Here is a 56,560-nt window from a genome sequence, read left to right on the forward strand (position 1 = left end):
TGAAACGCAGCGCGATGTAGGCCAACAGGGCGAACGTCGCCATGCCGCCGAGCAGATGTCCGGTGACGACGATGGGTTTCAACAGCAGCGTTACCGTCCACATGCCGAGCATGGCCTGGAAGATCACCAGCGCCAGCGCGATCACGGCGATGCGCCACGGCGGCGCGCGCGTCAGCTTCGCGGCCACGAACAGCGGCGCGGCGATGGCGATGGCGGCCAGCACCGAGGAGATCACATGCTCGCCGCCGATGTACATGCCCGTGCCCAGCGCCGCAGCCACGGCCGTGCCGATCACCGTCCAGCGCGCCCAGCGGCGACGCCACACCGCCACCACCGCCAGCGTCAGCACCAGCACGCCCAGCGTGCCGGCGATCATGCGGTGGAACTGCTCGCGCCACGGCTTGCCCGGCTCCACCGGACGCTGCGGAAACGCGGCGTCGGCCTGCGCCACTTCGTGCGCGTGGTGCGGCCAGGCGATCTGACCGTAGCAGGTCGGCCAGTCCGGACACGACAGGCCGGCATTCGACAAGCGTACGAAGGCGCCGAACATCACCACGCCGAAGGCGAAGATCGCGGCGAACCAGGCCAGCCGCGCCGGCCACGAGAGACGGGAGACGGCGCGCAGCATCAGCGGATCACCTTTTGCAGATCTTTCTTCAGACCGTTCGGATCGAAGCCGGCGCGGTACAGCGTCAGCGCCGTGCCGTTGGACTCGACCAGGATTGCGGCCACGCTGTCCGGACCGCGCGGACGGAACGAGGCCAGCTTCTGCTCGACGTCGCTGCCGACCTGCCAGTCCTGCATCACCGCGGCCGCCTTGGGGCCGTGCGGCGGCTCGCCCACGTACAGCAGGCGCAGGCGGTCGGCGTTCTTGTTCAGGGTGACGCGCGCGTTGCTCATCAGATGCAGCAGGCGCATGCAGTTGTCCATGCAGTCGCTGCCGGGCAGCGCCAGCAGCGTCATGCGCGGCTCGCTGTCCTTCCAGGCGTAGGTCTTGCCATCGGCCAGGCGGATGTCGATCTTGGCGAAACTGCGCTGCGGCAGAATCGGATCGCCGTGACTGCGCGTACCCGGCTGCCAGCCGGCCAGGCTCAGGATCATCGCCACCAGCAGCGGCATGGCGAACACGGCCGCCACCAGCAGCAGCTTGATGCGGCTCGCCCGGCGCGAGGCAGGACTGGGATCATTCATCGTCGTCTCCGGTTTCGGGCTTCTTGCGGTGCATGATCACGAAGATCGCGATCGCGGCGATGGCGAACGAGAACCACTGGAAGGCATAGCCGTAGTGGCGCGCGGGCGGCATGAAGCCCGGCGTCCACTCGCGCACGTACGCCTGCGCGGGGTCCGCGTCCAGCAGCAGGGCACGCGGGTAGAGCGTGGCGTGCAGATCCGCCGCGATCTGGTCCATGTCGATGTAGGTGGTCAGCTTCGGCCAGGTCGTCTCGCGGGCCAGCGCATTGCCGCCCATCTTGAAGCCGGGCGCCGGCGGCGGCACGTAGATGCCGCGCAGCTCGACTTCGCCGGACTGGATCGGCGGCAACTGCGGCAGCTTGAGGTCCGCACCCTCGCGCGGCAGGAAGCCGAGATCGACCAGCAGCAGGCGCGGATGCCCATCCGGCTGGAATGGCGCGTAGACCTGCACGCCCGGACGACCGCCCTTGTTCTGATCGTCGAGCATGTAGCTGCGGCCGGCCACGAAATGCCCGCGCACGGCCAGATGCGGATAGCGCTCCGGCAGCGCGCCGCGCTGCACACTGGCGAAATCCTGGATCGGCGCCGTCGCCGCCGTGGCAAAGCGACGCAGCAACACTTCCTTTTCCGCGGCGCGATGCAGCTGCCATACGCCCAGGCGCACGAAAAACACCACGCCGAACAGGGTCAGCAGCACCGCAAACCACGACGGACGTCGCAGGCGGATCATGCGGACACCCCGGAACGCGGCGTTATACTGCAAAGCTCAAGTCGCAATGGAATCGTCCCGTGGAAAGCGTATACAAAGCGGCCCTGGTGATCGTCCTGGCCATCGTTATTTTCAATCTCGGCCAAGCGCTGTATTTCATGATGAAGGACACCGGCGAAAACAAGCGGACGGTGTGGGCGCTGACCCGTCGCATCGGCCTCTCGCTGCTGCTGATCCTGATGGTGATCGTGGGCATCTGGGCCGGCTGGCTGCACCCGCACGGCGTCGGCGGTTAAGCGCCCTATTCTACCGTTCCACGCTGCGGGCGTGCGCATGCGCGTCAGTTGACCGCGCCCCACCCGCGCTTGCACGGACATCGTCCACAAAAAACCCGCCGAATCGGCGGGTTTTTTGTGGCGGTTCGCGGTCGCGGACGACCGCGCGCTCACATGATGTAGACGAACAGGAACAGGCACAGCCAGACCACGTCGACGAAATGCCAGTACCACGCCACGGCCTCGAAGCCGAAGTGGTTTTCCTTGTTGAAATGACCCTTGGCGCAGCGGAACCAGATCACGATCAGCATGATCGTGCCCAGGGTCACGTGCAGGCCGTGGAAGCCGGTCAGCATGAAGAAGGTCGAACCGTACACGCCGCTCTGCAGCGTCAGGTTCAGGTGCTCGTAGGCCTCCATGTATTCGTGCGCCTGGAAATACAGGAAGGTCGCGCCGAGCAGCACGGTCAGGGCCTGGAACACCAGCAGCTGCTTGCGGCGCCCGGCGCGCAGCGCGTGGTGCGCGATGGTGATGGTCACGCTGGAGGTCAGCAGGATCAGCGTGTTCAGCAGCGGCAGGCCCCACGGCGAGACGGTGCTGAAGGAGCCGCCGACGTCGCCCGGGCCGTTGGTCGGCCACGCCGCCGCGTACTGGTCCCACAGGTAGTGATGGGTGAACAGGCCGTGGCCTTCGCCGCCCAGCCAGGGCACCGAGAACATGCGGGTGTAGAACAGTGCGCCGAAGAACGCGCCGAAGAACATCACTTCCGAGAAGATGAACCACATCATGCCCATGCGGAAGGACACGTCGACCTGGCTGTTGTAGCTGCCCTTGATCGATTCGCGGATCACCGAGTTGAACCAGCCGAACAGCGTGAAGATCACGATCGCCAGACCGATGAAGAACATCGGACGACCGAACGAGCCCGCATCGTTGAGCCAGTGGGCGGCGCCGAACATGGTCGTGAACAGACCGACGGAGCCGACGATGGGCCACACGCTGTGATGCGGTACGTAGTAGGCGCCTTGCTGAGCCATGGTTTTCTATTCCCGTGATGAACTTGACCGGGGCCGCGCCCCGATGTACTCGATCCGATTCAGACGACGAACTGCAGCAGGAACAACCCCAGGATCACGACGATCGCCGCGACCAGGAAACCCACCGTGCGCCGCACCGCGGCGCGGCGCTGGGCGGGATCAAACGATGCCGGCTGCTGCATGCCGCTCAGTGCCCCACGTCGCCGTGCGCCAGCTGGCTGTCGTCGATCACCGGCGGCACCGAGAAGGTGTGATGCGGCGCCGGCGAAGGCACCGTCCACTCCAGACCCTTGGAGCCTTCCCACACGCGGTCCGTGGCCTTCTTCTTGGCGAAGAACACGCAGTGGATGATGACGCCGACGAAGATCAGCTGGGTGGCGCCGAACACGAAGCCGCCGATCGAGCTGATCATGTTGAAGTCGGCGAAGGCCACGTTGTAGTCGGGCACGCGGCGCGGCATACCGGCCAGACCCAGGAAGTGCTGCGGGAAGAACAGCACGTTGACCGAGATCACGCTCAGCCAGAAGTGGATCTTGCCCCAGCGCTCGGAATACATGTTGCCCGACCACTTCGGCAGCCAGTAGTACACCGCCGCCATGATCGAGAACGCCGCACCGGTCACCAGCACGTAGTGGAAGTGCGCCACCACGAAGTAGGTGTCCTGATACTGGAAGTCGGCCGGCACCAGCGCCAGCATGATGCCGCTGAAACCGCCGATGGTGAACAGGATGACGAAGGCCACGGCGAACAGCATCGGGGTCTCGAAGGTCAGCGAGCCCTTCCACATCGTGGTGACCCAGTTGAACACCTTCACGCCCGTCGGCACCGCGATCAGCATGGTCGCGTACATGAAGAACAGCTCGGCGCCCAGCGGCAGGCCGACCGCGAACATGTGATGCGCCCACACGATGAACGACAGGAACGCGATCGACGCGGTGGCGTACACCATCGCCTTGTAGCCGAACAGCGGCTTGCGGCTGAAGGTCGGGATGATCTCCGAGATGATGCCGAACGCCGGCAGGATCATGATGTAGACCTCGGGGTGCCCGAAGAACCAGAACACATGCTGGAACAGCACCGGGTCGCCGCCGCCGGCCGCGTTGAAGAAGCTGGTGCCGAAGTACTTGTCGGTCAGCAGCATGGTCACCGCGCCCGCCAGCACCGGCATCACCGCGATCAGCAGGAACGCCGTGATCAGCCAGGTCCAGACGAAGATCGGCATCTTCAGCAGATCCATGCCCGGCGCGCGCATGTTGAGGATGGTGGCGATGATGTTGATCGCGCCCATGATCGAGCTGATGCCCGACACGTGCACGAAGAAGATCAGGAAGGCGATAGAGTCGCCGCCCTGGATCGACAGCGGCGGATACATCGTCCAGCCGCCGGCGGGCGCACCACCCGGCAGGAAGAACGACGACAGCAGGATGGTGAAGGCGAACGGCAGCAGCCAGAACGACATGTTGTTCATGCGCGGCAGCGCCATGTCGGGGGCGCCCACCATCAGCGGGATCATCCAGTTACCCAGACCGACGAAGGCCGGCATGATCGCGCCGAAGATCATCACCAGCGCGTGCATGGTGGTCAGCTCGTTGAAGAAGTACGGCTGCACCAGCTGCAGACCGGGCTCGAACAACTCGGCGCGGATCAGCATCGCCATCGAACCGCCGATGAAGAACATCAGCAGGGCGAATATCAGGTACAGGGTACCGATGTCCTTGTGGTTGGTGGACATGAACCAGCGACGGAAGAAGCTCTTCGGAGCCTCGTGGTGATCGTCGTGGTGGTCCTGGGTGGCTGCGTGCGCCATGACCTTCTACCTCTGCCTAAAGTGGTCCGGTTAACCCTGGCTGTCGCCGGGCGTGGGGGTGGCCTGCGCGGTGCGCGCGGCCTTGTCGAGCTGCGCGGCGCTCTCCTGAGCGGCCAGCCACTGCTCGAACTGCGCCTGCGGCACGGCCTTGACCACGATCGGCATGAAGCCGTGGTCCTGACCGCACAACTCGGCGCACTGGCCCCGGTAGATACCGGGCTTGCTGATCTTGGTCCAGGCGGCGTTGACGATGCCCGGGATGGCGTCCATCTTCCAGCCCAGATCCGGCACCCACCACGAATGGATGACGTCGCCGCCGGTGATCAGGAAGCGGATCTTCACGCCCACCGGCACCACCAGGGGGTGGTCGACGTTGAGCAGGTAATCGTTGGTGCCGTTGGCGTCGACGACCTTGTTCGGGTCCAGACCGGAGTCGAGCTGACGCGTGGCGTCGCTCTTCTTGTCCAGACGCGACATGAAGCCGACCTTCTTCACGGTCTTGCCGTCGTAGTCGACGTAGTCGTAACGCCACTTCCACTGGTAGCCGGTGACCTTGACGGTCATCTTAGCGTCGGCGGTGTCGGTGGTGCGCACCAGGATCTTGGTCGCCGGCCAGGCCAGGCCGATCAGGATCAGCACCGGGACGATGGTCCAGACCAGCTCCAGCTTGGTGCTGTGCGACCACTTCTCGGCGACCGCGCCCTTGGACTTACGGAAGCGGATCATGGCGATGATCATGGCGCCGAACACGATGATGCCGATCACCACGCAGACCAGGAACGAAGCCATGTTCAGGTCCCACACCTCCTTGGAGGTCTGGGTCACGCCCTTGGTCAGGTTGAGCTGCCACGGATGGGGATTGGCCCATGCCGAGCCGCTGAGCAGCGCGCTCGCCGCCACCAACCAGGTGGTCGCCCGTCCTCGAATGCCGCCAAATTTCATGTCTTGCACCCTGAAATTGAATGTCCGCCAGACCAGACGGTGAGCGTCCCGGCGATCCGTCTGCATCTGCTTCGCAGACGGTCCGCATGGAATCCGGCAGCCGCAATGCAATCCCCTACGCGGCCCGGTCACCGAATCGCCGATTGTTTCCTACTTCCGCTGCGGCGCGGTGTATTGCGCCAGCAGCCTTCGCAAACGCTGCATTGCATCGGCACGCTCCTCTTCTCCCAGGAACGCCCCGACTTCCACCTCGCCTCCGTGCGAAGTGAGCACGAGCCGCTGCCTGTTGCCGGCTTGCCGCATGCGGACGCGTACCCAGTAGGACTGGAACGTCGCGCGGCGATGCCCGGGCAGGCATTCCACCTGCAGCGAGCGCGCATCGATGGTGATGCGCTCGCTGCGATCGCCGGCATGCCAGGCCAGCGACAAGGCGTAGGCCACTGCAGCCGACTCGACCAGCGCGAACAGCGGGGCGTACACATTGCCCGCGCGTGCGCCAAGGGTCGCGATCGCCACCGTGACCGCCGCCAGTGCCGCGCACAGTCGCCGCAGACCGCGACGGCTGAGCGAACGGTTCGGACGCAGCCACATCGTCACGTGGCCCGCATCCCCGGCAGTTGACTCAAGGACAATCATGCATTCATGGCCTGCCCCTATCCGTCCAAGGATAGTGTGCCCCCCGCAGAGGGGCAAGACTGTTTGCCGCACGCGGCATATTGACGCAGCGGACAGCGTGCTCGTTCAGCATCCAGGCCCGCTCTCGGAGCGCATGCACGCATGAGCTGAATGGGGGTGCAGAAATAGGTTGGATGCCACCTGTACGGGGCATACAATCGCGCAATTCGCCCTTCATTTTGTAAAGGTCAGCGCACGCACGTGAACGCCCAGATTCTCAGTCCCGAACTCGTCGACGCCGGCGACCCGACGCGCGAGCGCATCACCGCCGCCTGGCTGCGCGACGAGTCCGAAGCCGTCCAGGCCCTGCTGGCCGAAGCGGAGCTGCCCGAGGCCGAGCGCGCCCAGATCATCCAGCGTGCCACCGACCTGGTCGAGCGCGTGCGCGACGGCGCCGACGAGCAGGATGCCATCGAGGCCTTCATGCGCCAGTACGACCTGTCCAGCGAGGAAGGCGTGCTGCTGATGTGCGTGGCCGAGGCGCTGCTGCGCATTCCCGACACCGACACCATCGACATGCTGATCCGCGACAAGCTCGGCGACGCGGACTGGCAGCGACACATCGGCGGCAGCCACTCGGTGCTGGTCAACGCCTCCACCTGGGGCCTGATGCTGACTGGCCGCCTGGTGCAGATGGCCGAAGACACCCGCAGCGACGTGCGCGGCGCGATGCGCCGCCTGGCCGGCCGCGCCGGCGAACCGATGATCCGCGCCGCCGTGCATCAGGCCATGCGCATCATGGGCAAGCAGTTCGTGATGGGCCGGCGCATCGGCGAAGCCGTCGAGCGCGCCGACAAAAAGGCCAACCGCCCCTACCGCTATTCGTTCGACATGCTCGGCGAAGCCGCGCTGACCCAGCCGGACGCCGAGCGTTACCAGCAAGCCTACCGCGACGCCATCGTCGCCCTGGGCAAGGACCCGGACGCCGGCAACCTGATCGAAGGTCCGTCGATCTCGGTCAAGCTATCCGCGCTGCACCCGCGCTACGAACACAGCAAGCGCGAGCGCGTACTCGAAGAGCTCACGGTGAAACTGCTGGAACTGGCGCAGATGGCCAAGCAACAGGGCATCGCCCTGACCATCGACGCCGAGGAAGCCGACCGCCTGGAACTGTCCCTGGACGTCGCCGCCGCCGTGTTCACGCATCCCTCGCTGGAAGGCTGGAACGGTCTGGGCATGGCCGTGCAGGCCTACCAGAAGCGCGCGCCGATGGTGATCGACTGGCTGGCCGACATGGCCCGCCGTCACCAGCGCCGCTGGTTCGTGCGCCTGGTCAAGGGCGCCTACTGGGACACCGAAATCAAGCGCGCCCAGGAACAGGGCTTCCGCGGCTACCCGGTCTACACCCGCAAGCCGAATACCGACGTCGCCTATCTGGCCTGCGCCAAGCGCCTGCTGGACGTCGGCGCGGACCTGATCTATCCGCAGTTCGCCACGCACAACGCGCACACGATCGCCTACGTGCATCACATCGCCAAGGGACGACCGTACGAATTCCAGCGCCTGCACGGCATGGGCGAGGATCTGTACGCGGAAGTGATCGGCAAGAACAAGCTCGACGTGCCGTGCCGCGTGTACGCGCCGGTCGGCAGCCACGAGGACCTGCTGCCGTATCTGGTGCGCCGCCTGCTCGAAAACGGCGCCAACACCTCGTTCGTCAACCGCATCTTCGACGAGGACGTCAGCATCGACGACCTGGTCGCCGACCCGTGCGAGACCGTGCGCGGCTTCAAGACCTTCAACCATCCGCGCATTCCGATGCCGGTCGATATCTACGGTGAACAGCGAAAGAACTCCATGGGCGTGAATTTCTCCAACGAAGACGACATCCGGCAGCTGGCCGAGGAAATCAACGCGCACAAGGGGCCGTGGAAGGCCGCACCGCTGGTGCCGGGCGCGAAGATCGGCAAGGAGACGGTGAAGGTCACCGATCCGGCCGACCACCGCCGCGTGGTCGGTGAGTGGATCGGCGGCGACGAGAGCGTCGTCGATACCGCCATCGGCAACGCCGTCGCCGCGCAGCCGGACTGGGACCGCGTGCCGGCCGAGCAGCGCGCGCAGATCGCCGAGCGCGCCGCCGAAATGATCGAAGCCAAGCGCGGCGAGTTCGTCGCCATGTGCGTGCGCGAGGCCGGCAAGACCCTGCCGGACGCCATCGCCGAAGTGCGCGAGGCCGCCGACTTCTGCCGTTACTACGCCGGCATGACGCGCAAGCTGTTCGGCCAGCCCGAAGACATGCCCAGCCCGACCGGCGAGACCAACCGCCTGTTCCTCAACGGCCGCGGCGTGTTCGTGTGCATCAGCCCGTGGAACTTCCCGCTGGCGATCTTCATGGGCGAGGTCATGGCCGCGGTACTGTCCGGCAACGCCGTCGTCGCCAAGCCTGCCGAACAGACTTCGCTGATCGGCTATGCGGCCGTGAAACTGCTGCACGAAGCCGGCGTTCCGGAGAAGGTGCTGCAGTTCATTCCGGGCGACGGCGCCAGCGTCGGTGCGACGCTGACCAAGGACCCGCGCATCGCCGGCGTGGCCTTCACCGGCTCCACCGAGACCGCCTGGGCGATCAACAAGACCCTGGCCGCCCGCAAGGGCCCGATCGCCACGCTGATCGCCGAGACCGGCGGCCAGAATGCGATGATCGCCGACTCCTCGGCGCTGCCCGAGCAGCTGGTCAAGGACGTCATGGCCTCGGCCTTCGGCTCGGCCGGACAGCGCTGCTCGGCCGCGCGCATCCTGTTCATCCAGGAAGACGTCGCCGACCGCGTGATCGAGATGCTGGCCGGCGCCATCGACGAACTGAAGGTCGGCGACCCCGGCCTGCTGTCGACCGACGTCGGCCCGGTCATCGACCACGAGGCGCTGGACGGTCTGCAAAAACACATCGACCGCATGAACCGCGAGGCCAAGCTGATCCGCAAGGCGCGCCTGGACGAGACCGTCACCGGTCACGGCACCTTCCTGGCGCCGCACGCCTTCGAGATTCCGTCGCTGGACATGCTCGAACGCGAGGAATTCGGCCCGATCCTGCACGTCGTGCGCTGGAAGTCCGGCGAACTGGACAAGGTGCTGGCGCAGATCAACGCCACCGGCTACGGCCTCACGCTGGGCATCCACAGCCGCATCGACGACACCATCGCCTATGTGCAGAAGCACGCGCGCGTGGGCAACTGCTACGCCAACCGCAACCAGGTCGGCGCGGTGGTCGGCGTGCAGCCGTTCGGCGGCGAGGGCCTGTCCGGCACCGGCTTCAAGGCCGGCGGCCCGCACTACATGCTGCGTTTCGCCACCGAGCGCGTGCTGACCGTCAACACCACGGCAGCCGGCGGCAACGCCAGCCTGATGATGCTGGGCGACTGACGCGCATCGCGGCACGCCGCGACGCCACCCAACGAAAAGCCCCCGCATCGCTGCGGGGGCTTTTCTGTTTTGCGGCCGACCCGCCGCATGCGGCGGGCCGTCGCGACCGATCAGAAGTGATAGGCCGCCGAGAACGCCAGCAGGTTGCCCTTGTCGCTGAAGTTGCCGACCAGACGGTCGCCCGTCGGGCTCAGGTTGTTGACGTGCGCATCGCTGACGAAGATGTGCGCGTAACCGACGTTCAGGTCCAGCTTCTGCGTGGGCTTGTAGCCCAGGCCGACGCTGACCCAGCGACGCGTACCGTCCGGCACGCGCGGATCGCGGTGTGCCTGCGACGTGGGCGTACCGTCGACGGCCACGCCGCCGCGCAGCGTCAGCTTGTCGTTGACGTAGTACTCGCCGCCGACCGAGACGAACAGGGTGTTCTCCCAGTCGAAGGTCTCCACCGAAGCCGGCTGCGCCGGGTTGGCGTAGTTCACGCGAAGCTCCTTGAAGACGCTCCACTTGGTCCAGGTCGCGTCAGCGCCGAAGCCGTACTTCTGGGCCTGATGCCAGTAACTCAGGTTGACGAAGGCCGGCGTGGTGAACGGCGCAGTGCCCGTGGTGTTGGTGAACGGCACGCCGCCGGCGCCCGCCAGCAGCGGCGCCACCATCGGGCTGCCGAGCAGCGCCGAGACGTTGCTGGGCATGGTGAAGCGCGCGTTGCCTTCCAGCGTGTGCGAGATCTTGGAGTGATAGTCCAGCGCCAGGCGGTCGCTGTCGGTCAGCTTCCAGAACGCGCCCACCTGCCAGCCGTAGCCCCAGTCGTCGCCCTTGATGCGGGCTTCGCCGTCGCTGCCGGGCGGCACCACGGTGTTGATGGTCGACAGGTACGTCGGCGCGGCAGCCGCAGGCAGCACGCCACCGGCGACGGCCTGCTGGATCAGACCCGCGGCCACGCCGTTGTAGTTGATCGCCGAAGTCAGCTCCGCCTTGGTGTGCTGCGCGATGACGCTGGCGCCGATGCTGAAGTTGTCGGTCAGGTCATAGGACGCCGACAGCGTGGCGTCGAGCGACTGGAAGTCGGACTTCAGCCCGTGATAGCGGCCGACCCAGCCCGGGTTGTAGTTGGTCTTGAAGCCGAACGGCGCACTGAAGGCGATGCCTATATGCGTGCGGTCGTTGACCTGCGTGGACAGGAAGAACGCCGGCACCGGAATCGTGGTGCCGCCGTCGCCACCGTTGCCGCCGCCGAGCGGACGACCGAAGGCGTCGGTGCCCGTGCCGCTGAACTTGGTGCTGAAATTGATGGCCGTGACGTCGGCCTGGAACACGGTGCCGGTAAGCATCGTCATCGCGGCCGGGTTGTTGACGACGACCGAAGCATCGCCACCCGCCGTGGCCGAACCGGCGAACGAGCGGCCAAGCGCCTTGGCGCTGTTTTCCTTGAGCTGGAACGCACTGGCGTGAGCCGTCTGCGGCGTCCCCAACGCCGCGACCACGGCTACCGCAAGCGCGGCGAATGCCGCGGGACGGGCAGCTTTCACGAACGATTTTTTGATAGACATTTCCACCTACTCCTGACGTTTGGACGCCATTCGAATCTGCGGCCCGCGGGACGGACCCCTCCTCCATTCATACAGACGTTTGAAGTCTGTCGCGAAACTTTGACGATTGCCGGACGCGAATGCAAGTGCCCGCCGGTACAGCCCCGGCGGCCTGCGCTGACGCTCGCTTCGGGAGCGCGTATGCTGAGCGGCCCGCGCCACGCCCGAAACAGCATGCACTGTCACGTCTACGCTAGCCGCCGCAAGAGCGAAACCTACCTTTGGCTGCGCGATCCGGCGCTGCTGGAGACGCTGCCCGAAGCCTTGCGGCAGGTCCTCGGCGAATTGCGCTTCGTGCTGGAAGTCGAACTCGACAGCGCGCGCAGGCTGCCGCACCAGGACACCGAGCAGGTGCTGAGCCATCTGCTCGAACAGGGCTGGCATCTGCAGCTGCCGCCCGGCGAAAAGGCCTGAACGCCCGCTGACGCCAACCGCCCGCGATCGGCGCGAATCGCCCGCGAAGGTTTCGGGCGCATGGCCGATGCGCGTAGTATCGTGGCGCGCAAGCCGCACCCTCGCCTCGACTTCGGACGCCACGCCAGACCATGCCGCCGACCAAACCGCGCCGCCGCTCATCGCTGCAGACCATGCTGGTCTGGTTCCTGCCCGCCCTGGCCATGATCGCCGTCGCCGTCGTCGTCGCTTCGCCCGTCGCGCTGATTCCCCTGCTGCTCGCCAACACGCTGATGCTGGGCGCCATGTGCCACGCCATCGGCTTCGACCCCGAACCGTCGTTCACGCGCACCATGCTGCGCCGCGGCGTGGCGCACCTGATCCTGTTCACCGCCTACACCGCGCTGGTGCTGCTGCTGATCGCCTGGCCGCTGGTGCTGATGACGCAGTCGCCGTCGCTATCCAGCGTCATCGTGCTGTCGATCGCGCTGGCGCTCGGCGCCGCGCTGCTGTGGCGGATGTGGCCCGCGTTCGGACTCGCTTTCCTGTGGGACGACGCCTTTGCCGGCGGCAACCCGCAGGGATCGCAGATCCGCACCGCGCTGTCGCGCAGCCTGCACTTCGCACGCCACCTGTCCGGCGAGGAGCGCTTCTTCAGCCATTTCCTGCCGGTGTCGCTGTGCACCCTGATGGCCGCGTTCGGTGCGCTGGCGCTGAGCGTGCTGGTGGGCGTGGTGCCCGACGAACTGCGTACCGCCGGCGTGCTGCTGTACGGTTTCCTGTTGCTGCCGCTGTGCTGTCTGGTCGTCACCAACCGCACGCTGCGCGCCCTGCTCTACGAAGGACAGCGCCCCGGAGGGAGCGCCGCCTCGGAACCGGAGCCGGACCGGGAACGAAGCCGCGAACTCGATGAGGCGCCCGCCGCGAGTTCGCCGGACACCGTAACGGGCGCAAGCGACGAAGACCTGCTCGAAGCCGTTCGCGCCGGCCGCATCGACCGCGCGATGGCGCTGCTGGAAGCCGGCGCCGACGCCAACATCGCCGCGCACCCGGCCGACCGCGACCAGCGCTCGGCGCTGATCCTCGCCGCGCTGCTGCCCGAAACCCGTCTGTTGCGCGCGATGATCGCGCACGGCGCGGACGTCAACCGCATGCAGGCGGGCCTGAATCCGCTGCTGGCGGCCACGCGCGACAGCTACCACGGGCGCGCCGAAGCGGTGATGACCCTGCTCGCCAACGGCGCCGACCCGAACGCGACCGACGCCGAAGGCAACACGCCCCTGCACGGCGCGGCACTGAGCGCGAAACCGACCGTCGCGGCCATGCTGATCGACGCCGAAGCCGATCCGAACGTCCTCAATCGCAACGGTCTCACCCCGCTCGCGACGGCCTGCCGCGCGGCCAATTGGCCGCTGGTGCAGTTCCTGCTCGAACACGGCGCCAAGCCCGCGCTGGACAGCGGCGAACCGGCCCTGCTCGCCGCCGCCGGCATCGCCGAGGACGATCCCGAGGGTGTACGCCTGCTGCTCCGGCACAAGGCCTCCGTGCATGCAGCCAACGCGATCGGCCGCACGCCGCTGATGGCCGCGGCGCTCGAGGGACACGCCGACATCGCCCGCGCGCTGGTCGGCGCGGGCGCCAAGATCGACGCCATCGACCACCACCAGACCAGCGCGCTGATGGAAGCCTCGCGCGCCGGCGCGCTGGGCGTGGTCAACGTGCTGGCCGCCGCTGGCGCGCGTACCGATCTGCGCGACAAGCACGGCCGCGACGCGCTGATGCTGGCCTGCCAGTCGCCGCGCGCCCAGGCCGACATCGTGCGCGCGCTGATCGACCTCGGCGCCGACCCGCGCGCCATCGGCAACGACGAGCGCAGCGCGCTGGACCACGCCGCCGCCACCGGCCGCTGGGATCTGGTCGCGCTGATGGACCCGCAGACGCCGCTGCCGGCCAATCTGGACATCGGCGCCGAACCGGAAGCCGGCGCGGACACGCCGGAGCATCTCGCCGACGCGCTGCGCTTCGGCCACTGGGCCATTGCCTCCACCTTCGCTCGCCGCGTGCGCGACTGGCCACAACGCGACCTGGCGCAGATCTACCTGCGTCTGGCCGACGACGCGCTGACGCCCGCGCGCCGCTGGCTGCTCGAACACGGGCTGTCGCCGCACGCGCCGGCCGAGCACGGCCGCTCGCTGTTCGACGCCCTGCTCGACGCGCTTCCCGCCAGTGCCGACGCCGTACACGACCTGCTCGACGCCGGCGCCAGCTGCGCCGGTGCGGGAGGCATCGCGCGCGCGCTCGACCGCGACAACGGCGATGCACGATGCGAACGCTTGGCGCTGCGCATGCTCGATGCCGGCGGCGATCCCTTCGCCGCGCACCGCGACCGCATCACGCCCGTGCATCTGGCGGCCGCTGGCGGCCACAGCGTGCTGCTGCAGGCGCTGCTCGATCGCGGCTGCGATCCGAACGCACAGGACGCCGCGGGCCGCACGCCGCTGCACGTGGCGCTCGAACACGCCGATCCGTTGCCGCAGATTCGCGCGCTGATCCGCGCCGGCGCCGACCCCGAAGCGCCTGCCGCCAACAACGAAACTCCGCTGGGCAGCGTATTCGACCGCGCCGACCCGGAGCTGGTGCGCTGGCTGCGCTGGGACGAACGCTGGCCGCTGCCCCGCCGCGCGCTGCGCCCGCACGACCTACCATCCGCCGCTGCCAGCGGCGACAACGAAGCGGTCTGCAAGCTGCTCGACCTCGGTTTCGCCGTCGACAGCCGCGACAGCCAGGGCGCCAGCGCCCTGTTGCGCGCCGCCGGCATGGGCCACACCGAAACCGCGCGCCTGCTGATCGAACACGGCGCCGACCTCGGCCTGAGCGCACGCTCCGGCGTCACCGCACTGGCCGCCGCCGCCAACGCCGGTCGCAGCGACATGGTCGCGCTTCTGATCGAAAGCGGCGCGCAGATCGACCAGCCGCTGCCCGGAAAAACCACCGCGCTGATGCTGGCCGTGGCGCGCGGCCACGTCGACATCGCCGAGCAGATGCTAAGCGCGGGCGCCGACGTGCACGTGCATGACGTCTACGGGCGCAGCGTGCTACACCCCGCGGCGCAGCTGTGCTTCGCCGGTCGCGACAGCCTGCGCGCCCGTCGCCTGCTCGACGTGCTGCTCAAGCGCGGCGCGGACGTCAATCACGCCGACCAGGATGGCCGCACACCGCTGCTGCTGCTGCTCGGCGCACACGCCAAGCCCGGCGCGGCGTGCGACAGCACCCACATCGGCGCCCTGCTGCCGGTGCTGCTGGACGCCGGCGCCGATCCGCGCCACGCTGACCAGCGTGGCGTCACGCCGCTGCACGCCTGCGCCATGCACATGCTGATCGCGCCGGCACGCGTGCTGCTGACCCGTGGCGCCGCCCGCGACGCCGTCGACGAACTCGGACGCACGCCGGCCGAACTGGCGCGCACGCTGGGCTACATCGACGTCGCCGTGGAACTGGAGACGCGCGGCCACTCCGTCCCCGGCGTGCAGCAGACCCTGCGCCAGCCCGCCGCCGACTGAATCTCGTCCAGCGCCTGCGGCTCCCCCCTGGCGCGCAGGCGTGCTAGCGTCGCGCATCGCTCCCTGGACAGGAATCGCCGGCATGCCACTCACCCGTCGTCACTTCATCGGCGCCGGCGCCCTGCTGGCGACCACGACCGCACTGCCGCGCACCTTCGCGCACCCGGCCTCCACCGCCGACCCGGACATCGCCGCCGCGCTCGACGCCGGCATCCGCGCGTCTCTCGCTGCCTACGCCTGTCCCGGCATCGCGGTCCATATCGCCCATCATGGCCGCACCCTTCATGCACGCAACGCCGGCCAGGCCAACCTGGAAACCGCCACCCCCGTCGATGGCGACAGCGTGTTCCGGATCGGCTCGCTGAGCAAGCAATTCACGGCCGCCCTGATCGTGAAGCTGGCTGCGCAAGGCCGCGTTTCGCTCGATGCCGACGCGGCCAACTTGCTGCCGTTCTTCCGCAAATCCCCCCGATTCACGCTGCGCGAGCTGCTGCATCACACCGCCGGCCTGCACGAGGACGACGGTGATTCCGTCGACGGCGCGACGGCGACGCCGATCACGCAGATCGATATCGCCCGACAGATCAGTCAGCAGAAGAAGCTCTTCGATTTCGCGCCCGGCACCGCGTGGCGCTACAGCAACACGAACTACATCGTGCTCGGCGCCGTGGTCGAAAAGATCACCGGCATGTCTCTGGCCGATGCCGCGCGCACGATGATCTTCACGCCGCTGGGATTGCATGCGACCGCCTTCGACCGCGTGCAGGACGTGGTTCCCGGCCGCGTCAGCGGCTACTCGCCGCAGCCGGATGCCCGCACGCATTTCGACCATGCCGCGTTCATCGATATCGCCCAGGCCGGCGGCGCCGGCGCGATGCGCTCGACCGCCAGCGACCTTTGCCGCTGGCATCACGCGCTGTTCACCCACCGCCTGTTCGACGCGCGTCACACCGACCTGATGACGACACCGGGCCGTCTGCGTGACGGTCGCCTGAGCGGAAGCCACCGTTTCCTGCCCGCCGACGACGCGGCCTACGGGCCGGTCCAGTACGGCATGGGCCTGCTGCTTCCGCCACCGCTGCACGGACACCGCAGCGTCATGCACTACGGTTTCATCAACGGTTTCGCCGTCTGCCTGGAAACCTGGCTCGACGTCGGCCTGAGCACGGCGATCCTGTGCAACGGCGACATGGGTCCGCACATGCCGTTCCACGCGCTGCGCCAGACGGTCTCAAAGCAACTCCTGCCGAAGCTGGCGACCTGAGCCTCAGGGCTTCGTCAGGCGTTCTCGCCTTCGATCCCGCCCCCTGATCCGCGCCGCTGGCTGTCGGCCTCGAAGATGCGTTCGAGATCGGCCAGCGCTTCGCGCGAGGACTGCATCAGCGCGGTCTCGTCGTCGTAGACCAGGTACTGCGTCTTCAGCAGCGCTTCGTCGTGCTCGCGGAAGCGGTCAACCTGCGCCTCGGCGCTGTCCTGCGATGCGCCGAGCGCCTCCAGCACGTGCCGCGTCATCTTCAGGCTGGAATAGAAGGTTTCGCGCACCGGCTCGTCGATGCTGAGGTCCATCAGCCGGAACGCATGCTGGCGATTGCGCGCGCGGGCGACGATCTTCAGATGCGGAAACTGCCGCTTGACCACGCGCGCGGTGCGCAGGTTGGCCTGCGGATCGTCGGTGGCCAGTACGAACACCTCGGCCTTGTCGGCCTGCGCCGCGCGCAGCAGGTCCGGGCGCGCCGGATCGCCGAAGAAGATCGAGGTGCCGCCGAAGCGCCGCACCAGATCGACCTGATCGACCGACGCCTCCAGCGCCACGAACGGAATGTGCTGCGCGCGCAGCACGCGTGCCACGATCTGTCCGACACGACCGAAGCCGGCGATGATGACGCGCGGCGCGTCGGTGTCGATATGGTCGTACTCGCGCTTCTGCGGCGCTTCGCGTTCACGCAGCACGCGCGCCAGCCCCGTCACCAGCAGCGGCATCAGCGCCATCGACAGACTCACCGCCAGCACCAGCAGATCGCGCTGGCGCGGTTCCAGCAAGTGCTGACCCAGCGCCAGATTCAGCACCACGAAGGCGAATTCGCCACCACTGGAAAGCAGTACCGCCATGCGCAGCGCATCGGCGCCGCCGAGTTGCCCGGACCAGCGCCCGATCGGCCACAGCAGCACCCCCTTCACCAACAGCAGCCCGAGCACCAGGCAGGCCACTATCCACGGCGCCTGGCGTATCAGCGACAGGTCCAGCGACATGCCCACGCTGATGAAGAACAGGCCCAGCAGCAGGCCCTTGAACGGCTCGATGTGCGATTCCAGCTCGTGCCGGTATTCCGAATCGGCCAGCAGCACGCCGGCCAGGAACGCGCCCAGCGTCGCCGATGCGCCGGCCAGCTCCATCACCCACGCCGTGCCCATCACCACCAGCAGCGCCGTCGCCGTCGAGACCTCCTGCATGCGCGTGCGCGCGACGATGCGGAACAGCGGTCGCAACAGGTAACGGCCGCCGACCATCACCACGGCGATGGTGCCGATCACGCGCAAGGCGCCGAGCCATAGCGGCCCTTCGGTCGCGCTCCCCGTACCCAGCAGCGGCACCGCGGCGATCAGCGGAATCGCCGCCAGATCCTGGAACAGCAGCACCGCGAAGGCCTGCCGCCCGTAGGCCAGCCCGGCCTCCTTGCGCTCGGCCAGGATTTGCAGACCGAACGCCGTCGACGACAACGCCAACGCCGCGCCCACCACGATCGCCGCACGCAGCGGCAGTCCGAAGCCGTAGTACGCCACCGCCAGCAGCGCCACGCCGCACACAAGCACCTGCATCAGGCCGGTGCCGAACACCGCATGCCGCATCACCTTGAGCCGTGACGGCGACAGTTCCAGGCCGATCACGAACAGCATCAACACCACGCCGAGTTCCGAGACCTGCGCCACGCGCCCTGTGTCGCCGACCAGCCCCAGCGCATGCGGACCGATCACCACGCCCGCGAGCAGGAACCCCAGCACGGCCGCCAGGCGAAAGCGTTTCGCCAGCGGTACCGCCAACACCGTCGCGAGCAGGAACACCACGGCCATCTGCAGCATGTGTTCGGTATGCACTTGCTTCCCTTGGTTCGACCCGTCACGCACATCGCGTGCGTCCAGAGTACGTCAGGAACCGCGGCACTGTCCCTCCCGCAGACACGTATGGCGGACACGCGCATCGGCGCATGAGGCGAATCGTCACGGCCTTTTGTAATTATTAATGAGAATGATTACTATTCAATCATTGATGCCTTCGCCGCAGCCCGCGCATCGAACACAACACCGTCTTGCCCCTTCCCTGGATTGCTCATGCCTATCTCGATCACCGGGCGCTTCGCCACGCCCACCCGACTTCCCGCAAACCCACCGCGATGCGGTCGCACGCCCGTTCTGGCGATCGCGATCGTCACCGCACTGCTCGGCGCCGCACCCGTCTGCGCGGCATCCTCGGCTATGCAGCATGCCGGCGCGCCACCCACTTCCGTCGCCGTGCGCGGCTATGCGGTAGCCGCCGGTTCCCTGCGCACCGCGCTACGGCAACTGGCGCAGCAGAGCGGATTGCAGCTGGACGGCATCGAACACATTCCCGCGTCCGCGCACAGCGCCGACCTGCACGGCGATTTCCGCGCCGATGAAGCGCTGCGCCGCCTGCTGGCCGGCTCCGGCTGGCAGGCCGAGCACGTCGGTCCGTCGCGATTTCGTCTGGTCGACACCCGGGACATCACCCCACTCGCCAGCGTGGTGACCACGGCGAGCGTCGACAACCTGTCCACCGAAGGCACCGGCTCGTACACCACCGCCGCCGAAACTACCGCCACGCGCCTGCCGCTGACGCTGCGCCAGACACCGGAGTCGGTCAGCGTGATCACCCGCACACAGATGGACGACTTCGGCCTGGACGACGTGCGCTCGGTGCTGGCGAACACCACCGGCATCAACGTCGAGCAGGTCGAGACCGACCGCACCTACTACAGCGCCCGCGGCTTCGACGTCACCAACTTCCTGGTCGACGGCCTCGGCATGCCGTTCACCAACGGCGCGCAGTGGGGCGACATGGATACCGCCGTGTACGACCACATCGAAGTCCTGCGCGGCGCCAACGGCCTACTGTCGTTCACCGGCAATCCCTCGGCCACCATCAACTTCGTGCGCAAACGGCCGACCGCCGAATTCCAGGGCAGCGCCGGCCTCACCGTGAGCAGCTGGGACACGCGCCGCCTGGACCTGGACCTGTCCGGTCCGCTGAACGACTCGGCCAGCGTGCGCGGCCGCCTGATCGCCGCCGACCAGGACGGCGACAGCTACCTGGACCGCTACTCGCTGCACAAGCAGGTGATCTCCGGCATCGTCGAAGCCGACGTCGGCGAGAGCACCTTGCTCAGCGCCGGCCTGACCGATCAGCGCAACCGACCCAAGGGCGTGATGTGGGGCGCGCTGCCGCTGTACTACACGGACGGCAGCGCCACCGACTTCGACCGCGCCACCAGCACCGCCACCGACTGGGCCTACTGGAACAGCGACGACGTTCGCACGTTCGCGCAACTCGAACATGATTTCGCCCATGGCTGGATACTGAAGTTCGAGCTCAACCACCGCCGCTTCAGCAGCCGCAGCGACCTGTTCTACATCTACGGTACCCCCGACCGAACCACCGGCCTGGGCCTGCTCAGCTATCCCTCGCACTACACCGACGTCAATCGCCAGGACACGGCGGACCTGTCCGTGTCCGGCACGTTCGACCTGGCCGGCCGCACGCACCAGCTGGTGTTCGGCGCCAACGCGGCGCGCAACAAGGAAACCGAGCAGTCGCTGTACGGCAACGACGTCGGCACGCCGCTGCCGCCACTGCAGGACTGGAACGGCGTCTATCCGAAACCCGTCTTCGACGCCTACCGTGCCGATGCCGCTTTCGACATCCGCCGCCAGAGCGCCTACGTGACCGCGCGCTGGAACCTGACCGACCCGCTGAAGCTGATCACCGGCGCCAGCGTCACCCGCATCCGCAGCCGCGGCGAAAGCTACGGCGTGCCGCACCGCTACACGGCCACGCGCAACACCCCCTACGCCGGCCTGGTATACGACCTCGGCAAGCATCTGTCGGCCTACGCCAGCTACGCGAAGATCTTCAGCCCGCAGACCGAAGTCGATCTCGACAACCGCGTGTTGCCGCCAATCACCGGCAGCAACCTGGAAACGGGCCTGAAGGGCGCATGGTTCGACGAACGCCTCAACGCCAGCTTCGCGCTGTTCCGCACGCGACAGGACCACACCGCCGAATCCGCCGGCTTCAACCCCGATACCGGGCAGACTTACTACCGCGGCGTGAATGCCACGTCGAAGGGCTACGAATTCGACGTCGCCGGTCGCCTCACGCCCGGCTGGGAGATCAGCGCCGGCTACACCCAGCTCGGCATCACCGGCGACCGTGGAACCAACGTGCGCACCTACGTGCCGCGCCGCACGCTGCACCTGTCCACCAGCTACCGCGTGCCCGCGCTTCGTGGCCTCAAGGTCGGCGCCAACCTGCGCTGGCAGGACGCCATCACACGCGACCAGGGCGTGCTGGACACGCAGGGCCGCGAGATCGTCACCCGGCAGGGTGCCTACGCCCTGCTCGGCCTGATGGCCCGCTACGACTTCGATCCCAGCTGGAGCGCCACGCTCAACGTCGACAACGTGACCAACCGCAAGTACCTGACCAGCCTGTACTGGAATCAGGCCTACTACGGCGCGCCACGCCACTACAGCCTCAACGTGACCTGGCGGTTCTGACCATGATCCTGCCGACGGCCTTGATCCTCACTGTCGCCGCGGCGTTGCTCGTCTATCTGGGCAGCCCGCGGCAGAACTGGCTTCGTATCGCGTGGCCGCGCTGGACGCAGGCGGCCGCACTCGTGCCGTTGCTTGCCGGCGCGGCGCTGTGGTGCCGCGAGGCAGGGGTCGGTGCCGGCCTGTTCGCCGTGATGACCTGCATCATGTTGATCTGGGTACTGGCGCCCTACGTGGGCTGGTGGCTGGGGCATCCGTCGACGCAGGAGCGACGTCGATGATCGCGCGCAGCCTGGCCGGCGTACTGCTCGGTTTCCCGCTGGCCGGCGCGCTGCTGGCATTGCTGCTCGAAGGGCTGCCCGAGCACGGCGCGAACGTCCTGATCCCGGCGCTGCTGCTGTTTTTTCCGCTGTGGACCGCGCTGATGATCGCCACCTTCCTGTTCCGCCATGCGCGACGCGCCTGGTTCGTGCTGGGCGCATGCAACCTCGCCGCATTCGCCGCACTCGCGCTACTGCGCATGGCCGGCAGCTGAGTCGAGAACGCCGATGAAATCATCCACTCTGCGCACATTTCAGACCGTGCATACCTGGACCGGCGTCGCCGCCGGCTTCTTCCTGTTCATCGCCTTCTATGCCGGTGCGCTGACCGTGTTCCACGACGCCATCGCCACCTGGCAGCATCCGCCGTGGCGCGCGGCCGCGGCCGCCGATACCGACCCGGGCGACCTGGCGCGTAACTTCGCCGCCGCGCATCCAACGGCACGTCGCGACTTCGGCGTGGTGCTACCGCCACCGGGTTCGGCGCAGGCACCCTACGTCTACTGGCCCTCTGCCGACGGTGCGCGCTTCGTCACCGCCAACGATCTGCAGACCCTACATGCGGACCTGCCGTCGGAGAGCCTCGCCGACTTCGTCTACGAACTGCACGACTCGCTCGGCCTACCGGTCGTCGGGCTGTATCTGATGGGCGTGGTCAGCGTGCTGTACGGCCTGGCGCTGGTCTCCGGAGTCCTCATCCACCTGCCCAGCCTGGTCCGCGACCTGTTCGCATTGCGACCGGGGCGCAACCTCAAGCGCTTGTGGCAGGACGCGCACAATGTGATCGGACTGTTGAGCCTGCCGTTCCACATCATTTTCGCGGTGACCGGCGCCGTGTTGTGTCTGTTCACGGTGGTGCTTCTGGCTCTGAACACGATGGCTTTCGATGGGCGGCTGTCGAGCCAGTTCGCGAATGTCGTCAACACCGCGCCACAGCGCGCGGCCGCCGGCGTCGCCGCGCCCATGCAGCCGCTGTCTGCGCTGGTCGCGCGTGCGCGCGAGGCCGCCCTGACGAACGGCGCCAGCAGCTTCCGGCCGGACTACGTGCACTACATGCACTACGGCGATCGTCACGCCGTGGTCGAAGTGCGCGGACTGTCGCAGCACACCGTCGGCACCTACGGCACCGTCGCGCTGGACGGCGTCAGCGGTCGCGTGCTGAACGTGCACGTAGCGGATGCACACAACATCAACGGTCTGGTGTACTCGGCCATCTTCGCGCTGCATTTCGGCAGCTACGGCGGCATGACCGTGAAAGTGCTGTACTTCCTGCTGGGCCTGGGCGGCGCATTCCTGTTCTATTCCGGCAACCTGCTGTGGATCGAATCGCGACGCAAGCGTCGCCATGCGGACCAGCCGGCGCGCACCCGGTGGATGGCACGCGCCACCGTCGGTGTGTGCATCGGCAGTTGCCTGGGCATCTCCGCGGCATTTCTTGCGGTCGCGCTCGCCGATGGCCGTGGCGACACGACCGCGCTGCAGCAGATCGCGGCCTACGGCGCGTTCGCCCTGGCTTGTCTGTGGGCGGCGCTGCGCGAGGTGCCGCGCGCGACGTGCGAACTGCTATGGGCCACCGCGCTGGTCACCGCGCTCGCCGCCGTGACCGACCTGCTGCGCAACGCGCATGCATGGACACAACCCTGGACGCCACTGCATGGGGTCGTGTTCGGCGTGGACCTGACCGGCCTGCTGCTGGCGGCGGGGTTTGCATGGCTGGCGCGGGCCAGCGGGCGGCGCGCGCTACGCGGCGATGCCAACAGCGTCTGGGCGCTGCCGGCGGCCGCGAACGACCAAGGGAACGGAAGCCGCTCATGAGAGACCGCCAGGAACCATCGATCATCGTCGCCAGCAGACGGTCTTCCGGGGAATAAGCCGACGCAGGTCTCCTTCCTTGACGCATACCGCATGCGCTTGCTTCAGTCGCAGCGCAGGCACGTCCTGCGGTCGTCATTCCGGCGGGAGTCGGAGTCGGAGTCGAAGTCGGAACGGTGCTCTTCAGCGACTTGAAAGTCACTGGATTCGCGCTTGCGCAGGAATGACGACCGATGGGACTGGGGGATGCTCATGGTAGCGATCGAAAGGATCGCCTGTGATGCGCCCGGAGGAGTACCCGTGGCGCGACGCCTTTGCTGCAACGGAAGGCAGCACCCTTGGCGCGACCGAAGGAAACGCTTAAGGGGCAGGGCGCCCGCGGCCGTACCCGCGGGAACGCCTTGGGTACGACCGGAGCAAGTGTTTCTGTAGCGGATTTCCCAGGCCCGTCGGAGCGCATGCCGCTCCGACGACACGCAAAGATCAGCTCGCCTCGCGCAGCCAGCGCGCGGCGTCGAGCGCGAAGTAGGTGAGGATGGCGTCGGCGCCGGCCCGCTTGATGGCGGTCAGCGACTCCAGCACACAGGCGCGCTCGTCCAGCCAGCCGTTGGCGAACGCGGCGCGCAACATCGCGTATTCGCCGCTGACCTGATAGACGAACGTCGGCGCGCCGAACGCGTCCTTCACGCGGCGCACGATGTCGAGATACGGCAGGCCCGGCTTGACCATCACCGCGTCGGCGCCCTCGGCGAGATCCAGTTCGACCTCGCGCAGGGCCTCGTCGCTGTTGGCGACATCCATCTGATAGGTGTGCTTGCCGCCGCCGCCCAAGCTGGCCGCCGAACCCACCGCGTCACGGAACGGTCCATAGAAGCTCGATGCGTACTTGGCCGAATACGCCAGGATGCGCGTGTGGATGTAGCCAGCGTCTTCCAGCGCATCGCGGATGGTGCCGATGCGACCGTCCATCATGTCCGACGGCGCGACGAAGTCGGCGCCGGCCTCGGCCTGGGCCAGCGCCTGCTTGACCAGCACCTCGACGGTCGGCTCGTTCATCACGTAACCGGCCTCATCGATCAGGCCGTCCTGGCCGTGCGTGGTGTACGGGTCCAGCGCCACGTCGCAGATCAGGCCCAGTTCGGGCAGCCGCTGCTTCAATGTGCGGATGGCGCGCTGCATCAGGCCGTCGGGGTTGTACGCCTCGGCAGCGTCCTCGCTCTTGGCCGACGCGTCGGGCACCGGAAACGGCGCCAATGCCGGAATGCCCAGCGCCAGCGCCTGTTCGCCGATGCCGACCAGCTCGTCGATCGACACGCGCTCCACGCCGGGCATCGACGGCACCGGCTCGCGCACGCCCTGCCCCTCGCGCACGAACACCGGAAGAATCAGGTCGGCGGGCGTCAACACGGTCTCGCGCATCAGTGCGCGTGAAAAAGCGTCGCGGCGCATGCGACGCATGCGGATGGCGGGAAACGTCATGGCGGAATCCGGTCGGGGCGAAGGATCGAGCGTGCATTGTACGCCCCCTCCCGCAACGTCCCCAGCGGCAGGCCGTCGCGGCCCTGCGGACAAGAACACTCGCGAAGCGCCTCCGAAACGCCCGCAGGCGGTCCCCGCGCCGCCCGAAACGGCATGCATCGTTCGAGGCGTGAATCACGGAAATTCGCTTGCTGTTAAAAGAAAATTAATCTACTGTAGATCAAGACGATGTAGCCTGATTTACAGTCCCATCCTAAGAACTGATCTCAAGTTACGGATTTGATTGACATGTCCGCCTCGATCGCCCTGCTTTTCCTGATCGTGTTCAGCGCGCTGACGCTGGGCGTGTCGGTCAAGCGCATTCCCGAGGGACAGGTCTACACGCTGCGCCGCATCGGCCAGCCTGCGCCGCGGCTGCTCCAGCCCGGCACGCACTGGGTCTGGCCGGTGCTGGAACACATCACTCACCGCATCAGCCTGGTCGGCCGTTCGCTGGAGCTCGACGGCAATGAGGACGACGCGCTGCGCGGCACGGTCTACTGGCAGGTGCTGGAACCGGAACGCGCCGATGCCGTGATCGAACGCGCCGAAGCGCTCATCCGCGAACACGCGCAGCAGGCCGCACCGCAGCTGGCGTCGATCGAAGGCGACATGGCGCGCAATGCCGCGCTCAAGGACCGCCTCAACGCCGCGTTGGCCGAACACGGCCTGTTCGTGGCTCGCGCGCGCCTGCACGGACGCGCCTGAGACTGGCATCCGTTCCTCGTCGCAGGGATACTTGTCGGTTCCACCCCACGGAACCGCGCATGTCCCGCGCCGCACTGCAAACCCGACTCGACCAGGGCCTCGCCGCGCTCGGCCAGACCTTGTCCGACGACGTGCGCGCGCAACTGATCGATTACGTGGCGTTGCTGGCGCGCTGGAACGCGTCTTACAACCTCACCGCGGTGCGCGATCCTCTGGAGATGGTGACTCGCCATCTGCTCGATTCGCTGTCCATCGTGCCCTACGTCGAGGGCGCCACGCTGGCCGATGTCGGCAGCGGCGCCGGCCTGCCCGGCCTGGTGCTGGCCATCGTCGCACCGCAGCGCGCGGTCACGCTGATCGACACCAACGGCAAGAAATCCCGCTTCCAGCGCGAAGCGGTGCGTAGCCTGCGTCTGGACAACGTCGAGGTGATCCACGCCCGCGTCGAGCAGGTCGAGGGCACTTTCGATTGCGTCACCGCGCGCGCCTTCGCCAGCCTCGCCGACATGCTGACCTGGGGCGGCCACCTGCTCGCCGCCGACGGTCGCTGGCTGGCCATGAAGGGACGCCGTCCGGACGACGAATTGGCCGCGTTGCCGGACGGATTCCGGCTCGAACGCGAACACGAGGTGCCCGTGCCCGGCCTGGATGCCGAACGCCGCCTGCTGGTGCTCACGCGAACCGGCGCGCCGTGATGGTACGCTTCCACTCCCTGTCCGTGCCGAACGCCGCCCTGCGCGCGGCGACGGACGCGACGGTCGACGCAGCGAGGGGACCATGACGCGCATCATCGCGATCGCCAATCAGAAGGGTGGTGTCGGCAAGACCACCACCGCCGTGAACCTGGCTTCGGCGCTGGCCGAGGCCCGGCGCAAGGTGCTGCTGGTCGACCTCGATCCGCAGGGCAACGCCACGATGGCCTCGGGCATCGACAAGGACGACGTCAAGCCGAACGGCTGCGAAGTCCTGCTCGAGGAAGCGCCGATCGCGGACGCCATCCTGACCACCGAAGGCGGCTTCGACCTGTTGCCCGGCAACGGCGACCTGACCGCCGCCGAACTCAAGCTGATGGACGCGATGGCGCGCGAATCGCGCCTGTCCGAGCAGCTGACCAAGCTCGGCGACCGCTACCACACCATCCTCATCGACTGCCCGCCGTCGCTGCACCTGCTCACGCTCAACGCGCTGACCGCGGCCGACGGCCTGCTGATCCCGGTGCAGTGCGAGTACTTCGCGCTGGAAGGCCTGTCGAGCCTGCTCGACACCGTGCGCGCGGTGCAGCAGCGGCTCAATCCCAAGCTGGAGATCGAAGGCCTGCTGCGCACCATGTTCGACGTGCGCAACAACCTCGGCAACGAAGTCTCGGCGCAGCTGACCAAGCATTTCGGCGACAAGGTGCTGCGCTCGATCATCCCGCGCAACGTGCGCCTGGCCGAAGCGCCCAGTCACGGCCAGCCGATCAACCTCTACGACCGCGGTTCGCGCGGCGCGATCGCCTACCTGGGCCTGGCCGGCGAGATGATCCGCCGCGAGCGCAACGCGCAGAACGCGGCTTCCGCAACACACTAGGAGACGGGTACCGATGGCGGCCAAGAAACGTGGACTCGGACGCGGACTCGACGCCCTGCTCGGCGGCGACGACGCCTCGGCGGCGAGCAAAGACGGCAAGACCGACGGCGAGCTGCGCACGCTGCCGATCCAGCACATCGGCCCCGGCAAGTACCAGCCGCGCCAGCACTGGAACGAGGACGCGCTGACCGAACTGGCCGACTCGATCCGCGCCCAGGGCCTGATCCAGCCCGTCGTGGTACGCGCCATCGGCCGCAACAAGTACGAACTGATCGCCGGCGAGCGCCGCTGGCGCGCCGCGCAGAAGGCCGGCCTGTCCGAGCTGCCCGCGCTGGTGCGCGACGTGCCCGAGCAGTCGGTGCTGGCGATGGCGCTGATCGAGAACATCCAGCGCCAGGAACTGACTCCGCTGGAAGAAGCCCAGGCGCTGGAGCGCCTGATCGACGAATTCAGCCTGACCCATCAGCAGGCCGCCGAAGCCGTCGGCCGTTCGCGCGCGGCGGTGTCCAACCTGCTGCGCCTGCTCGACCTGCCCGACGCCATCCGCACCCTGCTCGACGAGGGCAAGCTGGAAATGGGCCACGCCCGCGCGCTGCTGACCCTGGACGCGGACATTTCCACGCCGCTGGCCCGCCAGGCCTCGCGCATGGGGTGGTCGGTGCGCGAACTGGAAGAAGCCGTGCGCCGTGCGCAGGCCAGCAACGGCAAGTCGGGCAAGCCCGCCAAGGCCGGGCCGCGCGATCCCGACGTCGAGCGGCTGGAAAACGAGCTGGCCGAGAAGTTCGCCACCCGCGTGCAGCTCGCGCACGGTCGCGGCGGCAAGGGCAAGCTGGTCATCCACTATCACAGCCTGGACGAACTGGACGGCATCCTCGGCAAGATGCGCTGAATGCGCCGGCGACGATCCGTTCGAGGCAAGGGTGAAAGATGAAACCGTCTGACCCGGTCCTAGAAGATGTGAACGCTCGACAGCATCAGTTCGAAGCCCTGACCCGCGCCCATGCCGCGGATCTGTTCCGTTTCGCCTGGTGGCTGTGCGGGCAGGAAGCCCTGGCCCACGATCTGGTGCAGGAAACCATGCTGCGCGCCTGGAAGAACATCGACAGCCTGCGCGACGCCGACGCGGCCAAGCCGTGGCTGCTGACCATCCTGCGCCGCGAGCACGCGCGTCTGTACGAGCGCAAGCGCCTGGATCTGGTCGAGCTGGAGGACAACGTTCCCGAGAACGCCGCCTGGGCCGATCCCGAGCGCCAGGGCCGTACCGCCGAAATCCGCCGAGCCATGTGGAAACTGCCGAAAAAATACCGCGAACCGCTGCTGCTGCAGACCCTGGGCGGCTTCAGCTGCGAGGAAATCGCCGCCGAGCTGGGCGAGAAGCCCGGTGCGGTGATGACGCAGCTATTCCGCGCCCGCCAGCAGCTGAAGGCGCTGCTCGACGACGACCGGGAGGCCGCGCATGGACTGTCTTGAATTCCGCCGCATCCTGACGGCCACGCCGCACAGCGACGATCCGGCCTTCGTCACGCACCGCCGCGAGTGCGCCGCCTGCGCCGCCGCCTGGGAGCGTGCGCAGGCGTTCGAGAACGAGCTGATGCAGGCGCTGACCGTACCGGTCCCCGAAGGCCTGGTCGACCGCATCCTGCTGGCGCAGACCACCGGCCGTCGCCAGCGCATCTCGCGCGGCCGGCGCATCGCGCTGTCGCTGGCCGCTTCGGTGCTGGTGGCGCTGGGCATCGGCGGCGTGGTCTGGCAGCAGCTCGACGCGCATTCGCTGCCGGCGCTGGCCGTGGCGCACATGCCGCCGGAGATCGATGCGCTGAACCTGACCAAGCCGCTCACCGCGCAGGCCGTCGCCGCCGGATTCGCCGGCCGCAACCTGGCCCTGCGCGGCCCGGTACCGGCCGGCACCACCTACGTGCACGACTGCGAGGTCGGCACATACGCGGCCGTGCATCTGGTCACCCGCCGCGACGGCGAACCGGTGGTGGTGCTGTACATGCCCGACAAGCGCGTGGCGAAGACCAGCGACTTCGACCGCCACGGCTGGGTCGGCCGCGAGATGCCGATGGGCACCGGCTCGCTGGTGCTGCTCACCGACCGCGGCACGCGCGCACCCTTCGACGCCGTCGCCGCCGACTGGCGCAAGGCCATCCAGGGACCGGGCGCGGACGCCGAGCACGCGCCGCTGGCGCCCTGAATCGGGCTAACGCCGCGCTGACATGGCCTCTGCTATGACTTCGCCCTCACGCAGGCGGAGGGCACGATCATGCACGGCAATCCGGTGGGATGGTTCGAGATCTACGTCGACGACATGGCGCGGGCGAAGACGTTCTACGCGGCCGTATTCGGCATCACCTTCGAGCCGTTGAGCGACCCCAACGCCTCTGGCCTCGATATGCAGGCATTCCCCTCCGACATGGAACGCTATGGCGCCGGTGGCGCGCTGGTCCACATGGACGGCTTCGCCGCCGGCGGCAACAGCACGCTGGTGTATTTCGCCTGCGAGGACTGCGCGATCGAAGAATCCCGCGCGGCCGCCGCCGGCGGCACGGTGCAACGCGGCAAGTTGTCCATCGGTCCATACGGCTTCATTTCGCTGATCGTCGACACCGAAGGCAACCTGTTCGGGCTGCACTCCATGGCCTGAGACGGCCTTCGGACACGCGCACGAGCGAGCGCAAAAAAGCCGGCGCGAAAATGTCGCGCCGGCTTCGGATGTTTCATGCATGAAGCGCGTCAGGCGTCGGTCGCGACCCGCGGCTTGAACACGCGCCCCAGCAGGGCGTCCAGCGACCAGCGCCCCGCACCCCACGCCACCAACGCCAGCAGCATCAGGCCCCAGGCCTTGTGGTCGGCGAAATCGCTGCCGATCAATCCGTGCCAGAAACCCTTCGGCCACAGCGCCGGGTACGAGATCACGGCGATGATGTTGTAGACGAACAGGAACGCCGCCATCAGCCGCGTACCCAGGCCCAGCGCCAGGAACCACGGCACGATCAGCTCGATCCAGGTGCCGAGGAAGGCGGCGGCCGAGGCCGACAACAACGGCACCTGGTATTCCTCGGAGAACAGATAGTGGGTGCCGGTCGGATCGTCGATCTTGACCACGCCGGCGCGCCAGAAGGCGATGGCGACGAACAGGCGGAACAGCAATAGGACCAGTGGCGCGAGGCCTTCGAGGAGGCCGGTGGTGCGCGCCCACAGGGGCAGGATGCGTGCATTCATGACAGCGGCTCCGGTGCGACCGCAGCGGTCGCGTGGACGGTGGGCGCGGCAAGCAGGGCGTGTTCGAGTACGGGCTGCAGCAGCGCGGGAAGTCGTGCGGGATCGGCCTCCGTACCTAGCGCATCGGCCAGACTGCGGCCCTCGCGCAGGATCTGCAGGAAACGGCCGACGTCACGCGGGATCGCCTGCATGACGATTCGCGTCGCGCGCCGCCACAGCAGCACGCATTGCGCGGCGCCCCGCGGGTCGGGCGCGTCGCCCTGCGGATCGTGCGCCCAGGTCCACAGATCCAGCGCCGGCACGGCGGCCTGCAGCACGCGCACATGCGGCTGCAGCGGCAGATGCAGCGCCTCGGCCGGCACCTCGTCGAACGCGCGCAGCAGCGCTGCGGCATCGGGCGCGGGGTGTTCGGCCGCCAGCAACGCTTCCTGACGCAGCCATTCGAGTCGCGCGACGTCGCTCAGCCAGGCGTACCCGGCCAGTTCCGGCTGCGCGCCGAGGAAGTCCGCGAAGTCGCGGCCGAAATGCTGCAGGTTGCCGCCGTCGCTGCCGCGGCGCGCGGTGTAGCGCGTGGCCAGACCGTCGAAGCTGTCTTCGCCGATCAGCGCGCGCAGCGCCGGGAACACCGCCTCCAGCGCCTCGACGTGGATGGCGTAACCGGCGTTGCGGTAGATGCGCAGCCGCGCCTGCGGATCGATGCCGCGTGCGGCGATCCACGGCGTCAGCGTCGGCGCGTCGCCCTCGATCAGGCTCGCGGCGAAGGCGCGCTGCAGCTCATGCAGGGACGGCGGCGCGTGCATGCAGATGCTCCGTGGCGATGCGGGCCTCGTCTTCGAGCACCGCGAAATCGGGCAGATCCTGATCCCATTCGATCAGGCTCGGTTTCGGACCGAAGCGCTGCACGGCAGCCGCGTACAGGTCCCACACCGCGTCGTCGACACGACGGTTGTGCGAATCGATCAGCAACTCGCCGCCCAGACCCTGCTTGCGGGTGAAGCCGGCCAGGTGCATCTCGCCGACCCGCTCGCCGGGGATGCCGTCGAGAAAATCGAGCGGATCGAAGCCGTGGTTCACGCTGTTGACGTAGACGTTGTTGACGTCCAGCAACAGCCCGCAGCCGCTGCGCCGGGAAAGCTCGGCGAGAAATTCCCATTCGCGCAGTGTCGAATGCGTGAAATGGATGTAGCTGGAGACGTTCTCGACCAGGATCGTCCGGCCCAGCGTCTCCTGCACCTGCTGCACGCGCTGGGTCATCAGCGCCAGCGCCTCCTCGGTGTACGGCAGCGGCAGCAGGTCGTTGTAGTGCCGACCGTCGATCGCGCCCCAGCACACGTGCTCGGAAACCAGCCCCGGCTCGACCTGCGCGACCAGCGCACGCAGCTGCGCCAGATGCTCGGCGTCCAGCGCGTCGGCCGCGCCCAGCGACAGGCCCACCCCGTGCAGGCTCAACGGATAGTCCTCGCGCAACGCATCGAGCAATTCGCGATTCGGCCCGCCGGCGGCGAAGAAGTTCTCGCTGTGCAACTCGAAGAACGGCACCGCCGGCCGCCGCGCCATGACGTGATCGTGATGCGGGGCGCGCAGCCCGATCCCGACAGCCGTCGGAATCGGGCGCACGCACGGGGTGTGCGACAGCGGCATGAATCAGCTCTTCTTCATCATGCCGTCGTGGCTCATCATCGCGCCGCCCGGCGAGGTCGAACCGCCGTCGAGCTTCTCGCACAGCCCGGCCGGCACCGCGACGAAAGCGTTCGGATCGCGCGCCTTGGAATCCTGACCCGCACAGGAATGGCCCGGCGACTGGCAGTCGTTCTTGTTGGCCGCGTTGACGCCGTAGCACTTGACCAGCTTGTCGTGGCCCATCTTGTCGCCCGCATGCGCGCTCGCGGCGGTGCCGATGGCACCGGCGGCCAGCAGCGTCATCAGGGTCGATTTCAGAATGGTGTTGGCTTGCATGGGTCGTCTCCCTTGGATTTTTCGGACGCCGGCACGGCGCCGGCATGCAAGGGGACCCGGACGCCTACGGATTCATTACACGCCTCGGCCGAATGGCCTGCGCCGAGCGCGTGCTTGCGCGATAATGCACAGCCGAACCCTTCGCGGAACAAGCCCATGCCCGATCTGTCCGTGGTCGTGCCCGTCTACAACGAGCGCGACAACATTCCTCCGCTGCTGGCCGAAGTCGCCGCCGCCCTGCGCGGCAAGATCGACTACGAGGTGATCTACGTCGACGACCGCAGCAGCGACGACAGCCGGGACGTGCTGGCCGCGCAGAAAGCCGAACATCCGGAACTGCGCGTGCTGCATCACCTGAGCCAGAGCGGCCAGAGCACCGCCGTGCGCAACGGCGTGAAGGCCGCGCGCGGCGCCTGGATCGCCACGCTGGACGGCGACGGCCAGAACGATCCGGCCGACATTCCCAAGCTGATCGCCGAGCGCGACGCCGCCGAGCCGAGCGTGAAGCTGTTCGCCGGCTGGCGCGTGAACCGCAAGGACACGGCCAGCAAGCGCCTGGGCTCGCGCTTCGCCAACGCCCTGCGCAGCCGCCTGCTGCGCGACGCCACGCCGGACACCGGTTGCGGCATCAAGCTGTTCGAGCGCGCTGCGTTCCTCGACCTGCCCTACTTCGACCACATGCACCGCTACCTGCCGGCACTGATGCAGCGCGCCGGCTGGAAGGTGAAATCGGTGCCGGTGAACCACCGCGCGCGCCACGCCGGCAGCTCCAAGTACACCAACCTGGGCCGCGCCATCGTCGGCATCGCCGACCTGCGCGGCGTGGCCTGGCTGATCAAGCGCTCCAGGCGCACCGGCATCGAAGAGCACTGAGCGCCCGCACGGGCGCGACGCTGCGCATTAAGCCGAGGCGGATTCGTCCGGATCGGCCTCGGCGTCGTCCACCGACGCATGGCTGCCGTGCAGGTGATGCGGCGTCCAGTTTTCGAGAATGCGGTCGGCGCGCGTGCGCCCCAACTCGATCAGTTCGCGCGCACGGTGGAATTCGTAGGCGGTGGACACGTTGGCCGGCATCTCGATCAACAGATCCGGCTGGTAGGCCGCCAGACGCAGCTGCGCCAGATTGGCCTGCATCACGTCCAGCGACTGGCTGAGCAATTCGAGCGCACCCGGTTCGTGCTCCTTTTCCTCGCCCTTGGGCATCAGTTTTCCGACGAAATCGGCGATGCGCTTGCGGTAGCTGTCGGCATGCTCGTGTTCGTCCTCGTGCGCGGCCCGTTCGGTCTGGGCCGGCAGCGCCTCGATCGGCCCGTTGACGCCCACCGCCACCATGTAGTCCCACGATGCGCCCAGCAGCGGCGTCACCGGTAGCGGATTGAGCAGGCCGCCGTCGACCAGGCGGCGACCGTCGATGTGATGCGGACGAAAGATCGAGGGAATCGCGATGGAGGCGCGGATGGCGTCGAACAGCGGTCCCTGCGTCAGCCAGATCTCGCGGCGGCGGTCGATGTCGGTGGCCACGGCGGTGTAAGTCATCGGCAACTGCTCGATGTCGATCTCGCCGATCAGGCTGCGCAGCGTCTCGATGATGCGCTCGCCCTTGATGAGACCGCCGCCGGACAGCGTCCAGTCGACCAGCCGCAGCACGTCGATGCGCGCCAGCGAGCACACCCAGTCGCGGTACACGTCCAGTTTGCCGGCGGCGTAGATGCCGCCGATCAGCGCGCCCATCGAACTGCCGGCGATGGCCACGATCTCGAAGCCGCGGCGCTCCAGTTCCTCGATCACGCCGATGTAGGTCAGCCCCTTGGCGCCGCCCGCGCCCAGCGCCAGCGCGATGCGCAGCGGGCGGTCGGCGACGGCAGCCATCGAAATCGGTGCGTCTTTCATGCGCGGCGATCTCCGTGCGTCAGCGCGGCGGCGACTGGTACACGCCCTGCGCCAGCTGCAGCAAAATCTTCATCTCCTCGCGCAGCGGCGCCGGCGCCACGACCTCGGCATCGGGACCGTACTTGAGCATGTCCATCAGCAGTTCGCGCGAGTTGGAATACGGCAGCTGCAATTCGTAGCGGCCGTCGGCAAGCCATTGGCCCTTCTGCTGCGAATGCCAGTGCTCGTCGGCGACCCAGCGCGCCGCGTGCGAGGAGAAGCGCAGCGTGGCCCAGGCCTTGGGCGTGCCGGCGAAGATGCCGTAACTGGACGCCAGCGTGTCGTTGAGTTCGGACTCGGCCACTTCGTGCACCGGCTCGTCCAGCGCATACGCGTCGACGATGCGGTCGACGGCGAAGCTGCGCAGCGCCTCGCGATCGTGGTCCCAGGCGTCCAGGTACCAGTTGTCGCGGTAGTGCGTCAGTCGCTGCGGCGACACCTGGCGACGACTGTCGGCGTCGGTGGTGCGCGCGCGGTAGCGGAAGCGCAACTGGCAACGTTCCAGCACCGCGCCAGCGACCACGCGGAAGGCATGCTGATCGAGCTTGCGCGCACCGTAGTTGATGACGCGAATGCGCTCGACGGGCAGCTTCTTGCCACCGGCGTGATCGGCCAGCAGGCGTTCGATGCGCGAGGTGATCGGCGCCAGCGCGCCGGACAGCACTCCTGGGTCGGAGCGCTGCACCAGCGCCTGCAGCGCCATCAGCGCCGACAGTTCGTCGGACGTCAGCCACAGGCCGGGCAGCTCGAAACGGTCGCCTTCGCCCGCCTCGTAGCGGAACGCGGCGTGTTCGCCGCCGGCGCTTTCCACCGGCGCACCCAGGGCGTCGCGCAGGAAGGCGACGTCGCGGTACAGCGTCGCGCGCGAGCAGGACAGTTCGTCCATCAACCGCGACAGCGTGACCGGGTAGCGGGCCGATTTCAGCAGCCGGTGCAGCGTGAGAATGCGTTCGTATCGATCCATGGGCGCGTTCCCATCGGGAGGTGACAACCGACGCGGGCGCGCCGGGCCTTTCATGCTCCCACAACCGGCTGCGGGCCGGAAGCACCCTCGCCCACGCGCCGAACTGTGCGAAAATAAACGTTCATCTTCCGCCCATGCCCCGGCACGGCTGCACGCCGGTGCCGAACGCCGCACAGTCCGCTAGCATGGTTGCGGTACGAACCTTTCGAGCCGAGAGACGCTGCTTGAACGTCCGCATCGCACACATGCCGGGTGACGCTTCGCCGTCCCCGCACCGGGAATGGCGCCCATGAGCTGGCAGGCCTGGGCCACCGTGGCCATCATCGTGGTGACGATGGCGCTGTTCGCCAGCGAGCGCGTGCGCATCGACGTGGTCGCGCTGATCGCGCTGGCGGCGCTGGCCGTGCTCGGCATCGTCACCCCGGCCGAGGCGCTGGCGGGCTTCAGCAACGAAGCCACGGTGACGGTCGCGGCCATGTTCGCGCTGAGCCTGGGCATCGAACGCTCCGGTGTGCTCGAACCGCTGGCGCGGCTGCTGACACGCATCCGAAAACCCTGGCTGCTGACCTTGGCGATCATGCTGGTGGTGGCACCGCTGGGCGCGTTCATCAAGAACATCGCGCTGGTCGCCACCTTCCTGCCATTGGCGTTGCGCGTGTGCTCGCAGACGCGCACCTCGCCGTCGCGCGTGCTGATGCCGATGGCCTACGCCGCGCAGATGGGCGGCGTGTGCACCCTGATCGGCACCTCCTCGAACCTGCTCGCCGACAGCCTGGCGCGCGAGGGCGGCCTGCCCGGCTTCAGCGTGTTCGAGTTCACTGGCCTGGGCGCGCTGCTGGCCGTGGCCGGCATCACCTACATCATGCTGGTCGGCCGCTGGATGCTGCCGCGCGAGAGCAATCTGCCGGAACAGGAGAACGAGGAAATCGGCAAGTACGTCACCGAGCTGCGCGTGACCGAGAAATCCTCGCTGCTGGACCAGACCATCGCCGATGCCGTGCTGGGCGAGAACCACGGCGTGTACCCGCTGGAACTGTTGCGCGGCGAACGCCGCATGTGGTCGCCGCGCTCGCAGAAGCTGCAGGTCGGCGACGTGCTGCTGGTGCGCGGCAGCTGGGACAAGATCGAAGCCTTCCGCAATCGCGCCAATCTGGAGAACGCGCCCGAGGCACGCTACGTGCGTGGCAACGACGAGACCCCGCGCGTGGTCGCCGAAGTGATGATCGCGCCGGCCAGCCCCATCGAGGGCCACCGTCTGGGCGAGACCGCGCTGAACTGGCGCTACGACGCCACCGTGCTGGCGATCCATCGCCGCGGCCACATCCTGCGCGACAAGCTCAGCAACGTGTCGCTGGCGGTCGGCGACGTGCTGATGGTGCTGGTCGACGAGGCCGCCATGCCGCGCCTGCGCGCCGACGAGAACCTGATCGTGCTGAGCCAGCGCGAGAACGTGCGCCCGATCCCGCGCAAGGCGATCATCGCGGTCGCCATCCTTGCCGCCGTGGTGCTGGCCTCGGGCCTGAAACTGCTGCCGATCCCGATCGCCGCCGTCAGCGGCGCGGCGGCGATGGCGCTGACCGGCTGCTTCGGCACCAAGGACGTGTACGAAGGCATGGACTGGAAGATCATCGTCCTGCTCGGCGCGATCCTGCCGCTGGGCACGGCGATCGAGAAGACCGGCCTGTCGCAGACCGTGGTCGAGGGCGCGATGAACCTGGTCGGCTACCACAGCCCGCTGGGCGCGCTGCTGATGGTGTATCTGCTGACCGCGCTGCTGACCGAACTGATGGGCCACAACCCGTCGGTGGTGCTGATGGTGGGCATCGCCATCTCGGTCGCGCACGCCATCGGCGTCAGCCCGCAGCCGTTCGTGGTCGCGGTCGCGTTCGCCGCCGCCACCTCGTTCGCCACGCCCGTCGGCTACCCGACCAACACCATGGTCTACTACGCCGGCGGCTACCGCTTCACCGATTTCATGAAGATGGGCATCCCGTTGATCGGGGTGTTCTGCGCGCTGTCGATGTGGCTGATCCCGCTGTTCTGGCCGTTCCATCCGTAAGCTGAACGGTCATGACTGACCTCACTGGCCGACCACGACGGCCATGACGTACCCTGCCTGCTGACCTGCCGCGCCCACGCCGCGCGGCGATCCCCCATCTCCCAACCCCCGGAACGGACGACATGAATCACGTTTCACGCCTGTTGATCGCCCTGTCCCTGGCCTTGCCGCTGACCGCCATGGCGCAGGACAACCCCTCCAGCGCCTCCACCTCCGCCACCAGTGGCGGCTGGTCCGGCAGCGGCGAGCTCGGCTACGCCGCCGCACGCGGCAACTCGCACACCGAGAACCTCAACGCCAAGCTCAGCTTCAAGAAGGAAAACGAGCTCTGGAAGGACAGCTTCTACCTGACCGGCCTGCGCTCCAAGGGCAACGTCACCGTGGTCGACACGCAGGGCAACAGCATCGCCCAGTACACCACCACCGCCAATCGCTACGAAGGCGGCGCCTCGGTCGGCTACAAGTTCAGTCCGCGCAGCTACGTGGTGACCGCGGGCCGCTACGAGCATGACGATTTCGGCTCGAACCTGTGGCAGGGCGTGGTTTCGGTCGGCTACGGCTACATCGCGCTGAAGAACTCGCGCACCGAGTTGTCGTTCGAAGCCGGCCCGGGTTACAAGCGCTACCGCCCGGCCGATCAGACCGTCACCGTCAACAACCAGAGCATGAAGGTGCCCTCGCCGATCAAGGACGAAGGCGTGCTGCGCGGCCTGGTGAACTGGAAATACCAGCTCACCGCCAACACCAAGTTCGAGAACACGCTGCTGATCGAAGCGGGCTCCAGCAACCGCTACTACCAGAACGACGCCGGCCTGTCGGTCAACATGACCGAGAAACTGGCGATCAAGCTCGGTTATCAGGTGCGCTACAACAGCAACGTCGAGCCGGACACCAAGCACAAGGATCAGCTGTACACCACCAACGTGGTCTACAACTTCTGATCGCGTGAGACATGCGCCGGAGCGCGGCTCGCGCGCTCCGGCAGTCGCAAAAATCGTTCAGTCGCGTCCGAGGAACGCCCCGGCGCCCCGGTCGAGCAGCATCTGCGCCACTTCCCGGCCCAGCGCCGCCGCGCCGTCCAGCGCCGCCTCGGCGCGGGCGCGGATCACCTGCCCGCTGGCGACATCGCCGACCAGTCCCATCAGGGTCAGGCCGCGCTCGCCGACCACGCACCAGGCGCCGACCGGCACCGTGCAACTGCCGCCCAGCGCCGCGTTCATGGCGCGCTCGGCGCTGACCGCGATGCGCGTCTCGGCATCGTCCAATGGCTTCAGCAGCTCGGCGATGCGCATGTCGCCCTCGCGCAGTTCCACCGCGATCGCCGCCTGCCCCGGCGCGGGCAGCCACTCCGGCGCCTGCAGCCGGGTACGGATGCGATCGCCCAGACCCAGACGATCCAGGCCGGCGCAGGCCAGCAGGATGGCGTCGTATTCGCCGGCGTCGAGCTTGGCCAGACGCGTGTTGACGTTGCCGCGCAGATCGCGGATGTCGAGGTCCGGACGCAGCGCACGCAGCTGCGCGGCACGGCGCAGCGACGACGTGCCCACGCGCGCGCCCTCGGGCAGCTCGCCGGGCCGCGCGAACCGCGCGCTGACGAAGGCATCGGCCGCATCCGCGCGCGGCAGGATCGCGCCGATCGCGAATCCGGGCTCCAGCGTGGCCGGCATGTCCTTGAGCGAATGCACGGCGATGTCCGCGCGCCGCTCCAGCATCGCCACTTCCAGCTCTTTCAGGAACAGGCCCTTGCCGCCAATGCGCGCCAGCGGCTGGTCGAGCACCTGATCGCCGCGGGTGCTCATCGGCACCAGTTCGACGTTCAACCGCGGATGCACCTTGCGCAGCAGGGCAGCGACGTGTTCGGCCTGCCACAGGGCAAGCGCGCTCTTGCGGGTGGCGATACGGAGCGTGTGCAGGTTCATCGGCAATCCGGTGCGGGCCGCCGCGCAGGCGCGGCGCAAACGCGCATTCTACGGTCCGCAGCCACGCGGCTCCACCGGATGCTCGATCTCAAACCTCGCCGCGCAGATGCTTGCGCACCGCGGGCAGGCTGCGACGACTGACTTCCGGCGTCTGCTCGGTGCCGGTCAGACGCACCACGCTGCGTCCGTCGTCCAGGGTGCGGATGCCCAGCAGACGTGCGCTGGCGACCAGGCAGTTGCGGTGCACGCGCAACAGATGTTCGGGCCAGGCCTGTTCCAGTTGGCGCAGCGAATCCTCGATCAACGCCTCACCGCGATCGTGATGCACGGTGACGTACTTTTCGTCGGCGACCAGGAAGATCACCTCGGCCAGCGGAATGCGGCGCTCTTCGTCGCGCGAGCGCGCGGTCAGCGCCGGCGCCGCACCGGGCGCCGCGCCCATACGAACACGCGCCCGTTCCAGCGCCTCGCGCAGCCGCTCCAGGCGCACCGGCTTCAGCAGATAGTCCACCACGCCGAGCTCGAAGGCGCGCGGCGCGAACTGCTCGTAGGCGGTGCAGAACACCACCTGCGGCGGACGCGGCAGCCGCGCCAGGCGCTGCGCCAGCGTCGTGCCGTCCATGCCGGGCATGTTGATGTCCAGCAACAGCAGGTCCGGTCGTTCCTGGGTACACGCCACCAGGGCCGCCTCGCCGTCGCTGACGCTGGCGACCACGGCCGCTCCCCCGCACTCGCCCAGCAGCGCTTCGAGGCGCGCGCGCGCCAGCGGTTCATCGTCGACGATGACGACCTTCATGCCGCGCCCCTCGGCAAGATCACGCGCACCGCGTAGCGCCCGTCTGCGTCTTCGACCTGCAATCGGCCGCGCTCGCCGTAGTGGTAGGCGATGCGTTCGCGCACGCTGTGCAGGCCGTGACCGTGACCGTCCTCGTCTAGCGTCGTGACCGGCTCGCGCGGCACCGAATTGTCGATGGCGATGCGCACCTCGTGTTCATCGGCATCGACCGCGATGCGCACCGTGCCGCCCTCGCGACTGGGCTGGATGCCGTGACGCACCGCGTTCTCCACCAGCGGCTGCAGCAGCAGGCGCGGCAAGGTGAAGTCGATGGGCGGATCGACGATGTCGCGTTGCACGCGCAGGCGATCGCCGAGACGGCGCTGCTCGATGTCGAGGTAGCGGTCGACCAGATCCAGCTCCTCGCCCAGCGTGCCCTCGCTGTCGCTCGCCAGCGCCGCGCGGAACAGGTCGGCGAGGTCTTCCACCGTGCGTTCGGCCGCGCCGGGATCGACCCGCACCAGCGCCGCCACCGTGTTCATGCTGTTGAACAGGAAATGCGGGCGGATACGCGCCTGCAACGCCTGCACCTGCGCGCGTGAAACCGCCGCCAGCCGCGCGCGCCACTGCATCAGCACGTAGAAATAGCGCAGCAGCGCGGCCGCGATCAGCGCCACCAGGGTGCCGTTGACCACGCTGAAAGCGAGCGTCGACTGACGCGTCAGCCCGAGACGCAGCGCGTGATCGATCCAGCCGATCAGCGCGCTCAACAGCAACGTCATCAGCAGCATCCACGACCAGACGGCGAGGTACGGCAACGCCGCCGGCAGCCGCTCGAACCACGGCCGCAGAATGCACACCGAAGCCGCCAGCACGATCGACAGCCACACCGCGAACAACATGCCGACACTGAAGGCGCGCCACCCGGGCCGCACGCCCGGCGCCAGCTGCATCACCGTGATCGTGATCCCGGCCACCAGCACCAGGGCGAACAGTCCCTGCACGCTGCACAGGTCCGGCAGCGGCACGCGGGTGTCGTCGCGGTCTCGATGGCTGCGGTTCATGGCTTCATCGTCTGCACACCGCCCCGGTCGGCGCAAGAGATGAACGCACTCTACCCGTTTGCGCCGTCATCCGCCGCATGCTCGGCGTGCAGACGCGCGCCGAGCCACGCGCGCAGATCGGCGATCTCCTCGACGCTGACCTGGTGCGCCATCGGATAGCTGTGCCAGTCCACGGCGTAACCGAGTCCGGCCAGCATGTCGCGCGACTGCTCGCCCAGCGCCTGCGGCACCACCGGGTCCTGGCTGCCGTGCCCCCAGAAGATCGGCGTATGCGCGTTGGCCGTGGCGCGCTCGTCGGCCAGCGATGCGGCCAGCGGCAGATAGGTCGACAAGGCGACGATGCCCGCCAGCCGTTGCGCATGACGCAGGCCCGCGTTCAGCGCGATGGCGCCGCCCTGGGAAAAACCCGCCAGCACGATGCGCTCGACCGGCACGCCGCGCTCGACCTCGCGCGCGATCAGCGCCTCGACCGCCTGCACCGACGCGCGGATGCCGTCCGCGTCCTGCTTGTCGGCGATGTCCATGCCCTTGATGTCGTACCAGGCGCGCATCGCCATGCCGCCGTTGACCGTCACCGGCCGCACCGGCGCATGCGGGAACACGAACCGCAGCGCGGGCCATTCCGGCGCCGTCAGTACCGGAATGATCGGCATGAAGTCGTGGCCGTCCGCACCCAGGCCGTGCAGCCAGAGGATGCTGTGCGTGGGCGCGGCGGCGGTTTCTTTCTCGACGGTTTCGAGCAGCGTCATGGGCATCTTCTTGGCTTTGAGAAACGCCAAAGCCTAGCGCCTTCGGCGAAACATTTTCAGGGCGTGAGCCGCACCTTGACGGGGAGAATGCGGTCCGGCCGCAGCGGGCCGTCGACACTGGCGACCTGTCCCGAATCCAGCGGCATGCTGCTGGCGGCAACGGCCGCGTCATCCTGCGCCTTGCGCTCGGCCTGCAGCTTCTTCAGGAAAAGCCACTGCTTGTGATCGACCGCAATCGCGGATCCGCCCCGAGCATCCCGCAAAGCGAAATACACCGGAATCTTGACCGTCGTGGCGACCGGCGTACCGCCGATGGTCACACTCTCGAAGCGCGCCTTCTCGGCCATGGCCATGACCGCGGCACGGAAATCCCCGTCTACGCGCTCGCCCGCTACGAGATTCTGAATCTTCACGTGATCGAGCCGACCATCCGGCATCACCTCACCCGTCAAACGGAGAAAGGCTGATCGATGCTGCCGACGCTCGTTCGCCGGGTACTCGGGAACCATGCTCTGCCCGGGCTTCAAGCGCGGCCCATTGGCGGTGTAACGCAACAACAGCATGCCGCGACCGTCCGTTGTCTTGCGCATGTCCATCCGCAGGTACACGTACGTATGCGAAGGCTGCGCCTGATGATTCAGCGTGGCCGGATGAAAGTGCCACTGACGGACCGTGGCATCGAGCAGCTTGCCGATCGGCGCCGAGACGCCCGCCGGGACCTGTACGTCGGTGACGCCGCCCTGTGCATTGACGTCCACGCCGACCACGTAACGGTAGGAAGCCCCTGCCTGCGCGGCCATGGCGCACACGGGCAACAGCGAACAGATCACGCCTGCAAACCATGCCTTTTTCATCGTGCCTCCTGTCATGCGCCGGCCCGACGGCGACGGCGCACACGCGTCGTCGCCGTCGGACGATACCGCTTCAATGTACATCCAGGCCCAGTTCGCCGGCGAAGAAACCCAGCGCCAGCGCCGTGTTGCCCACGCGCTGCGCGAACGGCGCGCCGATGCCGTGGCCGGCGTGCATGCGCGTCAGCAGCAGGATCGGCTGTCCGGAGTTGCTGGCGTTCTGCAGCGCGGCGGTGAACTTGCGCGACTGCCACGGCGCCACGCGCGGATCGTTGGCACCGGTGGTCATCAGCACCGCCGGATACGGCGTCTTTGGCTTCACGTTCTGCAGCGGCGAATACTTCAGCGTCGCGCGGAACTGCGCCGCATCGGACACCGAGCCGTATTCGCTGACGTTGTACTTGCCGTTGGCGAAATTGGTCTCGTGGCGGATCATGTCGTAGATGCCGACCATCGACACCACCGCGCGGTACGCCGTCGGGTGCTGCACGATCTGCGTGCCCATCAGCAGGCCGCCGTTGCTGCCGCCCATGATTCCCAGGTGCGCGGTGTCGGTCCAGTGCGCCTTCTTCAGCGCCTGACCGGCGGCGTAGAAGTCGTCGAACACGTTCTGCTTGTGCAGCTTCTGGCCCTGCGCATGCCAGGCCTCGCCGAACTCGTTGCCGCCGCGGATATTGGCGTAGGCCAGCACGCCGCCACGTTCCAGCCAGGCCAGATACGGGCCGACGAAGTGCGGCGTGATCGGAATGTCGAAACCGCCGTAGCTGTACAGGATGGTCGGGCGCTTGCCGTTCGGCGTCACGCCCGGCATCGACAGCACGGTGACCGGCACGTGCGTGCCATCCTTCGACACGCCGTCGATGCGCTGCACGCGAATCTTGGCGTAGGCGTCGCTGGCCGGCTTGACCTCGAACACCGTGGTCAGCTTGCCGGTCCTGGTGTCGTAATCGACCCAACGCGACGGCAAGCCCCAGCCGCCGTAGCTGATCAGCGCATGCTCGCGGCCGTGCTCGGCGGCGATGCCGCCGATGCCGATGCCGCTCTTCGGCAGCGGCACGCGGCGCACGAACTTGGCGTGGTCGTCGTACTGGTCGATCCACCAGTCCGGCCCCCAACTGCGCACCACGGCGAAGCCGTCGCCCATCGGCGTCACGCCCTGCACCGCACCCTTCGCCGGCGGCAGCAGCACATGCAGTTCGCCGGACGGCTCGCGCACCAGCAGACGACCACGCGGCGCGGCGGCGAATTCCTCCAGCACCAGGCGCTGGCCGATCCAGCTCGCGCCGCGCACGTTGGAGCGGCGGCCCAGCAGCTTCTGGAAATGCCCGTCACGGCGCACGTAGACCTCCGCCGCGCCGCCGTCGCCGATGTTGGCCAGCACCGCCAGCCGCTTCGCGCCCGGCGAGCTCAGCAGACGGTACTCGGCGACCTCCGAATAGCCTTTGCCGAACACCACCTTGTCACTACCGGCCGACGCGCCCAGCGTGTGATGGACCAGTTCGGCATTGAACTGCTTCACGTCCTGACCGGACGGCGGCAGCGGGAAGCGCACGTAGACGAAACCGTGCTCATCCGCGTCCCAGGCCAGTCCCTGCGGCGTGGTGCCGCCGCCGGCGTAGGGCAGCGTGTCGGCCAGCGACTGGCCGGTCTTCACGTCGAGCACGTGGATCGTGGTCAGCTCGCTGCCGCCCTCGGCGGTGCCGTAGGCCAGATAGCGGCCGCTGGGCGAAGGCCAGTAGGCGGTGATCGCCTCGCCGCCGCCGTCCTTGTTCAGGTCGACCAACGCGCGCGCCTTGCCGTCCGGCCAGGCCTGCGCCATCAGCACCGGCTGCGGCTGCGGCGGCGTCTCTTGCATGTAGAACAGCGTGCCGCCGGCCATGCGCGGCGCCGAGCGCGTGGTCGAGGTGATCGCCAGCGCGCGCACGCGCTTGCTCAGCGCCTCGTTGCCCGGCATCGTGTCGATGACATGCTCGGTGTAGCCGTTCTGCGCCTTGATCCACTGCTGCACCGCCGGATCGTCCGGGTTCTCCAGCCAGCGGTACGGATCCTGCACGACGACGCCGTGCAGCGTGCTGCTGGCGGCATGACGCGCGGTGTGCGGCGGCGGCACCTCCGGTGGCGCGCCCTTCGTGTCGAGCAGGGTCATCTCGGTCGAGGAACGGGTATGCACGGCGCCATCCTGGGCGTGGGCGATGCCCGTCCCCATGATCAGCGCTGCAACAACGGCAAGCGGGAAGACTCGCATGGTGGTGACACCTCCAACGGACTGCACAGACCATCAAGCGTAGCGCCATGCGCGTCCCGGCTCGACCCCTGACTTTCGGCACAGACCGCGTGCAGCAGCGCAGCGAGGCGGTATCCTCGGGGTTTGTCCGCACTGGGGAAACACGCATGCGTCGTATCGCCTTCTTCGCCGCGCTGGCGCTGACCTGCGCGCCCGCGCTGGCCGCACGGCTCACGGTCGACCAGATCATGGCCGACCCGGACTGGATCGGCCCGGCCGTCGAATCGCCGCACTGGAGCGCCGACGGCCAGTTCATCTACTACCGGCTCAAGCGCAAGGGCAGCGACATCCGCGACCTCTACCGCGTCGATCCGAGCAGCGGCAAGAGCGTCAAGCTCGACGGCGCGCAGCAGGCCGATGCCGACGGCGATCCGGTCTTCAACCGCCAGCACACCCGCGCCGCGTTCCTGCGCCATGGCGACGTGTTCGTGCGCGACCTGTCCACCCACAAGCTGACCCAGATCACGCGCACCGCGCAGCCGGAAAGCGGCGTGCAGTGGAGCGCCGACGGCGACACCGTGCAGTACCGCGCCGGCAACGACTGGAGCACCTACGACCTGCGCACCGGCACCACGGCCAGCGTCGCCGTGCTGAAAACCGCCGACGACCCGCAGGACGCCAAGCCCGACCAGATGGAACGCCTGCAGCTGAGCCTGTTCTCGACGCTGCGCCAGATGAAGGCCGAGAAGGACGCCGAACAAGCACGCGACCGCGAACTCGACCGCACCGACGGCACCCGCGCCGCACAACCGTTCTGGCTCGGCACCGGCGTCAAGATCGCCGATACCGAACTGTCGCCTGACGGCCGCTGGATGATCGTGGTCACCCAGCCCGCCGGCTACGACGGCGGCAAGTCTCCAGTGGTGAACCACTACGTGACCGACTCCGGCTACATCCACCCGGAGAAGGCGCGCACCTACGTCGGCCGCAACGATCCCGCGCCGCAGTCGCTGGTGCTGCTCGACCTGAGCGCGCACAAGCAGTACGCGTTGTCGCTGGACGCCCTGCCCGGCATCCACGACGATCCGCTGGCCGCGCTGCGCGCCAAGCGCCAGGCCGAACTGCGCAAGCAGGGCCACGACGCCGAAGCGAAGGCGCTCGACGCGCCCAAGACCCGCGGCGTGCGCATCGCCGATTACGGTCCGGCCACGCTGGCCTGGAGCGACGACGGCCAGGCCGCGGCGGTCATGTTCCGCGCCATCGACAACAAGGACCGCTGGATCGCCAGCGTCGACTTCGCCAAGCACGCACTGACGCCGCAACACCGCCTGCACGACGACGCCTGGATCAACTGGAACTACAACGGCTTCGGCTTCGTTCCGCACAGCCACACACTGTGGTACGAAAGCGAACAGACCGGCTACGCGCAGTTGTACGTGAAGGCGCTGAACGGTCGCGCCAAGCAGCTGACTTCCGGCCATTTCGAGGTGCGCACGCCGCAGCCCTCGCCGGACGGCCAGTGGTTCTACGTGCTCGCCAACAAGCAGGCGCCGTATGCCTACGACGTCTACCGCGTGCCGACCGACGGCGGCACCCTGCAGCGCGTGACCGCCTACGAAGGCATGTACGACGTCGAGACGCCGGTGCCGTTCCGCCTGTCGCCCGACGGCACGCGTCTGGCGGTGCTGCATTCGTCGGCCTACGTGCCCGATCAGCTCGCCGTCATCGACGTCGACGGCCACGGCGGTCGCGAACTGACCGACACCCGCACGGCGAAGTACAAGGCCATGCACTGGATCGAGCCGCAGATCGTGCAGGTACCGTCCAGCCATGGCGACTTCGCCGTCTACGCCAAGCTGTACAAGGCCGCCGACTTCGACGCCTCCAAACCGCACCCGGCCGTGCTGTTCGTGCACGGCGCCGGCTACCTGCAAGACGTCACCAAGGGCTGGTCGTATTACTTCCGCGAGCAGATGTTCCACAACCTGCTGGCGCAGGAAGGCTACGTCGTGCTGGACATGGACTACCGCGGCTCGGAAGGCTACGGCCGCGACTGGCGCACGGCGATCTACCGCCACATGGGTCATCCGGAACTGGAAGACCTGCTCGACGGCAAGGCCTGGCTGGTCAAGCACTACCACGTCGACCCGCAGCGCGTGGGCGTGTACGGCGGCAGCTACGGCGGCTTCATGACCGAGATGGCGCTGCTGCGCGCGCCGGGCCAGTTCGCCGCCGGCGCGGCGCTGCGTCCGCCGGCCGACTGGACCAGCTACAACCACGAGTACACCTCGAACATCCTCAACGACCCGCAGCTCGATCCCGAGGCCTACAAGATCAGCTCGCCGATCGAGTACGCGCAGAACCTGCAGGACCCGCTGCTGATCTGCCACGGCCTGATCGACAACAACGTGATGCCGACCGACTCGATCCGTCTGTATCAGCGCCTGATCGAGCTGCACAAGCACAACTTCTGGATCTCGCTGTACCCGATGGAGCGCCACGGCTTCGTGCACGCCGATTCCTGGCGCGACGAATACACCCGCATCCACGATCTGTTCACGCGCTTCGTGCTGAACAAGAAGGACGCCGCGACCGCCGCGCACTGACCGGCGAGCACACGCGTGCTTTCATGGGCCGGACTCGCCTGCGCGAGTTCGGCCCGCTTTTTTCGGCGCGACTGGTCACGATCCACGCGATGACCGACACTCGCAGGCGTCTCCTCGCCACCGGACCGATACCCGCATGACGCCGCAGCCGACGCTCGCCACCGAACGCCTTCTGCTTCGCCCCTTCGCGGCGCAGGATGCGGCCGCGGTGCAGCGCATGGCCGGCGATGCGCGGATCGCCGACACCACCATGCATATCCCGCATCCGTACCCGGACGGCGCGGCCGAAGCGTGGATCGCAGGACAACCCGACGACTTCGCCGCCGCGCGCCGCGTCGTGTTCGCGGTGACGCGGCGCAACGACGCGCAGCTGGTCGGCACCGTGTCGCTGATCGCCGTGAACCGTCGGGACGCCCTGGCCGAACTCGGCTACTGGATCGGCGTCGACCACTGGGGCCACGGCTACGCCACGGAAGCCGCCGCGCGCCTGCTCGCGTTCGGACACGAAACCTGGGGATTGAGCCGCTTCGTCGCCCACTGCCTGGCGCGCAATCCCGGCTCGGCGCGCGTCATGGAAAAGATCGGCATGACCCACGAAGGCCGCCTCGCGCGCCACGTTCGCAAGCACGACCGCTTCGAGGACGTGCTGCTGTACGGCCTGAATCTGCCCGAACGCGAGGAAGCCGGGGTCGCACCCATCCCGCGCGACTGACGACACCCTTCGCACGCGGAGTAGACTCCCCGCCTTGCACCTTCCGCACGGAGTCCGTCATGCCCATCACGCCCCGCATTCCCCGTACCTGGGTCGACCGCCAGGCGACCGCCCGAACGCTGATGGCGACCGAGCTGGAGAAACTGCCGCCGGACGAGCGCGAAATCGTCGAGCGCTTCATCAGCCGCAAACACATCGCGCGCAACGTGCTGAAGGAATTCGACCAGAGCCTGAGCTTCGGCGAACGCCTGTCCGATCGCATCGCCGAAATCGGCGGCAGCTGGACCTTCATCCTGCTGTTCCTGTTCTTTCTCGCGCTCTGGATGGGCTTCAACAGTTTCGTGCTGCACAAGGAAGCCTTCGACCCGTATCCGTACATCCTGCTGAACCTGGCGCTGTCGTGCCTGGCCGCGCTGCAGGCGCCGGTCATCATGATGAGCCAGAACCGCCAGGCCGACGCCGACCGCGCGCAAGCCAAGAACGACTACGAAGTGAACGTGCGCGCCGAGCTGGAAATTCTGCAGGTGCACGAGAAGATCAACGCCACGCGCGAGACCGAACTGGCCGAACTGCTGGAGATCGCACGCCGCCAGGAAGCCGCCATCGAGGCGCTGGAAAAACGCCTCGCCTCCCGCGACCGCTGACACGCCCAGGTTGCACGGGGCCTCTCGAACGCCGCACGAAGCACCTCGAAAGCCTGCCACGCAGGCGCTCCTCGACCGCACCCAAAAGCACTTCGGGCGATCACACCACAGACGAGTTCCTGGATCGCACACAACGCTCTTCGCTCGCACCACAGGCACTCCCTTTGGTCGTCATTCCTGCGAAAGCAGGAACCCAGTGACGTGCCACCGACCGAAAAGCAAAGGCACTGGATCCCGGCGTGCGCCGGGATGACGACCAAAGGGAGTGCCTGTGGTGCGACCGTAGGGAGTGCCTGTGATGCCACCGTAGGGAGTGCCTGCGGTGCCACCGAAAGGAGTGGCTGCGATGCAAGCGTAGGAAGTGCCTTGGTACGACCAAAGGGCGTTGGGCAACTGCAGAGAGCGTCTGTGGTACGTACCATGGCAACTTTCCCCCATACGCCTCCCTGGCATTTCGCACCATGCCACTGACCATCCGCCTCGATACACGACTCGGCCCCTCGGTTGCTCGCTTTCTGGAAGCGCATCTGCAGGACATGCGCGCGGTATCACCGCCCGAAAGCAAGCACGCGCTCGACCTCGACGGCCTGCGCGCACCGGATATCACCTTCTGGACGGTGCATCGCGACGACGCGCTGGTCGGCTGCGGTGCGCTGAAGGCGCTGGACCCCGCGCACGGCGAGATCAAGTCGATGCGCATCGACGCGGCGTGCCGCGGACAGGGCATCGGCTCGACGCTGCTTGAGCACATCGAACGGGAGGCGCGCCGCCGAGGCTACCTTCGACTCAGCCTGGAAACCGGCGCGATGGACTTCTTCCGACCGGCGCGTGCGCTCTACGCGCGCCACGGTTTCACGCCCTGCCCGCCGTTCGCCGCCTACCGGCCGGACCCCAACAGCGTGTTCCTGACCAAATCGCTCGCCGACACGCCCTGAACCGCGCCGACACGCCCCTCCGACGTTTTTGCTAGGCCGCATGGCCGAGCGTGTTCGACTTGTCCGCGGCCCGCGCGCGCTTTATACCTTCGCGCACGAGTGAAGACCGCCGCGCACGCCGCGCCGCACCGTCCTCCCGTTTCAAGCACGACCGTACGCACGACCCCGTTCGATTCGACGCAGGAGTGCCGCATGGCCATTCGCTACCTGAAAATCGCTCTGGTCGCCTTTGTCGGCCTACAGGGCTGGCTGTACGTGGCCGGCAACCTCGCCAACTGGAACGCCGGCCTCGGCGCCATCGCCTACGTGATCGGCATGCGCGAGCACGCGATCTACCCGCAGCACATCGTGCCCGCGCTCGGCCACGGCTGGGCCGTGCTGGCGTTCGTGCTGATCCTGTGCGGCGAATTCCTGGTCGGCGCGCTTTCGCTGCGCGGCGCGTGGGACCTGTGGGTCGCACGCAAGCGAACGGCCGCCGACTTCAACGCCGCCAAGACCTACGCCGTGCTCGGACCGGGCATGGCGATGCTGGTCTGGTTCGGCGGCTTCATCGTGCTCGGCGGCGCGCTGTTCCAGATGTGGCAGACGACCCTCGGCGACGGCTCCTTCAAGGACGCCTTCGTCTACGCCGTCACCGCCGGGCTGGTCCTGCTGATCGTCCAGCGCGCCGACACCTGAGGGTCCTGCTCCATGAGCGCGAACAAGAACCTGCCCACACCGGCCAGCGTCGACGACTACATCGACTCGATACCCGATGCGCGTCGCCGCGAGGAATGCCGCACCTTGCTGGAAATCTTCGGCCGCCTCACCGGGCATGCGCCCATGATGTGGGGACCGGGCATGATCGGTTTTGGCGCGTTCCACTACCGCTATCCATCCGGCCGCGAGGGCGATTTCTTCGCCACCGGCTTCGCACCGCGCAAGGATGCCTTGAGCATCTACCTGATGGCGGGATTCGACGGCCAGGAGGCGTTGCTGGAACGGCTGGGGCCGCACCGCACCGGCAAGAGCTGCCTGTACATCCGGCGTCTCGACCGCGTCGATCGCCCGGCACTGGAGGCGCTGATCGCCGGCGCCTTCGCCGAAATCGGCCGCCGTCCCGGCGGCGTGCGCGCCGCCACGCACGTCGACTAGCGCGTTCCGTTACTTGCCGCGTCCGGTGTTTTGTGGACGGTCATCACACTTTTGCTTCCGTTTCGTGCATCCTGTTCCCGATGCGCCGCGTACCCATGGATGAGGGGTCCGCACGCGCAGGCCCACTGCAGCGCGTCCCGAGGGGGACGTTCGGGAGAGCAGCCATGGACGAATCTGTTGCGCCAACGGTCAGGGAGACCGAATCGGTCTGGGACTATCCACGACCGCCACGCATCGAGCCCGTGCAGGCGCATCTGCAGGTCGTGTTCGCCGACCGCGTCATCGCCGACAGCATCCGCGGATACCGGGTGCTGGAAACCAGTCATCCACCGACCTACTACCTGCCCGTCGAGGATGTGATTGCGACCTATCTCCGCCCCACCCACGGCCAGTCGCTGTGCGAGTTCAAGGGGCTGGCGTTCTACTGGAACGTCAAGGTCGGCGATCGCGTCGCCGAACGCGCCGCCTGGAGCTATCCGGAACCCACGCGCGCATTCGGCGAACTGGCGCATCATCTGGCGTTCTACCCGGGACGCATGGACGCCTGCTACGTCGACAACGAACTTGTCGAATCGCAGCCCGGCGACTACTACGGCGGCTGGGTCACGGCCAACATCCGCGGGCCCTTCAAGGGCGGACCGGACACGCATGAGTGGTGATCGAGCGTAGGTGCACGCCGCCTGCACGGTCCGTCTGAACCCTCATCCGGCGTGGGCATCGCCCCTCATCCGGGTAGGTCGGCAAGCGGTTCTCATGTCGTCCTTCGCGCACGACCGAAGAGATATTGTCGCGCACCCGAAACGCCTCCTAGGGTGTGTCCGCCCCGCTCATCCGCGGGCGGATCACCAACGGCGGGGCCCGCGCTCGATCAACGGGGCCCGTACAGGAGGTTCAGCCATGAAGACGCACACCCTCATCCTCGGCGCGCTCTGCGCCGCCGGTCTCAGCGCCTGCGCGGGCGCGCCCATCGCCAACGACACCGGCCCGGACATCAACGTCACCTTCTCGCGCGGCCTGGAAGGCGGCAGCCTGTCGGTCCACTCCGGCGACGATCTGCGTTCGTGCCTGGTGCTGCGCGAGCGCTACAACGAAGATGTCGTAACGATGCTGGTCACGGCCAGCGATACCAGCGGCCTGGCGTCCATCGACGTGATCGCCGAACCGCGCACGGGCAGTTTCTCGCCCGACCTGCGCATCGTCTCGTTCCAGCCCGAACCGCCCAACGGCACCTCGAACACGCAATCGTTCGGCCGCGGCGGCGAAGCCCGCTTCAACATTCAGCGGCTGCCGTCGAGCGGCACCGTGCAGCGCTCCGCGCTGGCGTCCGTGGAACTGCGACTGCCGGCCAGCTACCGGTCGTTCGACAATCCACTCTCGCTGCGCTTCGTGGCGCGCGATTTCGACGGGCATACCACCCGCATTGCGCCGCTCGACCTGCGTCGGCCGCATTCCACCAACGGCGGCGCCTTCATCTGCCAGGGCGGCCACACCGGCGCCTGAACCGTCAGCGTTCCCGCATGTGCACGCATGCGGGAACGCGCAGCGCTTCGACGACGTCGACGCTGCTTGCGGGGACGGAGCGTGACGCACAAGTTTGCGGCGGACATCGACGCCTCGGCCCGCAGCGTCGCAGCGAACTCGCGCGCACTAGAACGCCTTGGCCGTACGCCACAGCATCAGGATCGCCACGGCCACGATTGCACTGGCGAAGATCAAGTTGAGCGCGCCGCGCGTGCGCGCCAGGCGTTTCGCGCCGAGCACACCGAGCCAGCCGCCGAGCACGCCGCCGGCGATGAACTCCAGCGCCACCGTCCAGTCGATCATGCCGGACACCGCGTAGTTCAGCGCCGTGGTCAGGCCGAACGCGCCGACCGCGAACAGGGAGGTGCCGACCGCGTAGATGATTTCCATGCCGCTGGCGAACATCAGTCCCGGCACGATCAGGAACCCGCCGCCGATGCCGAAGAAACCCGACAGCGCGCCCGCACCGACACCAACCGCGCCCAGACGCGGCATCATGTGAGGCTTGGGCCAGGTGCCACCGTCGCCGTTGCGGCGGCCGCGCACCATCAGGAAGGCCACCACCAGCATCAGCACCGCGAACAGGAACAGCAGGCGCTGGCCGTCGACGACCTTGCCGATGCTCGAACCGATCACGGCGCCGACGATGCCGGCCGGCGCGAACACGAACGCCGCCTTCCAGCGCACGTGTCCAGCGCGCGCATGCGGGATCAGGTTGGCGAAGGCGTTGACCGACACCGCCAGCGCACTGGTGCCGATGGCCAAATGCGGATCGCGCACACCGACCACGTACAGCAGCAGCGGCACCGCCAGAATCGAGCCGCCGCCGCCGATCAGCGCCAACGAAAAACCGACCAGGCTGCCGCACAGCACGGCCACGATATCCAGAGAAACGGTCATCCGGTGTGTCCTCGTTATATGAGCGCGTCGTCCGCACGCGACGATCGACGCATCAGGCGCTCCCGCGCGAACGAACCAATGTACGACGACTGCGCCGCGCCCGCAGGCCGCGGCGGCAGAAAGCAGCGCGTGCCGGTTCAGTCGCCGAACTGGTTGAGCGGAATCTTCAGGTAGCGCACGCCGTTGTCTTCGGGCGGCGGCAGCTGCCCGGCGCGCATGTTCACCTGCACCGACGGCAGGATCAGCGTCGGCATCGACAGTTTCGCATCGCGCGCTTCGCGCATGGTCACGAAGGCATCCTCCGCGACACCCTCGTGCACGTGGATGTTGGCGCGCTTTTGTTCGCCGATCGTGGTCTCGCACACGAACGTGTCGCGGCCGGGCGCCTTGTAGTCGTGGCACAGGAACACGCGCGTCGTGTCCGGCAGCTCGAACAGCCGCTGGATGGAGCGGTAGAGGACATGCGCGTCGCCGCCCGGAAAATCGCAGCGCGCGGTGCCGTAGTCCGGCATGAAGATGGTGTCGCCGACGAACGCCGCATCGCCGATCACGTGCGTCATGCAGGCCGGCGTATGCCCCGGCGTATGCAGGGCCACCGCCTCGATCTCGCCGAGGCGATAGGTTTCGCCGTCGCGAAACAGATGATCGAACTGACTGCCGTCATGGGCGAACGCCGGACCGGCATTGAACAGCTTGCCGAAGGTGTCCTGCACGGTGGTGATGTGCTCGCCGATGCCCAGTTTCCCGCCCAGGATCTGCTTCAGGTACGGCGCCGCCGATAGGTGATCGGCGTGCACGTGGGTATCGATGATCCACTGGCAGCGCAGATCCTGCTCGCGCACGAACGCAACGATGCGATCCGCGCCGTCGAAGTGCGTGCTGCCGGAGGCGGGATCGTAATCGAGCACGCTGTCGATTACGGCCGCATCGCGCGTGTCCGCATCCCAGACCACGTAACTGAAGGTGTTGCTGGCCTCATCGAAGAAAGGCTTCACTTGCGGACGCTTGCTCATGTGCACGACTCCTCTTGTTGCGTGGACGTCGAACGCGAGCGGCGATGTTTCGGCCGTCGTCGCGTTCAATCATGCCGCCGTCTTTATATTCAATAGTTCTAATATAAAGGCCATGACCCCATTACACAAGCACAGTGGCGTGTTTGCGTGCATTCCGGGGAGAAACCTGCCTGACACATTGTTGCCTTGACAATTATAACTTCGTCTATATTATGTGCGGCATGGAAAAGCCCTCGAACCCATCGGAAGCCCCTGAACACAGCTTCGGCCTGCTGATCAGCATGATCCGCACCGAGCTGGTCCGTGCGCTCGAAGCCGCCCTTCAGGAGGAAGGCGTGGATCTTCGCTTCACGCAGTTCCTGGCCCTCAAGCGTCTGGCCCTGGACGGCCCGATGTGCGCCGGCGAGCTGGCCCGCGCCGTCGACCATGACGCCGGCGCCATGACCCGCGTGATCGACCAGCTGGAGACCAAGGGCTACGTGCGCCGGCAACCGCACGAACAGGATCGTCGTTCGCTGCGCATCGCCGTGACCGACGCCGGCATGGCCACCTGGCAACACATGGCCAAGGCCCACGAACGCACGCTGGAACGCGCCCAGCAGGCCCTTTCGCCGGCCGAGCGCGTGCAACTGATGGATTCCCTCGAACGTGTCCTGGCGGCCCTGCGCGCCACCGGATGAATCAAATTCTGCCTAGGCAATGAATTCCATGCGACGCACATCCCTTCTGCTCACCGCGGCCCTGACCGCCGTCCTCGCGGGCTGCGCCAGCACCGGCGGGCTGCATTCGGACGCCAAGCCGCTGCAGGCCGATCAGTTGGCCGCCTCGCGCAGCCTCGGCCAGACCGACGTCTCCCGCGACTGGCCTGCCGCCGACTGGTGGACCGCGCTGGGCGACAAGCAACTGGACGGTCTGATCGGCGAAGCGCTGAAGAACAACCCGGACCTGGCCATCGCCCGTGCCCGCGCACGCGCCGCCGAGGCGCAGGCCGGCGCCGCCGAGGCCGCGACCCAGCCGACGCTGAACGCCGGCGCCAGCATCGCCGGCGCGCGCCTGCCCAGCACGCTGGTGCCGGAACCGCTCGGCGGCCACTTCAGCTGGGTCAAGTACGGCTATCTCAGCTTCAGCTGGGACATTGATCTGTGGGGCGGCGAACGCGCCGCCTGGGAAGCGGCCGTGGGTCGCGCCCGCGCCGCCGCCATCGATGCCCAGGCCACGCGCCTGGAAGTGTCGGCCAACGTGGCTCGCGCCTACGCGCAGCTGGGTTACGCCTGCAAACAGCAGGACCTCGCCAAGGAACAGCTGCAACGCGCCACCGGCGTGCGCACGCTGACCGAGCAACGCGTCCAGGCCGGCATCGACAGCCGTCTGCAGCTGCAGCAGTCCAGCGCCGAACAGGCCACGGCCGAGCAGCAGTTGGCCGCCGCGAATCGCCGCGTCAGCGCCGCCCGCAACGCCTTGTCCGTGCTGCTGGGCCAGGGACCCGACCGCGGTCTGGACATCGCCCGTCCGCAACCGCTGACGCCGGCCGCCGTGGCCCTGCCCTCGACGCTGCCGGCGCAGTTGCTGGGTCATCGTCCGGACGTGGTCGCCGCGCGCCTGCGCGTGGAAGCGGCCAGCAAGGACATCAAGACCGCCAAGACGCGCTTCCTGCCGAACCTGAGCCTGGGTGCATTGGCCGGTCTGGCGGCCGGCGGCGGCACCAACCTGTTCCAGTTGCCCGCGCGCTTCTATCAGGTGGCGCCGGCCGTCAGCCTGCCGATCTTCGAGGGCGGCCGCCTGCGCGCCAACCTCGCCGGCCGCGACGCCGCGCGCGACATGGCCGTGGCGCAGTACAACAAGACCCTGATCGGCGCGCTCGACGACATCGCCGACAAGCTCGACGGCGTGCAGTCGCTTAAAGAACAGGCCGACGCCCAGCAGCGCGCCCTCGACGCCGCGCGTGAAGCCTGGAAGCTGGCGATGGACCGCTATCGGTCCGGCATCGGCAGCTACCTGCAGGCCCTCACCGTGCAGCGCCAGTTGCTCGCCGCCGAGCAGAACGCCGCGGCCCTGCATGCCGAGCAGGTCGATCTTTCCGTGCAACTGATCCAGGCCCTGGGCGGCGGTTACCGCCCGGCCGACGACTCCTCCA

General features: G+C 67.7%; 54 protein-coding genes (2 of these 54 only partly in view). 29 read left to right on the top strand and 25 right to left on the bottom strand.

Going from position 1 to position 56,560, the window contains the following annotated elements:
* The 3 genes in view from LF63_RS14035 to LF63_RS14045 are tightly spaced (each overlapping or abutting the next) and all read right to left on the bottom strand, a layout consistent with a single transcriptional unit that may run on beyond the window.
* A protein-coding gene (locus LF63_RS14035) for a COX15/CtaA family protein (RefSeq protein ID WP_052395299.1) crosses the window boundary here: on the bottom strand, positions 1–628 show its 5' portion. It extends 530 nt beyond the left edge of the window; only the first 628 of its 1,158 coding nucleotides appear in the window; its start codon is at positions 626–628; its stop codon lies off the left edge, out of view.
* Positions 628–1,191, bottom strand: a complete 564-nt coding sequence (locus LF63_RS14040; RefSeq protein WP_043104144.1) for a hypothetical protein — start codon at positions 1,189–1,191, stop codon at positions 628–630. Before LF63_RS14040 ends, LF63_RS14035 begins: the two co-directional genes overlap by 1 nt.
* The gene (locus tag LF63_RS14045; RefSeq protein ID WP_043104147.1) at positions 1,184–1,921 is read right to left on the bottom strand and encodes an SURF1 family protein; all 738 of its coding nucleotides are present in this window, start codon (positions 1,919–1,921) and stop codon (positions 1,184–1,186) included. Before LF63_RS14045 ends, LF63_RS14040 begins: the two co-directional genes overlap by 8 nt.
* A gap of 59 nt (positions 1,922–1,980) precedes the next feature.
* On the opposite strand from LF63_RS14045, the gene LF63_RS14050 reads away from it, so the two are divergent.
* Positions 1,981–2,196: a twin transmembrane helix small protein gene (locus LF63_RS14050; RefSeq protein ID WP_043104150.1), complete on the top strand. Its 216-nt coding sequence runs from the start codon at positions 1,981–1,983 to the stop codon at positions 2,194–2,196.
* A gap of 149 nt (positions 2,197–2,345) precedes the next feature.
* Here the strand turns inward: LF63_RS14050 and LF63_RS14055 are convergent, their stop codons facing one another.
* The 5 genes from LF63_RS14055 to LF63_RS14070 all read right to left on the bottom strand — a co-directional run bounded on the left by LF63_RS14055 (position 2,346) and on the right by LF63_RS14070 (position 6,552).
* Positions 2,346–3,212 carry a cytochrome c oxidase subunit 3 gene (locus LF63_RS14055; RefSeq protein WP_043104152.1) on the bottom strand — a complete coding sequence of 289 codons (867 nt, stop codon included), beginning with the start codon at positions 3,210–3,212 and terminating at the stop codon, positions 2,346–2,348.
* A 59-nt stretch (positions 3,213–3,271) separates the two neighbouring features.
* Positions 3,272–3,394 (bottom strand): hypothetical protein, encoded by a 123-nt coding sequence (locus LF63_RS16365; RefSeq protein WP_268746059.1) that lies wholly within the window; start codon positions 3,392–3,394, stop codon positions 3,272–3,274.
* Positions 3,395–3,399: 5 nt separating this feature from the next.
* Positions 3,400–5,019, bottom strand: coding sequence for a cytochrome c oxidase subunit I (ctaD, locus tag LF63_RS14060; protein WP_043104153.1), 1,620 nt, complete (start codon positions 5,017–5,019; stop codon positions 3,400–3,402).
* 30 nt (positions 5,020–5,049) lie between these two features.
* Positions 5,050–5,961: a cytochrome c oxidase subunit II gene (gene coxB, locus LF63_RS14065; RefSeq protein WP_043104154.1), complete on the bottom strand. Its 912-nt coding sequence runs from the start codon at positions 5,959–5,961 to the stop codon at positions 5,050–5,052.
* Positions 5,962–6,111: 150 nt separating this feature from the next.
* Positions 6,112–6,552 carry a DUF2244 domain-containing protein gene (locus LF63_RS14070; protein WP_043104155.1) on the bottom strand — a complete coding sequence of 147 codons (441 nt, stop codon included), beginning with the start codon at positions 6,550–6,552 and terminating at the stop codon, positions 6,112–6,114.
* 249 nt (positions 6,553–6,801) lie between these two features.
* Between LF63_RS14070 and putA the strand changes: the two genes are divergently transcribed.
* A complete protein-coding gene (gene putA, locus LF63_RS14075; protein WP_425477074.1) occupies positions 6,802–9,993 on the top strand; it encodes a bifunctional proline dehydrogenase/L-glutamate gamma-semialdehyde dehydrogenase PutA in 3,192 nt (1,063 codons plus the stop codon).
* A gap of 110 nt (positions 9,994–10,103) precedes the next feature.
* On the opposite strand, the gene LF63_RS14080 is transcribed toward putA, so the two are convergent.
* Positions 10,104–11,540 (bottom strand): OmpP1/FadL family transporter, encoded by a 1,437-nt coding sequence (locus LF63_RS14080; protein WP_052395303.1) that lies wholly within the window; start codon positions 11,538–11,540, stop codon positions 10,104–10,106.
* A gap of 213 nt (positions 11,541–11,753) precedes the next feature.
* Between LF63_RS14080 and LF63_RS14085 the strand changes: the two genes are divergently transcribed.
* From LF63_RS14085 to LF63_RS14095, 3 genes are all read left to right on the top strand, one after another.
* Positions 11,754–11,993, top strand: coding sequence for a YcgL domain-containing protein (locus LF63_RS14085; RefSeq protein ID WP_043104496.1), 240 nt, complete (start codon positions 11,754–11,756; stop codon positions 11,991–11,993).
* A gap of 131 nt (positions 11,994–12,124) precedes the next feature.
* Complete coding sequence (locus LF63_RS14090; RefSeq protein ID WP_043104156.1) at positions 12,125–15,532, top strand: ankyrin repeat domain-containing protein; 3,408 nt, start codon at positions 12,125–12,127, stop codon at positions 15,530–15,532.
* Positions 15,533–15,614: 82 nt separating this feature from the next.
* A complete protein-coding gene (locus tag LF63_RS14095) occupies positions 15,615–16,796 on the top strand; it encodes a serine hydrolase domain-containing protein (protein WP_043104157.1) in 1,182 nt (393 codons plus the stop codon).
* 14 nt (positions 16,797–16,810) lie between these two features.
* Here the strand turns inward: LF63_RS14095 and LF63_RS14100 are convergent, their stop codons facing one another.
* A complete protein-coding gene (locus LF63_RS14100; protein ID WP_081945287.1) occupies positions 16,811–18,625 on the bottom strand; it encodes a monovalent cation:proton antiporter-2 (CPA2) family protein in 1,815 nt (604 codons plus the stop codon).
* 234 nt (positions 18,626–18,859) lie between these two features.
* Between LF63_RS14100 and LF63_RS14105 the strand changes: the two genes are divergently transcribed.
* Genes LF63_RS14105 through LF63_RS14120 form a run of 4 tightly spaced genes read left to right on the top strand, consistent with a single transcriptional unit; the run spans position 18,860 to position 23,454 of the window.
* On the top strand, positions 18,860–21,322 hold the full coding sequence (locus LF63_RS14105; protein ID WP_235205381.1) for a TonB-dependent siderophore receptor: 2,463 nt from the start codon (positions 18,860–18,862) through the stop codon (positions 21,320–21,322).
* A 2-nt stretch (positions 21,323–21,324) separates the two neighbouring features.
* A complete protein-coding gene (locus LF63_RS14110; protein WP_043104160.1) occupies positions 21,325–21,600 on the top strand; it encodes a hypothetical protein in 276 nt (91 codons plus the stop codon).
* Positions 21,597–21,854, top strand: coding sequence for a hypothetical protein (locus LF63_RS14115; protein WP_043104162.1), 258 nt, complete (start codon positions 21,597–21,599; stop codon positions 21,852–21,854). The genes LF63_RS14110 and LF63_RS14115 overlap by 4 nt, the downstream gene beginning before the upstream one ends.
* A 13-nt stretch (positions 21,855–21,867) precedes the next feature.
* Positions 21,868–23,454 (top strand): PepSY-associated TM helix domain-containing protein, encoded by a 1,587-nt coding sequence (locus tag LF63_RS14120; protein WP_043104163.1) that lies wholly within the window; start codon positions 21,868–21,870, stop codon positions 23,452–23,454.
* 480 nt (positions 23,455–23,934) lie between these two features.
* Here the strand turns inward: LF63_RS14120 and hemB are convergent, their stop codons facing one another.
* Positions 23,935–24,930 carry a porphobilinogen synthase gene (hemB, locus tag LF63_RS14125; RefSeq protein WP_043104165.1) on the bottom strand — a complete coding sequence of 332 codons (996 nt, stop codon included), beginning with the start codon at positions 24,928–24,930 and terminating at the stop codon, positions 23,935–23,937.
* A 288-nt stretch (positions 24,931–25,218) separates the two neighbouring features.
* Between hemB and LF63_RS14130 the strand changes: the two genes are divergently transcribed.
* The 7 genes from LF63_RS14130 to LF63_RS14160 all read left to right on the top strand — a co-directional run bounded on the left by LF63_RS14130 (position 25,219) and on the right by LF63_RS14160 (position 29,893).
* A complete protein-coding gene (locus tag LF63_RS14130; protein WP_043104168.1) occupies positions 25,219–25,677 on the top strand; it encodes an SPFH domain-containing protein in 459 nt (152 codons plus the stop codon).
* 59 nt (positions 25,678–25,736) lie between these two features.
* On the top strand, positions 25,737–26,372 hold the full coding sequence (gene rsmG, locus LF63_RS14135; RefSeq protein WP_043104170.1) for a 16S rRNA (guanine(527)-N(7))-methyltransferase RsmG: 636 nt from the start codon (positions 25,737–25,739) through the stop codon (positions 26,370–26,372).
* A gap of 82 nt (positions 26,373–26,454) precedes the next feature.
* On the top strand, positions 26,455–27,246 hold the full coding sequence (locus tag LF63_RS14140) for a ParA family protein (protein ID WP_043104173.1): 792 nt from the start codon (positions 26,455–26,457) through the stop codon (positions 27,244–27,246).
* Between the two features lie 13 nt (positions 27,247–27,259).
* Positions 27,260–28,135 carry a ParB/RepB/Spo0J family partition protein gene (locus LF63_RS14145; protein WP_043104175.1) on the top strand — a complete coding sequence of 292 codons (876 nt, stop codon included), beginning with the start codon at positions 27,260–27,262 and terminating at the stop codon, positions 28,133–28,135.
* Between the two features lie 68 nt (positions 28,136–28,203).
* On the top strand, positions 28,204–28,716 hold the full coding sequence (locus tag LF63_RS14150; protein ID WP_235205382.1) for a sigma-70 family RNA polymerase sigma factor: 513 nt from the start codon (positions 28,204–28,206) through the stop codon (positions 28,714–28,716).
* Complete coding sequence (locus LF63_RS14155) at positions 28,703–29,443, top strand: DUF3379 family protein (protein ID WP_043104179.1); 741 nt, start codon at positions 28,703–28,705, stop codon at positions 29,441–29,443. The genes LF63_RS14150 and LF63_RS14155 overlap by 14 nt, the downstream gene beginning before the upstream one ends.
* A 69-nt stretch (positions 29,444–29,512) precedes the next feature.
* A complete protein-coding gene (locus LF63_RS14160) occupies positions 29,513–29,893 on the top strand; it encodes a VOC family protein (RefSeq protein WP_043104181.1) in 381 nt (126 codons plus the stop codon).
* 89 nt (positions 29,894–29,982) lie between these two features.
* Here the strand turns inward: LF63_RS14160 and LF63_RS14165 are convergent, their stop codons facing one another.
* The 4 genes from LF63_RS14165 to LF63_RS14180 are packed head-to-tail and all read right to left on the bottom strand — an operon-like array spanning position 29,983 to position 32,427.
* A complete protein-coding gene (locus LF63_RS14165; protein WP_043104183.1) occupies positions 29,983–30,471 on the bottom strand; it encodes a DoxX family protein in 489 nt (162 codons plus the stop codon).
* Positions 30,468–31,271, bottom strand: a complete 804-nt coding sequence (locus tag LF63_RS15360) for an HvfC/BufC family peptide modification chaperone (RefSeq protein WP_052395304.1) — start codon at positions 31,269–31,271, stop codon at positions 30,468–30,470. The genes LF63_RS14165 and LF63_RS15360 overlap by 4 nt, the downstream gene beginning before the upstream one ends.
* Positions 31,246–32,112: an MNIO family bufferin maturase gene (bufB, locus tag LF63_RS14175; RefSeq protein WP_043104185.1), complete on the bottom strand. Its 867-nt coding sequence runs from the start codon at positions 32,110–32,112 to the stop codon at positions 31,246–31,248. The genes LF63_RS15360 and bufB overlap by 26 nt, the downstream gene beginning before the upstream one ends.
* Positions 32,113–32,115: 3 nt before the next feature.
* Positions 32,116–32,427: a BufA1 family periplasmic bufferin-type metallophore gene (locus LF63_RS14180; protein WP_043104187.1), complete on the bottom strand. Its 312-nt coding sequence runs from the start codon at positions 32,425–32,427 to the stop codon at positions 32,116–32,118.
* A gap of 156 nt (positions 32,428–32,583) precedes the next feature.
* Here LF63_RS14180 and LF63_RS14185 point away from each other — a divergent pair, with 156 nt between their 5' ends.
* The gene (locus LF63_RS14185; protein WP_043104190.1) at positions 32,584–33,300 is read left to right on the top strand and encodes a glycosyltransferase family 2 protein; all 717 of its coding nucleotides are present in this window, start codon (positions 32,584–32,586) and stop codon (positions 33,298–33,300) included.
* Positions 33,301–33,327: 27 nt separating this feature from the next.
* Here the strand turns inward: LF63_RS14185 and LF63_RS14190 are convergent, their stop codons facing one another.
* Together LF63_RS14190 and LF63_RS14195 are read right to left on the bottom strand one after the other, a co-directional pair.
* The gene (locus tag LF63_RS14190; RefSeq protein WP_081945288.1) at positions 33,328–34,317 is read right to left on the bottom strand and encodes a patatin-like phospholipase family protein; all 990 of its coding nucleotides are present in this window, start codon (positions 34,315–34,317) and stop codon (positions 33,328–33,330) included.
* 19 nt (positions 34,318–34,336) lie between these two features.
* The gene (locus LF63_RS14195; RefSeq protein WP_043104192.1) at positions 34,337–35,320 is read right to left on the bottom strand and encodes a helix-turn-helix transcriptional regulator; all 984 of its coding nucleotides are present in this window, start codon (positions 35,318–35,320) and stop codon (positions 34,337–34,339) included.
* A gap of 289 nt (positions 35,321–35,609) precedes the next feature.
* Here LF63_RS14195 and LF63_RS14200 point away from each other — a divergent pair, with 289 nt between their 5' ends.
* Both LF63_RS14200 and LF63_RS14205 read left to right on the top strand, forming a co-directional pair.
* Positions 35,610–37,379: an SLC13 family permease gene (locus LF63_RS14200; protein ID WP_043104193.1), complete on the top strand. Its 1,770-nt coding sequence runs from the start codon at positions 35,610–35,612 to the stop codon at positions 37,377–37,379.
* Between the two features lie 122 nt (positions 37,380–37,501).
* The gene (locus LF63_RS14205) at positions 37,502–38,320 is read left to right on the top strand and encodes a DUF481 domain-containing protein (RefSeq protein ID WP_043104194.1); all 819 of its coding nucleotides are present in this window, start codon (positions 37,502–37,504) and stop codon (positions 38,318–38,320) included.
* A 57-nt stretch (positions 38,321–38,377) separates the two neighbouring features.
* Here LF63_RS14205 and hemC read toward each other — a convergent pair whose 3' ends face one another.
* The 6 genes from hemC to LF63_RS14235 form a co-directional block, all read right to left on the bottom strand.
* Complete coding sequence (hemC, locus tag LF63_RS14210) at positions 38,378–39,298, bottom strand: hydroxymethylbilane synthase (protein WP_081945289.1); 921 nt, start codon at positions 39,296–39,298, stop codon at positions 38,378–38,380.
* An 88-nt stretch (positions 39,299–39,386) separates the two neighbouring features.
* Positions 39,387–40,094, bottom strand: a complete 708-nt coding sequence (locus LF63_RS14215) for a LytR/AlgR family response regulator transcription factor (RefSeq protein ID WP_043104196.1) — start codon at positions 40,092–40,094, stop codon at positions 39,387–39,389.
* Complete coding sequence (locus LF63_RS14220) at positions 40,091–41,137, bottom strand: sensor histidine kinase (protein WP_043104199.1); 1,047 nt, start codon at positions 41,135–41,137, stop codon at positions 40,091–40,093. The genes LF63_RS14215 and LF63_RS14220 overlap by 4 nt, the downstream gene beginning before the upstream one ends.
* A gap of 50 nt (positions 41,138–41,187) precedes the next feature.
* Positions 41,188–41,886: an alpha/beta hydrolase gene (locus LF63_RS14225; protein WP_052395368.1), complete on the bottom strand. Its 699-nt coding sequence runs from the start codon at positions 41,884–41,886 to the stop codon at positions 41,188–41,190.
* Between the two features lie 56 nt (positions 41,887–41,942).
* Positions 41,943–42,740, bottom strand: a complete 798-nt coding sequence (locus LF63_RS14230; protein ID WP_043104201.1) for an energy transducer TonB — start codon at positions 42,738–42,740, stop codon at positions 41,943–41,945.
* A 70-nt stretch (positions 42,741–42,810) separates the two neighbouring features.
* Complete coding sequence (locus tag LF63_RS14235) at positions 42,811–44,907, bottom strand: prolyl oligopeptidase family serine peptidase (RefSeq protein WP_235205384.1); 2,097 nt, start codon at positions 44,905–44,907, stop codon at positions 42,811–42,813.
* Positions 44,908–45,128: 221 nt separating this feature from the next.
* On the opposite strand from LF63_RS14235, the gene LF63_RS14240 reads away from it, so the two are divergent.
* From LF63_RS14240 to LF63_RS14275, 8 genes are all read left to right on the top strand, one after another.
* A complete protein-coding gene (locus tag LF63_RS14240; RefSeq protein ID WP_043104207.1) occupies positions 45,129–47,567 on the top strand; it encodes a S9 family peptidase in 2,439 nt (812 codons plus the stop codon).
* A gap of 136 nt (positions 47,568–47,703) precedes the next feature.
* Positions 47,704–48,279, top strand: coding sequence for a GNAT family N-acetyltransferase (locus LF63_RS14245; protein WP_043104209.1), 576 nt, complete (start codon positions 47,704–47,706; stop codon positions 48,277–48,279).
* A 59-nt stretch (positions 48,280–48,338) separates the two neighbouring features.
* Entirely contained in the window at positions 48,339–48,923 is a 585-nt protein-coding gene (locus tag LF63_RS14250) for a DUF1003 domain-containing protein (RefSeq protein WP_043104211.1), read from the top strand.
* Between the two features lie 461 nt (positions 48,924–49,384).
* Positions 49,385–49,858 (top strand): GNAT family N-acetyltransferase, encoded by a 474-nt coding sequence (locus tag LF63_RS14255; protein WP_152569386.1) that lies wholly within the window; start codon positions 49,385–49,387, stop codon positions 49,856–49,858.
* Positions 49,859–50,050: 192 nt separating this feature from the next.
* The gene (locus LF63_RS14260) at positions 50,051–50,536 is read left to right on the top strand and encodes a DUF2165 family protein (RefSeq protein WP_043104212.1); all 486 of its coding nucleotides are present in this window, start codon (positions 50,051–50,053) and stop codon (positions 50,534–50,536) included.
* A 12-nt stretch (positions 50,537–50,548) separates the two neighbouring features.
* Positions 50,549–50,992 (top strand): DUF1801 domain-containing protein, encoded by a 444-nt coding sequence (locus LF63_RS14265; protein WP_043104214.1) that lies wholly within the window; start codon positions 50,549–50,551, stop codon positions 50,990–50,992.
* A gap of 164 nt (positions 50,993–51,156) precedes the next feature.
* Entirely contained in the window at positions 51,157–51,651 is a 495-nt protein-coding gene (locus tag LF63_RS14270) for a DUF427 domain-containing protein (RefSeq protein WP_043104216.1), read from the top strand.
* 238 nt (positions 51,652–51,889) lie between these two features.
* A complete protein-coding gene (locus tag LF63_RS14275; RefSeq protein ID WP_043104218.1) occupies positions 51,890–52,492 on the top strand; it encodes a YajG family lipoprotein in 603 nt (200 codons plus the stop codon).
* A gap of 147 nt (positions 52,493–52,639) precedes the next feature.
* Here LF63_RS14275 and LF63_RS14280 read toward each other — a convergent pair whose 3' ends face one another.
* Together LF63_RS14280 and LF63_RS14285 are read right to left on the bottom strand one after the other, a co-directional pair.
* Positions 52,640–53,413, bottom strand: coding sequence for a sulfite exporter TauE/SafE family protein (locus LF63_RS14280; RefSeq protein WP_043104220.1), 774 nt, complete (start codon positions 53,411–53,413; stop codon positions 52,640–52,642).
* A gap of 137 nt (positions 53,414–53,550) precedes the next feature.
* Positions 53,551–54,426, bottom strand: a complete 876-nt coding sequence (locus LF63_RS14285; protein ID WP_043104222.1) for an MBL fold metallo-hydrolase — start codon at positions 54,424–54,426, stop codon at positions 53,551–53,553.
* Between the two features lie 221 nt (positions 54,427–54,647).
* Here LF63_RS14285 and LF63_RS14290 point away from each other — a divergent pair, with 221 nt between their 5' ends.
* Positions 54,648–55,106 (top strand): MarR family winged helix-turn-helix transcriptional regulator, encoded by a 459-nt coding sequence (locus LF63_RS14290; RefSeq protein WP_043104224.1) that lies wholly within the window; start codon positions 54,648–54,650, stop codon positions 55,104–55,106.
* Positions 55,107–55,134: 28 nt separating this feature from the next.
* Positions 55,135–56,560: the 5' portion of an efflux transporter outer membrane subunit gene (locus tag LF63_RS14295; RefSeq protein WP_043104512.1), read on the top strand. The gene runs 59 nt beyond the window's last position; 1,426 of the gene's 1,485 nt are visible here — the first part of the coding sequence; it begins with the start codon at positions 55,135–55,137; the stop codon falls past the right edge of the window.

Source organism: Oleiagrimonas soli (genome assembly GCF_000761445.1).
Lineage (GTDB): Bacteria > Pseudomonadota > Gammaproteobacteria > Xanthomonadales > Rhodanobacteraceae > Oleiagrimonas > Oleiagrimonas soli.

Bases quoted from the DNA above. Each gene is read 5' to 3' on its own strand.
- LF63_RS14040 (WP_043104144.1), bottom strand. From the start codon at position 1,191: ATGAATGATCCCAGTCCTGCCTCGCGCCGGGCGAGCCGCATCAAGCTG.
- LF63_RS14045 (WP_043104147.1), bottom strand. From the start codon at position 1,921: ATGATCCGCCTGCGACGTCCGTCGTGGTTTGCGGTGCTGCTGACCCTG.
- LF63_RS14055 (WP_043104152.1), bottom strand. From the start codon at position 3,212: ATGGCTCAGCAAGGCGCCTACTACGTACCGCATCACAGCGTGTGGCCC.
- LF63_RS16365 (WP_268746059.1), bottom strand. From the start codon at position 3,394: ATGCAGCAGCCGGCATCGTTTGATCCCGCCCAGCGCCGCGCCGCGGTG.
- ctaD (WP_043104153.1), bottom strand. From the start codon at position 5,019: ATGGCGCACGCAGCCACCCAGGACCACCACGACGATCACCACGAGGCT.
- coxB (WP_043104154.1), bottom strand. From the start codon at position 5,961: ATGAAATTTGGCGGCATTCGAGGACGGGCGACCACCTGGTTGGTGGCG.
- LF63_RS14070 (WP_043104155.1), bottom strand. From the start codon at position 6,552: ATGTGGCTGCGTCCGAACCGTTCGCTCAGCCGTCGCGGTCTGCGGCGA.
- LF63_RS14080 (WP_052395303.1), bottom strand. From the start codon at position 11,540: ATGTCTATCAAAAAATCGTTCGTGAAAGCTGCCCGTCCCGCGGCATTC.
- LF63_RS14085 (WP_043104496.1), top strand. From the start codon at position 11,754: ATGCACTGTCACGTCTACGCTAGCCGCCGCAAGAGCGAAACCTACCTT.
- LF63_RS14090 (WP_043104156.1), top strand. From the start codon at position 12,125: ATGCCGCCGACCAAACCGCGCCGCCGCTCATCGCTGCAGACCATGCTG.
- LF63_RS14095 (WP_043104157.1), top strand. From the start codon at position 15,615: ATGCCACTCACCCGTCGTCACTTCATCGGCGCCGGCGCCCTGCTGGCG.
- LF63_RS14105 (WP_235205381.1), top strand. From the start codon at position 18,860: ATGCCTATCTCGATCACCGGGCGCTTCGCCACGCCCACCCGACTTCCC.
- LF63_RS14110 (WP_043104160.1), top strand. From the start codon at position 21,325: ATGATCCTGCCGACGGCCTTGATCCTCACTGTCGCCGCGGCGTTGCTC.
- LF63_RS14115 (WP_043104162.1), top strand. From the start codon at position 21,597: ATGATCGCGCGCAGCCTGGCCGGCGTACTGCTCGGTTTCCCGCTGGCC.
- LF63_RS14120 (WP_043104163.1), top strand. From the start codon at position 21,868: ATGAAATCATCCACTCTGCGCACATTTCAGACCGTGCATACCTGGACC.
- hemB (WP_043104165.1), bottom strand. From the start codon at position 24,930: ATGACGTTTCCCGCCATCCGCATGCGTCGCATGCGCCGCGACGCTTTT.
- LF63_RS14130 (WP_043104168.1), top strand. From the start codon at position 25,219: ATGTCCGCCTCGATCGCCCTGCTTTTCCTGATCGTGTTCAGCGCGCTG.
- rsmG (WP_043104170.1), top strand. From the start codon at position 25,737: ATGTCCCGCGCCGCACTGCAAACCCGACTCGACCAGGGCCTCGCCGCG.
- LF63_RS14140 (WP_043104173.1), top strand. From the start codon at position 26,455: ATGACGCGCATCATCGCGATCGCCAATCAGAAGGGTGGTGTCGGCAAG.
- LF63_RS14145 (WP_043104175.1), top strand. From the start codon at position 27,260: ATGGCGGCCAAGAAACGTGGACTCGGACGCGGACTCGACGCCCTGCTC.
- LF63_RS14155 (WP_043104179.1), top strand. From the start codon at position 28,703: ATGGACTGTCTTGAATTCCGCCGCATCCTGACGGCCACGCCGCACAGC.
- LF63_RS14160 (WP_043104181.1), top strand. From the start codon at position 29,513: ATGCACGGCAATCCGGTGGGATGGTTCGAGATCTACGTCGACGACATG.
- LF63_RS14165 (WP_043104183.1), bottom strand. From the start codon at position 30,471: ATGAATGCACGCATCCTGCCCCTGTGGGCGCGCACCACCGGCCTCCTC.
- LF63_RS15360 (WP_052395304.1), bottom strand. From the start codon at position 31,271: ATGCACGCGCCGCCGTCCCTGCATGAGCTGCAGCGCGCCTTCGCCGCG.
- bufB (WP_043104185.1), bottom strand. From the start codon at position 32,112: ATGCCGCTGTCGCACACCCCGTGCGTGCGCCCGATTCCGACGGCTGTC.
- LF63_RS14180 (WP_043104187.1), bottom strand. From the start codon at position 32,427: ATGCAAGCCAACACCATTCTGAAATCGACCCTGATGACGCTGCTGGCC.
- LF63_RS14185 (WP_043104190.1), top strand. From the start codon at position 32,584: ATGCCCGATCTGTCCGTGGTCGTGCCCGTCTACAACGAGCGCGACAAC.
- LF63_RS14190 (WP_081945288.1), bottom strand. From the start codon at position 34,317: ATGAAAGACGCACCGATTTCGATGGCTGCCGTCGCCGACCGCCCGCTG.
- LF63_RS14195 (WP_043104192.1), bottom strand. From the start codon at position 35,320: ATGGATCGATACGAACGCATTCTCACGCTGCACCGGCTGCTGAAATCG.
- LF63_RS14200 (WP_043104193.1), top strand. From the start codon at position 35,610: ATGAGCTGGCAGGCCTGGGCCACCGTGGCCATCATCGTGGTGACGATG.
- LF63_RS14205 (WP_043104194.1), top strand. From the start codon at position 37,502: ATGAATCACGTTTCACGCCTGTTGATCGCCCTGTCCCTGGCCTTGCCG.
- hemC (WP_081945289.1), bottom strand. From the start codon at position 39,298: ATGAACCTGCACACGCTCCGTATCGCCACCCGCAAGAGCGCGCTTGCC.
- LF63_RS14215 (WP_043104196.1), bottom strand. From the start codon at position 40,094: ATGAAGGTCGTCATCGTCGACGATGAACCGCTGGCGCGCGCGCGCCTC.
- LF63_RS14220 (WP_043104199.1), bottom strand. From the start codon at position 41,137: ATGAACCGCAGCCATCGAGACCGCGACGACACCCGCGTGCCGCTGCCG.
- LF63_RS14225 (WP_052395368.1), bottom strand. From the start codon at position 41,886: ATGACGCTGCTCGAAACCGTCGAGAAAGAAACCGCCGCCGCGCCCACG.
- LF63_RS14230 (WP_043104201.1), bottom strand. From the start codon at position 42,740: ATGAAAAAGGCATGGTTTGCAGGCGTGATCTGTTCGCTGTTGCCCGTG.
- LF63_RS14240 (WP_043104207.1), top strand. From the start codon at position 45,129: ATGCGTCGTATCGCCTTCTTCGCCGCGCTGGCGCTGACCTGCGCGCCC.
- LF63_RS14245 (WP_043104209.1), top strand. From the start codon at position 47,704: ATGACGCCGCAGCCGACGCTCGCCACCGAACGCCTTCTGCTTCGCCCC.
- LF63_RS14250 (WP_043104211.1), top strand. From the start codon at position 48,339: ATGCCCATCACGCCCCGCATTCCCCGTACCTGGGTCGACCGCCAGGCG.
- LF63_RS14255 (WP_152569386.1), top strand. From the start codon at position 49,385: ATGCCACTGACCATCCGCCTCGATACACGACTCGGCCCCTCGGTTGCT.
- LF63_RS14260 (WP_043104212.1), top strand. From the start codon at position 50,051: ATGGCCATTCGCTACCTGAAAATCGCTCTGGTCGCCTTTGTCGGCCTA.
- LF63_RS14265 (WP_043104214.1), top strand. From the start codon at position 50,549: ATGAGCGCGAACAAGAACCTGCCCACACCGGCCAGCGTCGACGACTAC.
- LF63_RS14270 (WP_043104216.1), top strand. From the start codon at position 51,157: ATGGACGAATCTGTTGCGCCAACGGTCAGGGAGACCGAATCGGTCTGG.
- LF63_RS14275 (WP_043104218.1), top strand. From the start codon at position 51,890: ATGAAGACGCACACCCTCATCCTCGGCGCGCTCTGCGCCGCCGGTCTC.
- LF63_RS14280 (WP_043104220.1), bottom strand. From the start codon at position 53,413: ATGACCGTTTCTCTGGATATCGTGGCCGTGCTGTGCGGCAGCCTGGTC.
- LF63_RS14285 (WP_043104222.1), bottom strand. From the start codon at position 54,426: ATGAGCAAGCGTCCGCAAGTGAAGCCTTTCTTCGATGAGGCCAGCAAC.
- LF63_RS14290 (WP_043104224.1), top strand. From the start codon at position 54,648: ATGGAAAAGCCCTCGAACCCATCGGAAGCCCCTGAACACAGCTTCGGC.